This window comes from Streptomyces sp. NPDC001880, from assembly GCF_053594575.1.
The window spans coordinates 1-43,374 of sequence record NZ_JBSFET010000052.1 but is presented as its reverse complement, the minus strand read 5'-3'; the positions used below and the strand labels follow the sequence as shown (position 1 = coordinate 43,374).

The 43,374-nt window shown below is 69.2% G+C and carries 36 protein-coding genes and 1 pseudogene; 24 read left to right on the top strand and 13 right to left on the bottom strand.

Annotated features, from left to right (window positions below; all coding sequences use genetic code 11):
- Positions 1–108 precede the first annotated feature (108 nt).
- The 7 genes from ACWCQ6_RS24535 to ACWCQ6_RS24505 all read left to right on the top strand — a co-directional run bounded on the left by ACWCQ6_RS24535 (position 109) and on the right by ACWCQ6_RS24505 (position 6,957).
- Positions 109–1,110 carry an ABC transporter permease gene (locus tag ACWCQ6_RS24535; protein WP_451092530.1) on the top strand — a complete coding sequence of 334 codons (1,002 nt, stop codon included), beginning with the start codon at positions 109–111 and terminating at the stop codon, positions 1,108–1,110.
- Positions 1,107–2,207 (top strand): ABC transporter ATP-binding protein, encoded by a 1,101-nt coding sequence (locus ACWCQ6_RS24530; protein WP_451092528.1) that lies wholly within the window; start codon positions 1,107–1,109, stop codon positions 2,205–2,207. The genes ACWCQ6_RS24535 and ACWCQ6_RS24530 overlap by 4 nt, the downstream gene beginning before the upstream one ends.
- Positions 2,208–2,242: 35 nt before the next feature.
- On the top strand, positions 2,243–3,547 hold the full coding sequence (locus ACWCQ6_RS24525) for a dipeptide ABC transporter ATP-binding protein (RefSeq protein ID WP_451092536.1): 1,305 nt from the start codon (positions 2,243–2,245) through the stop codon (positions 3,545–3,547).
- A gap of 18 nt (positions 3,548–3,565) precedes the next feature.
- Positions 3,566–4,237 (top strand): trimeric intracellular cation channel family protein, encoded by a 672-nt coding sequence (locus ACWCQ6_RS24520; protein ID WP_451092526.1) that lies wholly within the window; start codon positions 3,566–3,568, stop codon positions 4,235–4,237.
- Positions 4,238–4,379: 142 nt separating this feature from the next.
- Complete coding sequence (locus ACWCQ6_RS24515) at positions 4,380–5,270, top strand: thioesterase family protein (protein WP_451092524.1); 891 nt, start codon at positions 4,380–4,382, stop codon at positions 5,268–5,270.
- 65 nt (positions 5,271–5,335) lie between these two features.
- Positions 5,336–5,680 (top strand): helix-turn-helix domain-containing protein, encoded by a 345-nt coding sequence (locus ACWCQ6_RS24510; protein ID WP_451092522.1) that lies wholly within the window; start codon positions 5,336–5,338, stop codon positions 5,678–5,680.
- Between the two features lie 107 nt (positions 5,681–5,787).
- Complete coding sequence (locus tag ACWCQ6_RS24505) at positions 5,788–6,957, top strand: cysteine desulfurase family protein (RefSeq protein WP_451092520.1); 1,170 nt, start codon at positions 5,788–5,790, stop codon at positions 6,955–6,957.
- A gap of 113 nt (positions 6,958–7,070) precedes the next feature.
- Here the strand turns inward: ACWCQ6_RS24505 and ACWCQ6_RS24500 are convergent, their stop codons facing one another.
- Positions 7,071–7,772, bottom strand: a complete 702-nt coding sequence (locus ACWCQ6_RS24500; RefSeq protein ID WP_451092534.1) for an N-acetylmuramoyl-L-alanine amidase — start codon at positions 7,770–7,772, stop codon at positions 7,071–7,073.
- A 61-nt stretch (positions 7,773–7,833) separates the two neighbouring features.
- Here ACWCQ6_RS24500 and mnmA point away from each other — a divergent pair, with 61 nt between their 5' ends.
- Positions 7,834–8,970: a tRNA 2-thiouridine(34) synthase MnmA gene (mnmA, locus tag ACWCQ6_RS24495; protein WP_451092518.1), complete on the top strand. Its 1,137-nt coding sequence runs from the start codon at positions 7,834–7,836 to the stop codon at positions 8,968–8,970.
- A gap of 1,269 nt (positions 8,971–10,239) precedes the next feature.
- Here the strand turns inward: mnmA and ACWCQ6_RS24490 are convergent.
- The 9 genes and pseudogenes from ACWCQ6_RS24490 to ACWCQ6_RS24450 form a co-directional block, all read right to left on the bottom strand.
- Positions 10,240–10,572 (bottom strand): hypothetical protein, encoded by a 333-nt coding sequence (locus tag ACWCQ6_RS24490; protein WP_451092516.1) that lies wholly within the window; start codon positions 10,570–10,572, stop codon positions 10,240–10,242.
- A 35-nt stretch (positions 10,573–10,607) separates the two neighbouring features.
- Positions 10,608–10,937, bottom strand: coding sequence for a polymorphic toxin type 30 domain-containing protein (locus tag ACWCQ6_RS24485; RefSeq protein WP_451092514.1), 330 nt, complete (start codon positions 10,935–10,937; stop codon positions 10,608–10,610).
- An 86-nt stretch (positions 10,938–11,023) separates the two neighbouring features.
- Positions 11,024–11,884: pseudogene (locus ACWCQ6_RS24480) on the bottom strand (RHS repeat-associated core domain-containing protein); the annotation flags it as partial.
- 2 nt (positions 11,885–11,886) lie between these two features.
- Entirely contained in the window at positions 11,887–12,219 is a 333-nt protein-coding gene (locus ACWCQ6_RS24475; RefSeq protein ID WP_451092512.1) for a hypothetical protein, read from the bottom strand.
- Entirely contained in the window at positions 12,209–16,978 is a 4,770-nt protein-coding gene (locus ACWCQ6_RS24470; protein WP_451092510.1) for a putative T7SS-secreted protein, read from the bottom strand. The genes ACWCQ6_RS24475 and ACWCQ6_RS24470 overlap by 11 nt, the downstream gene beginning before the upstream one ends.
- Positions 16,978–17,625, bottom strand: coding sequence for a hypothetical protein (locus ACWCQ6_RS24465; protein WP_451092508.1), 648 nt, complete (start codon positions 17,623–17,625; stop codon positions 16,978–16,980). The genes ACWCQ6_RS24470 and ACWCQ6_RS24465 overlap by 1 nt, the downstream gene beginning before the upstream one ends.
- A complete protein-coding gene (locus ACWCQ6_RS24460) occupies positions 17,622–18,116 on the bottom strand; it encodes an SseB family protein (RefSeq protein ID WP_451092506.1) in 495 nt (164 codons plus the stop codon). Before ACWCQ6_RS24460 ends, ACWCQ6_RS24465 begins: the two co-directional genes overlap by 4 nt.
- Before the next feature lie 103 nt (positions 18,117–18,219).
- Positions 18,220–18,414, bottom strand: a complete 195-nt coding sequence (locus tag ACWCQ6_RS24455) for a DUF397 domain-containing protein (RefSeq protein ID WP_451092504.1) — start codon at positions 18,412–18,414, stop codon at positions 18,220–18,222.
- An 11-nt stretch (positions 18,415–18,425) separates the two neighbouring features.
- The gene (locus ACWCQ6_RS24450) at positions 18,426–19,280 is read right to left on the bottom strand and encodes a helix-turn-helix domain-containing protein (RefSeq protein ID WP_451092502.1); all 855 of its coding nucleotides are present in this window, start codon (positions 19,278–19,280) and stop codon (positions 18,426–18,428) included.
- Positions 19,281–19,561: 281 nt separating this feature from the next.
- Between ACWCQ6_RS24450 and ACWCQ6_RS24445 the strand changes: the two genes are divergently transcribed.
- Positions 19,562–20,029 (top strand): ATP-binding protein, encoded by a 468-nt coding sequence (locus ACWCQ6_RS24445; protein ID WP_451092500.1) that lies wholly within the window; start codon positions 19,562–19,564, stop codon positions 20,027–20,029.
- Positions 20,030–20,106: 77 nt separating this feature from the next.
- Here the strand turns inward: ACWCQ6_RS24445 and ACWCQ6_RS24440 are convergent, their stop codons facing one another.
- Both ACWCQ6_RS24440 and ACWCQ6_RS24435 read right to left on the bottom strand, forming a co-directional pair.
- Positions 20,107–20,907, bottom strand: a complete 801-nt coding sequence (locus ACWCQ6_RS24440) for an alpha/beta fold hydrolase (protein ID WP_451092498.1) — start codon at positions 20,905–20,907, stop codon at positions 20,107–20,109.
- A gap of 94 nt (positions 20,908–21,001) precedes the next feature.
- Complete coding sequence (locus tag ACWCQ6_RS24435; RefSeq protein WP_451092496.1) at positions 21,002–21,337, bottom strand: DUF427 domain-containing protein; 336 nt, start codon at positions 21,335–21,337, stop codon at positions 21,002–21,004.
- An 88-nt stretch (positions 21,338–21,425) separates the two neighbouring features.
- On the opposite strand from ACWCQ6_RS24435, the gene ACWCQ6_RS24430 reads away from it, so the two are divergent.
- The 12 genes from ACWCQ6_RS24430 (at position 21,426) to ACWCQ6_RS24375 (ending at position 37,716) form a co-directional block, all read left to right on the top strand.
- Positions 21,426–21,965, top strand: a complete 540-nt coding sequence (locus ACWCQ6_RS24430) for an LOG family protein (RefSeq protein ID WP_451092494.1) — start codon at positions 21,426–21,428, stop codon at positions 21,963–21,965.
- Positions 21,966–21,993: 28 nt separating this feature from the next.
- Entirely contained in the window at positions 21,994–22,683 is a 690-nt protein-coding gene (locus ACWCQ6_RS24425; RefSeq protein ID WP_451092492.1) for an SDR family oxidoreductase, read from the top strand.
- Positions 22,684–22,732: 49 nt separating this feature from the next.
- Positions 22,733–23,758 (top strand): methionine synthase, encoded by a 1,026-nt coding sequence (locus tag ACWCQ6_RS24420; protein WP_451092490.1) that lies wholly within the window; start codon positions 22,733–22,735, stop codon positions 23,756–23,758.
- A 30-nt stretch (positions 23,759–23,788) separates the two neighbouring features.
- The gene (gene ligA / locus ACWCQ6_RS24415; RefSeq protein WP_451092488.1) at positions 23,789–25,981 is read left to right on the top strand and encodes an NAD-dependent DNA ligase LigA; all 2,193 of its coding nucleotides are present in this window, start codon (positions 23,789–23,791) and stop codon (positions 25,979–25,981) included.
- Positions 25,982–26,325: 344 nt separating this feature from the next.
- Entirely contained in the window at positions 26,326–28,485 is a 2,160-nt protein-coding gene (locus ACWCQ6_RS24410) for a putative bifunctional diguanylate cyclase/phosphodiesterase (protein WP_451092486.1), read from the top strand.
- 378 nt (positions 28,486–28,863) lie between these two features.
- Positions 28,864–29,160, top strand: a complete 297-nt coding sequence (gatC, locus tag ACWCQ6_RS24405; protein WP_015036350.1) for an Asp-tRNA(Asn)/Glu-tRNA(Gln) amidotransferase subunit GatC — start codon at positions 28,864–28,866, stop codon at positions 29,158–29,160.
- A gap of 6 nt (positions 29,161–29,166) precedes the next feature.
- Positions 29,167–30,669: an Asp-tRNA(Asn)/Glu-tRNA(Gln) amidotransferase subunit GatA gene (gene gatA / locus ACWCQ6_RS24400; protein WP_451092484.1), complete on the top strand. Its 1,503-nt coding sequence runs from the start codon at positions 29,167–29,169 to the stop codon at positions 30,667–30,669.
- Positions 30,666–30,905, top strand: a complete 240-nt coding sequence (locus ACWCQ6_RS24395) for a hypothetical protein (RefSeq protein ID WP_451092482.1) — start codon at positions 30,666–30,668, stop codon at positions 30,903–30,905. Before gatA ends, ACWCQ6_RS24395 begins: the two co-directional genes overlap by 4 nt.
- 15 nt (positions 30,906–30,920) lie before the next feature.
- On the top strand, positions 30,921–32,429 hold the full coding sequence (gene gatB, locus ACWCQ6_RS24390; protein ID WP_451092480.1) for an Asp-tRNA(Asn)/Glu-tRNA(Gln) amidotransferase subunit GatB: 1,509 nt from the start codon (positions 30,921–30,923) through the stop codon (positions 32,427–32,429).
- A 176-nt stretch (positions 32,430–32,605) separates the two neighbouring features.
- Positions 32,606–34,726, top strand: a complete 2,121-nt coding sequence (locus tag ACWCQ6_RS24385) for a phosphocholine-specific phospholipase C (RefSeq protein ID WP_451092478.1) — start codon at positions 32,606–32,608, stop codon at positions 34,724–34,726.
- Between the two features lie 198 nt (positions 34,727–34,924).
- Positions 34,925–37,162, top strand: a complete 2,238-nt coding sequence (locus ACWCQ6_RS24380; RefSeq protein ID WP_451092476.1) for an MMPL family transporter — start codon at positions 34,925–34,927, stop codon at positions 37,160–37,162.
- Positions 37,162–37,716 carry a GNAT family N-acetyltransferase gene (locus ACWCQ6_RS24375; protein WP_451092532.1) on the top strand — a complete coding sequence of 185 codons (555 nt, stop codon included), beginning with the start codon at positions 37,162–37,164 and terminating at the stop codon, positions 37,714–37,716. Before ACWCQ6_RS24380 ends, ACWCQ6_RS24375 begins: the two co-directional genes overlap by 1 nt.
- A gap of 22 nt (positions 37,717–37,738) precedes the next feature.
- On the opposite strand, the gene ACWCQ6_RS24370 is transcribed toward ACWCQ6_RS24375, so the two are convergent.
- Complete coding sequence (locus ACWCQ6_RS24370) at positions 37,739–40,228, bottom strand: helix-turn-helix domain-containing protein (protein WP_451092474.1); 2,490 nt, start codon at positions 40,226–40,228, stop codon at positions 37,739–37,741.
- Between the two features lie 259 nt (positions 40,229–40,487).
- Here ACWCQ6_RS24370 and ACWCQ6_RS24365 point away from each other — a divergent pair, with 259 nt between their 5' ends.
- From ACWCQ6_RS24365 to ACWCQ6_RS24355, 3 genes are all read left to right on the top strand, one after another.
- On the top strand, positions 40,488–40,718 hold the full coding sequence (locus ACWCQ6_RS24365) for a hypothetical protein (protein WP_451092472.1): 231 nt from the start codon (positions 40,488–40,490) through the stop codon (positions 40,716–40,718).
- A gap of 69 nt (positions 40,719–40,787) precedes the next feature.
- On the top strand, positions 40,788–42,044 hold the full coding sequence (locus ACWCQ6_RS24360) for a serine hydrolase domain-containing protein (protein ID WP_451092470.1): 1,257 nt from the start codon (positions 40,788–40,790) through the stop codon (positions 42,042–42,044).
- Between the two features lie 110 nt (positions 42,045–42,154).
- Positions 42,155–43,246, top strand: coding sequence for an alpha/beta hydrolase (locus ACWCQ6_RS24355; RefSeq protein ID WP_451092468.1), 1,092 nt, complete (start codon positions 42,155–42,157; stop codon positions 43,244–43,246).
- Positions 43,247–43,374 lie beyond the last annotated feature (128 nt).

The window sequence follows — 43,374 nt, the reverse complement described above, 5'->3', positions numbered from 1 at the left end:
TGTATCACCCGCCCAACCGGGGCTTTAAATAAAAACACACGCGGGGGGGGGGGGGGGGGGCCGGCCCCCCCCCCGGGGGGCCCCCCCCCCCCCCCCGGGCCGCGCACAGTGCTTGCTTATCTCATCCGGCGCCTGTTCGCCGTAGTCATCATGGTGCTCGTCGTACTGCTCGCGACGTTCACCATCTTCTTCATGCTGCCCAAGTGGGCGGGTCAGGACGTCGCCGTCCTCTTCGCCGGCAAGGCCACCGGTGCCGAGCAGCTCCAGGGCATCCGGATCAAACTGGGTCTCGACGACCCCCTTCTCGTCCAGTTCTGGGACTTCGTCAAGGGCATCCCGATGGGGCGCGACTACGCGAACGGTGACGATGTCACCCACTGCGCCGCTCCCTGCTTCGGTTACTCCTTCCGCACGGAGGTGCCGGTCTGGACCACGCTCAAGGACGCGCTGCCCGTCACTGGCGCGCTCGCCGCGGGCGCCTGCGTCCTGTGGCTCCTCGGCGGCGTCGCCACCGGTGTGGTCTCCGCGCTCCGCCGCGGCAGCATCTGGGACCGTGCCGCGATGACCACCGCGCTCGCCGGTGTCTCGCTGCCGATCTTCTTCACCGGCATGGTCGCCATGGGCCTGTTCGTCCACAACTTCGGCTGGGTGCACATCGCCGACAACCTCTCCACGGACGACAGCATCGGCACCTGGTTCCAGACCCTGATCCTGCCGTGGATCGTGCTCGCCTTCCTGAACGCGGCGATGTACGCCCGCCTCACCAGGGCCACCATGCTCGAAGTGCTCGGCGAGGACTACATCCGTACCGCCCGCTCCAAGGGACTGGGCGAGGGCACCGTCATCACCCGGCACGCCCTGCGTTCCGCGATGACGCCGATCCTCACCGTCTTCGGCCTCGACATCGGCGTGCTGCTCGGTGGTGCCGTCCTCACCGAGTCCACGTTCAACCTGCCCGGTCTCGGGCTCGCCGCGGTCCAGGCGATCAGCAACAAGGACCTGCCGGTGATTCTCGGCGTCACCCTGTTCGCGGCCCTCGCGATCGCCGTCGCCAACCTCGTCGTCGACATCATGTACGCCGTCATCGACCCGCGAGTGAGGCTGGGATGACCGAACTGCACAAGAGCGGTGCCGCGCTGGGAGAACCCTCGCCGGCCGGCTCGCCCGCTCCCACCGCCTTCCTCGAAGTGCGCGACCTCAGGGTGCACTTCCCGACCGACGACGGCCTGGTCAAGTCCGTCGACGGGCTCAACTTCCAGCTGGAGAAGGGCAAGACCCTCGGCATCGTCGGCGAGTCCGGCTCCGGCAAGTCGGTCACCTCGCTGGGCATCATGGGCCTGCACACCGCCGGCCAGTACGGCAAGCGCAAGGCCCAGGTCTCCGGCGAGATCTGGCTGGACGGCAAGGAGCTGCTCTCCGCCGACCCGGACGAGGTGCGCAAGCTGCGCGGCCGCGAGATGGCCATGATCTTCCAGGACCCGCTGTCCGCGCTGCACCCGTACTACACGATCGGCAAGCAGATCGTGGAGGCGTACCGGGTCCATCACGCCGTGGACAAGAAGACCGCTCGCAAGAGGGCGGTCGAGATGCTCGACCGGGTCGGCATCCCGCAGCCCGACAAGCGTGTCGACAGCTACCCGCACGAGTTCTCCGGCGGCATGCGCCAGCGCGCGATGATCGCCATGTCGCTGGTCAACAACCCCGAGCTGCTGATCGCCGACGAGCCGACGACCGCGCTGGACGTGACGGTCCAGGCGCAGATCCTCGACCTGATCCGGGACCTGCAGAAGGAGTTCGGCTCCGCGGTCATCGTCATCACCCACGACCTGGGCGTCGTCGCCGAGCTCGCCGACGACATCCTGGTGATGTACGGCGGGCGCTGCGTCGAGCGCGGACCGGCCGAGAAGGTGTTCTACGAGCCCCGGCACCCCTACACCTGGGGTCTGCTGGGCTCGATGCCGCGCCTCGACCGCGACCAGACCGACCGGCTCATCCCGGTCAAGGGTTCCCCGCCGTCGCTCATCAACATCCCTTCGGGCTGCGCCTTCAACCCGCGCTGCCCGTACGCGGACGTGCCCAAGGACGACGTGACCCGCACCGTACGGCCCGAGCTCCAGGAGGTCGGCAGCCGGCACTGGGCGGCCTGCCACATGTCGCCGGAGCAGCGGGAGCGTATCTGGACCGAAGAGATTGCGCCCAAGCTGTGAGCGAGGACAAGGCCGTGACGAGCGAGGACAAGGGCGTGGACGTTCCGGCGCAGAGGTCTGCCGGGAACGGCGCGCCGGCCGGTGACACCGCCTCCCGCGAGGTGCTGCTCAAGGTGACCGGGCTGCAGAAGCATTTCCCCATCAAGAAGGGGCTGCTGCAGCGCAACGCCGGGGCCGTGAAGGCCGTCGACGGGCTCGACTTCGAGGTGCGCTCGGGGGAGACCCTGGGCGTCGTCGGCGAGTCCGGCTGCGGGAAGTCGACGATGGGCCGGCTGATCACCCGGCTGCTCGAACCCACCGCGGGGAAGATCGAGTTCGAGGGCAAGGACATCACGCACCTCGGTGTGGGCGCCATGCGCCCGATGCGCCGGGACATGCAGATGATCTTCCAGGACCCGTACTCCTCGCTGAACCCGCGGCACACGATCGGCACGATCGTGGGCGCCCCCTTCAAGCTCCAGGGCGTCACGCCCGACGGCGGCGTGAAGAAGGAGGTGCAGCGGCTGCTGGAGGTCGTGGGCCTGAACCCCGAGCACTACAACCGCTACCCGCACGAGTTCTCCGGCGGTCAGCGCCAGCGCATCGGGATCGCCCGCGCCCTGGCGCTCAACCCGAAGCTGGTCGTGGCGGACGAGCCGGTGTCGGCGCTGGACGTCTCGATCCAGGCGCAGGTGGTGAACCTGCTCGACGACCTCCAGAGCGAGCTGGGCCTGACGTACGTGATCATCGCCCATGACCTCTCGGTCGTCCGGCACGTCTCGGACCGGATCGCGGTGATGTACCTCGGCAAGATCGTGGAGCTGGCCGACCGCGAGTCGCTCTACAAGGCGCCGATGCACCCGTACACCAAGGCGCTGCTCTCGGCGGTCCCGATCCCGGACCCGAAGCGCCGTTCTGCCAAGAGCGAGCGGATCCTGCTCAAGGGCGACGTGCCCTCGCCGATCTCGCCGCCCAGTGGCTGCCGCTTCCACACCCGGTGCTGGAAGGCGACGGAGGTCTGCAAGACGCAGGAGCCGCCGCTGGCCGCGCTGAAGACCGGGCACCAGGTGGCCTGCCACCACCCGGAGAATGCACCCGACCAGGTGCCGGGCGAGACGGTGACGGCGGCGGCGCGCGAGGCGATCGAGATCATCGAGGTGGGCAAGCCCCCGGCGGACGAGCCCGAGGCCACCGAGCCCGAGGCCGCTGAGCCCCCGGTGGACGAGGCTGGGGCTGCCGATTCCTCGGTGGACGAGCCTGGGGCTGCCGAGTTCTCGGTGGACGAGCCCGGGGCCGCCGAGCCCTCGGCGGACGGCTCCGCCGCCTCGACCGAAACGCCGGAGGACAGCCCGAAGGAGTAGTACCGGCACAATTGCCCGGTGCTCAACGAACTGTTCACGCCCTCCGTCCAGCATGCGCTCGACATCGTCGGAATCTTCGTCTTCGCGATCTCGGGCGCTCTGCTCGCCGTACGCAAGAACTTCGATGTCTTCGGCATCGCGGTGCTCGCCGAGGTGACCGCGCTGGGCGGAGGGCTGTTCCGTGACATCGTCATCGGGGCGGTCCCGCCCGCGGCGTTCACGGATCTCGGCTACTTCACCACCCCGCTCATTGCCGCCGCCCTGGTGTTCTTCCTGCATCCGCACGTCGAGCGGATCCAGGTGGGCGTCAACGTCTTCGACGCGGCGGGCCTCGGGCTGTTCTGCGTCACGGGCACGGTCAAGGCGTACGACTACGGCCTGGGCCTCACCGCGTCGGCGACCCTGGGGCTCGCCACCGCGGTCGGCGGCGGTGTGCTGCGTGACGTACTGGCCAACGAGGTGCCCTCGCTGCTGCGCTGGGACCGCGATCTGTACGCGGTGCCCGCCATCGTCGGCGCCACGACGACCGTCCTGTGCATCCGCTTCGAGATGCTCAACGCGCTCACCAGCGGCACCGCGGTGATCGTGGTCTTCGTGCTGCGGCTGCTGTCGATGCGCTACCACTGGCGGGCCCCGCGCGCCTACAACCGGAAGTCCGCGACGGCCGAGGAGAGCTCCGCGACCACCTGAGGCGGAGGCCGAGATCCCGGCGATCCGGGGCGGGGTGACGTCCCGGGGATCCGGGGCGGTGCTGCGGTCCCAGCGATCCGGTGCCGTGATCCACGTCAATAAAGCTACCGCTCAGTAATACGATCGGTGTACGGTGCGTCGCATGGCACAGGCAGCAGAGCAGGCAGTACAGCAGCCGGCGGCGCAGGCGGCACAGACCGGACCGGCGACCATCGGGAACAGCGAGTTCGACCGCGACACCGCCGTCACCCTTCGCGAAGAGGGCGTGTACGACGCCGAGCTCTCCGCCGGCTGGACGATCATCCAGGCCGTCAACGGCGGCTATCTGCTGGCCATGCTCGGCCGTGCGCTCGGCCAGGCCCTGCCGCACCCGGACCCCTTCTCCGTCTCCGCGCACTACCTCACCGCGTCCGTCCCCGGCCCCGCGGTGATCCGGACCCAGACCGTCCGCACCGGCCGCACACTCTCCACCGGCCAGGCGTCCCTCTTCCAGTACGCGCAGGACGGCACCGAGGTCGAGCGCATCCGGGTCATCGCCACCTACGGCGATCTGGACGGCCTCTCCGACGAGGTCCGCACCTCGGCGAAGCCGCCGGCCATCCCGCCGCGGGAGCACTGCCTCGGCCCGAGCGACAGCCCGGCCCCGATCCCCGGCAGCTCCGCGATCACCGAGCGGCTCGACATCAAGCTCGACCCGGCGACGATCGGCTGGGCCATCGGGCAGCCGTCCGGCAAGGGCGAGATGCGCGGCTGGTTCGGCCTCGCGGACGGCCGCGACGCCGACCCGCTCTCGCTGCTGCTCACCGTCGACGCGCTGCCGCCCACCTCGTTCGAGCTGGGCCTCAAGGGCTGGACGCCGACCATCGAGCTCACCACCCACATCCGCTGCCGCCCGGCCCCCGGCCCGCTGCGTGTCTCCATCACCACCCGCAACCTCGCGGGCGGCTTCCTGGAGGAGGACGCGGACGTCTGGGACAGCGCGGACCGCTTGGTGGCCCAGTCCCGCCAACTGGCGCGCGCACCGCGCTCCTGACGACCGGCGGCGCCAGGGCGAGGGGCGGAAGCAGAGGCAGCGGCGGCGGTGGGGGAGCCGGTGAGGTGAAATCCGGTCGGCTGCTCTCGATCCGCCTGCTGCTCCGGGCCCGCGGCCCGGTGCCCGCCACCGAGCTCGCCGAGCGCCTCGAAGTCTCCGTACGCACCATCCACCGGGGTATCGGGGCGCTCTCGGTCCACCGGGGCATCGAGGCGCTCGCCGTTCACCGGGGCATCGAGGCGCTCGCCGTTCACCGGGGTATCGAGGTGCTCCCCGTTCACCGGGGCATCGAGGCGTTCTCCGTCCGTTCCACCTCCCGCCGCGGCCGCGCCTGCCCGGGGCTCGCACTCGGCACCGCCGACCTCGTGGTGCCGGCCTTCCTGGTCACCGGCTCCGGCACCATCTCCTGATCTCCTGGAACTTCGCAGCCTGACCGGGGGTCGCGACCGGTGCGCGGGGACCGGGCCGCCATGCGCCCGCCGTACGCCCCGCCGGGGCTCGTAGAATCGAGCCCACCATGGCTTACCTCGACCACGCCGCGACCACGCCGATGCTTCCGGAAGCGATCGAGGCGATGACCGCCCAGCTCGCAGTCACCGGCAACGCGTCCTCACTGCACGCCGCCGGGCGCCGGGCCCGCCGCACCGTCGAGGAGTCGAGAGAGACCCTCGCCGATGCCCTCGGCGCACGCCCCAGCGAGGTGGTCTTCACCTCCGGCGGCACCGAGGCCGACAACCTCGCGGTGAAGGGCCTGTACTGGGCCCGCCGCGACGCCGACCCCCGCCGCACCCGGGTGCTGGCCAGCCCCGTCGAGCACCACGCGGTGCTGGACGCCGTCGACTGGCTCGCCGAGCACGAGGGCGCGAACGTCGAATACCTCCCCGTCGACCGGTACGGACGCGTCCACCCGGACGTCCTGCGCGAGGCGATCCTCCGCGACCCCGGCGATGTCGCGATGGTCACCGTGATGTGGGCCAACAACGAGGTCGGCACCGTCATGCCGGTACGCGAACTGGCCGATGTGGCCCGTGAGTTCGATGTGCCGATGCATGCGGACGCGGTGCAGGCCTTCGGGCAGCTGGAGGTCGACTTCGCCCGGTCCGGGCTGGCTGCGATGACGGTCAGTGCGCACAAGATCGGCGGGCCGTTCGGCATCGGTGCGCTGCTGCTCGGCCGCGAATACACCCCCGTGCCCGTGCTCCACGGCGGCGGCCAGGAGCGGCACGTCCGCTCGGGCACCCTCGATGTGCCCGCCATCGCCTCCTTCGCCCTCGCGGGGCGGCTGGCAGCCGACGGACGCGAGGAGTTCGCCCGCGAGATCGGCGGACTCCGCGACGGCCTGGTCGCGGCCGTGCGGGCCGCCGTGCCCGATGCCGTCCTCGGCGGCGACCCGGCTCCCGGCGGCCGGCTCCCGGCCAACGCCCACTTCACCTTCCCCGGCTGCGAGGGCGACTCCCTGCTCCTGCTGCTGGACGCGCAGGGCATCGAATGCTCCACCGGCTCCGCCTGCACCGCCGGGATCGCCCAGCCCAGCCACGTACTGCTGGCCACCGGCACCGACCCGGACCTGGCCCGCGGCACCCTGCGCTTCTCGCTCGGCCACACGTCCACCCAGCAGGACATCGACGAGGTGGCCCGCGCGATCGGACCGGCGGTGGAGCGGGCACGCACGGCGGGACTCAGCTGAATCCGGTGGACCCGGGCCCGTCCGGTGATTCCGGTGGCCCCGTGCCCCGCCAGTGACCGTACGGGCCCCGCGGTCGCTGCTTGTGCCCGGCGGTCATCGCTCGTGCCCGGCGGTCAGCCCTTGTGCCCGGCGGTCGCCCCTTTGCTCGCCGCCCGGACCAGCTTCAGATACCGGTCCCAGTCCCAGTGCTTGCCCGGATCGGTGTGGTCCGTGCCCGGCACCTCCACGTGCCCGATGATGTGCTCCCGGTCCACCGGTATCCCGTACCGCTCGCAGATCTCCGCAGTGAGCCGCGCCGAGGCCCCGTACATCGCCGCCGTGAAGTCCTGCGGCCGGTCCACGAAGCCCTCGTGCTCGATCCCCACACTGCGCTCGTTGTACGACCTGTTCCCCGCGTGGAACGCCACATCCAGCTCACGGATCATCTGCGTCACCTGGCCGTCCTTGCGCACCACGTAGTGCGCCGCCGCTCCGTGCCCCGGGTCCTGGAAGACCTTCACCGCGCTCCCGTAGCTGCCCTGGGTGACATGGATGACGACCCGGTCGATGGTGTAGTCGTCGGGGCGGTCGGCCTTCCGCCAGTTCGCCGACGAGGCCGATATCCACTGGGCCCGCGCGAAATCCACCTCGCCGGGCTTGCGGGGCTTCTCCACCCCGGGCAGCCGCCACCAGACATGCTCCAGCTGGTCCCGCGCCAGCAGGGCCGCGCCCGCGGCCGTGACCGCGGCGCCGATCAGCAGCCCGCGCCGACTGATGCCGTGCCCGGACTTCGCACCGCCGGAGCTCTTGGCGCCCGGTGTCCCCTTGGTCCCCATGTGATCCACAACGCATATCCGAGCGCGTTCGGTTCCCGGCGCCCCGTACTCTGGTGGAGCTATGACTGAGACTTCCCAGCGCCCCCTCCGTGTGCTCGCCGCCATGTCGGGCGGTGTCGACTCCGCCGTCGCCGCGGCCCGCGCCGCCGAGGCGGGCCACGACGTGACCGGTGTGCACCTCGCCCTCTCCGCCAACCCGCAGTCCTTCCGTACCGGAGCGCGCGGCTGTTGCACGATCGAGGACTCCCGCGACGCCCGCCGAGCGGCGGATGTGATCGGCATCCCGTTCTACGTCTGGGACCTGGCGGAACGCTTCCGCGAGGACGTCGTGGACGATTTCATCGCCGAGTACGAGGCGGGGCGCACCCCCAACCCGTGTCTGCGCTGCAACGAGAAGATCAAGTTCGCCGCGCTCCTCGACAAGGCCCTCGCGCTGGGCTTCGACGCGGTCTGCACCGGCCACTACGCCACCGTCGTCCGGGGCGAGGACGGCAGCCGCGAGCTGCACCGCGCCTCCGACATGGCCAAGGACCAGTCGTACGTCCTCGGCGTCCTGGACGAGAAGCAGCTCGCCCACGCGATGTTCCCGCTCGGCGACACCCTCACCACCAAGGACGAGATCCGCGCCGAGGCCGAGCGCCGCGGCCTCGCCGTCGCCAAGAAGCCCGACAGCCACGACATCTGCTTCATCGCCGACGGCGACACCCAGGGCTTCCTGGCGAGCCGGCTCGGCACCGCCGAGGGCGACATCGTCGACGAGTCGGGCACGAAGGTCGGCACCCACGAGGGCGCCTTCGGCTTCACCATCGGCCAGCGCAAGGGCCTGCGCATCGGCCACCCCGCCCCCGACGGCAAGCCGCGCTACGTCCTGGACATCTCCCCGGTCAACAACACGGTGACGGTCGGCCCGGTCGAGTCCCTGGACGTCACCGCCCTCACCGCCATCAAGCCCCGCTGGTGCGGCACCGCCCCGACCGGCCCCGGCACCTACACCGCCCAGCTCCGCGCCCACGGCGGCGAGACCGAGGTCACCGCCGAACTCGTCGACGGCACCCTGCACGTCACCTTCACCGAGCCGGTACGGGGCGTGGCCCCCGGCCAGGCGGTCGTCCTGTACGACGGCACCCGCGTGGTCGGCTCGGCGACGATCGCGACGACGGTGCGGCGGGAGAGGACGACGACGGCTACGTCCGGCTGACCCGCTGGCCTGCCCATGCTGATGAGGAGTTCCGCGGACGACGGTAGCGGGTGATGCTCCCGCGACCCGTAGCCCGCCAAGTCTGCGCTGCCTCTTCCCGCGCCCGGTCGAGCGATTCCTGGCTTCAGTCGGCACCGTCGTACGGCGACTGGGACCTGATCTCGTCCCAGCTCTTCTCCTTGACCTCGTCCTCGCTCAGATGCGGATTGCCGTTGACGGCGTTCACCGCGATCTCGAACGCGTCCTTGACGTACTGCTGTCACGCCCATTGATTTCACCGCCTACCTGCATGATTGCGGGCGGACACCATCCGTAGGCGGTGGGCGTACGTATTGTTTCCTCGCTGGGCACCGGCCGATGATTGGTCGGTGGCATGTTATTCAGGAGGATTTGGGGCCACGCGAGATCGACCCTCCAGGCGCCGGATAATGCTCTCGAAATCAACGAGAGCTTTCATGCAAAATTCTTGGTCTCCCGTGGTGATTTCGTGCGTAATATCGTTGAAATTACTATTACCCCTAATTTTGATTTCATTCGCGACTCGAGAGGGAGTGAGATACCAGTTCCTTTCGGATGTAACCAATGTCCAGTCGACTTGGGTAGGCGCGGCATCTACTTCATGTTCAATTATCTCCGCAACCCCCTCCTGTGGATCCTTGAATCGCCACGCGAGGAAAACAAGTTGCTGGTATCCGTGGAGCGGGTGTCGCTCTGAGGAGAGTTTGAACCAGGCGAGTTCACCGAGCTCGCCGAGAACCTGCATGGAGCGCCGTGCTAGTGATGGCATTCTGATTTCAATCCCGAGCTGATTTCACCACAGGGGACCCGAATACCCGCCATCCGAGATGACAAGCTTCTTCCCCGGATTCGTGAGCCGAATGGCGCGTTCGTAATCCCCGTAAGGGATGGGGTTGGCGCCCATTTCGGGATCGTAGACGTATCGTCCGTCGGTGCATACATCGTGGTACCTAATATCGGCAGAAATCTGCCCACCATTCTGTGGGGTCCTGATCTCGGGGGTGTCATTTGCTGTGGGTCCGAACGGAGAAGGGTCGCGGGCGGCAGAGTTCCGCCTCTGGGAGAGTAGGTATGCGTCCTTGTGATGATCTAATCAGGGGCAATTGATAGCCCAGGGGGAGTCGGATAGCTCCCATGTTGCCGTGCCACTTTCATTATTAGGGCCTGATGGGCCGTAACTCGTGGCTACATTTCCGAACCTGTCACGCATTCGGTCACGCTTGCAATCGTCCGGCCCAATGTGTACTCAGGTCAGAAATACTCGCCTGTCAGGTAGTCGAAGTGCTCTGCTTCCGACCCTCGTAGCGTGTCGCGCTGGATTTGCTGCAAGGGTGCGAGGTCATCGGCTTCAATGAATTCGGTTTCAGTAAGCTCGCTCAAGGCGTGCAATTCGCTTTCCCGGCAGTCTGATTCAGTTTCCAGTGCGGCGATGGAGGACAGTAGTGCAGAAATCACCCGCACCTCCCGGCGGCTGAAGGAGTTTAGCCAGTCGCAGACTGTTTCGGAGGTCTCCTCCCTGACTTCGGGGTCCGAGGAAGCCAGCCCGCGGACAATCAGGACGAGATTTTTATCGCCTACCGTCATGGTTCTTTTCCTTGCTAGCGGATTCTGGTGAATATTTAGAGTCCATTGAACTCATCCGGCCAAATTAAGTGAGTTGCTGCAGCAGCATCGGGGTCATAGCTTGGGCTCCTTGGGTTGTGCACATTCTTGTGGTAAAGATTCCCGAGCATGTCTTGGTATCTGCCCGAGATTTGAATTCTGTATACCTCATTCCATCGTGACGGTGAGTCCAAGGGGACATTAGCGCCTCTATCTGGGCCGTGGAACCTCAGCCACACTCTCCTTTCTTCGGAGTCCCTCCATATGTATTCCAGCCCGTACTGGGCACCCCCATCTGGATCTGGTTTGAGTTCACGGACCCTTGCATGGTCCGGAACCAGGCTCATCGGATCTCGACCTGTCATGTCCCAGGGGCCGGGGCCAGCTGGAGAATCTCCGGCTTTCTCTCCGGGATCAGGACCATGTGACGCTAGCCCCAGGGGTCGATCCCGCTGAACGGGTTTGGGACGTATGCCGCCGGGTTCGGGGCAGGCCTCAGCCCCAGAGGGTCGGAGCTAAGATAACGCGCCGTTTCTGGATCGTAGTGGCGGAAGTAGTTGTAGTGGAGATCGGTTTCTGGGTCGAAGTACTGGCCGGGGAAGCGAAGTGGCGTGTACGCGGTGCTGTCGGTGGCCCATGTTGTGGTGCCCCATAGTGTGCTGCGGGTGTGCCAGGCGAGGGCGCCCGACTCATCGAGTAGATCGGTCGGGCTGCCGATGAGGTCGGTGACGATGCTGAAGAAACGGTCGTCGATTTCGGTCCGAGGGGCGTCCGCGAGGGTGATGCGTTCGGTCTGGGTGAGGGGGCGCAGTCCGTCGTGGTCCCAGGTCAGGGTGATGGGGTTCGGAAGCTGAGGCGAGCGAGTTGTCTGCTCGCACAGCGTCGTGCCGTCCCAGACGAAGGTGGGTCTGTTCCACCACGGTTTCGTTGTCGGCAGCCAGCCGTTGTTTGGCGATTCGACGACCGAGTGGGTCGTATGCGTAGCGCCAGCGCGTGCCGTCAGGAGTAGTGACCGCCGTCAGCCGGTCTTCCGCGTCCCATTCGTAGCGCCAGGTGTCCGGTTTGCGGGAGAGGCGGGTCTTCTGGCGCAGGACGATGCGACCCTGGGCGTCGTGCTCGTAGCGGACGCGGCTGGCGCGGGTGAACCGTGTGCCTGTGTAAGTACGTTCGCCCGTGGCCTCGTGACCGGGATGGCCTACAGGCCACGCTCCTGTGTCTGGTTGCCCGCCTGGTCATAAGCGTAGGTCTCGGTCCAGTGCTTGCCGTCGACCGCAGTCACCCAGCCGACGGGGTCATTCAGTGCTGCGGTGCCGAGTTCAGGACATCGCGCTTGGCCAGCGTCTCCGCTCCGGCTCCTGTGAGCGTGACCTTGCCGGAGTGAACGGTGTCCAGCTGCTCGACCTGCTTGCCGTACCACTCAATGGCGGTCAGCAAGAACCCTGGCGTGGCCGTGCCCGGGCGGCCCACTGCGGAACCCGGGTGCTGGAACACCATGCCCAGCCGTGCCGTCCCCTCAACGCAGCGGACCACGCACACGGCCACGTCGTCTGCCGCGTCGGTAGCGCCCGGCGTCACGGACTCGATGGATTCGATGCTCAGGGCCGCCTTCTCCGGCACGTTATCCAGCACGTCGGTGTGCCTCCTCGACGAAGTGTGCGATCTGCTCGGGGGTGAGCTTGGGAACATCGTATTCAAGGAGCGGATCGATGTCCCCGTTGCCGATCTTGCGTGGCACGTGGATGCCCATCTCGGAGAGGATCTCCCGGGCTACCGCCGATGGCACCTGCGCGGATGCGCGGGACGACAGTTCCGCCGGACTCAGCTCGACCGGCCATTCGGCCTCCCGCGCGATGTACCCCTGGTGGACCGGGACCCCGTCCAGCGCGCCGCGCGGATAGATCTCGACGATGGCGTCGCCGAACCGCTCGGCCTGCGTCGCGAACACGCTGGCGACGCCGGGGTCGGACGAGGTTGGTGTGATGCCGTGCCGCTGCACACCGGGGCTGCCCTCGAAACCTGTGGTGGTTCCGCGGAACAGATGCGGAGGGCACGGTGACAGGCCGAGCGGGTCGGTCCAGGTGTGCGGATTCAGGACATACGTCGACGGGTTCGGCGCCGGGACGAGGCCGAGCGGGTCCGGGGTGAGGTATCGGGCCGCCTCCGGATCGTAATGCCGGAAGTAGTTGTAGTGCAGCCCTGTCTCAGGGTCGTAGTACTGGCCGGGGAAGCGCAGTGGCGTGTACGCGGTGCTGTCAGATGCCCATGTGGTGGTACCCCACAGGGTCCGGCGGCTGCGCCAGGCAATACCGCCTTGCTCGTCCACGAGTTCGCAGGGCGTGCCGACGAGGTCGGTGACGATGGCGAAGAAGCGTTCGTCGACCGTGGTCTGCGGGGTGTCGCCCGTGAGGATGCGTTCTGTCTGGGTCAGTGGGTGGTAGCCCTGGTGGTCCCAGGTGAGGACGATCGGATTGGGCAGGGTGTCCGTGCGGGTGAGCTGTTCGCACAGGGTTGTGCCGTCCCAGGTGAAGGACACTTCTTCCGTCACCGATTCGTTGTCGGCGGCGGACAGACGCTGTTTTGCGATGCGGCGGCCGAGTGGGTCGTAGAGGTAGCGCCAGCGGGTGCCGTCGGGTGTGGTGACGGAGGTCAGGCGATCTTCGGCATCCCATTCATAGCGCCAGGTGTCCGGTTTGCGGGAGAGGCGGGTCTTCTGGCGCAGGACGATGCGGCCCTGGGGGTCGTGCTCGTAGCGGACGTGGCCGGCGTCGGTGATGCGGGTGCCGGTGTAGGTGCGCGGTCCTGTCGCTTCCTGGCCGGGGTGAGTGGTGGGCCAGGAGGCGTGAATCTGGTTGCCCGCTTCATCGTACGCGTATGTCTCTGACCAGCCTGCCGCGCGGACGGCCGTGACGCGCCCTGCCGCATCCAGGTCGAAGCGGCGGTGGCCCGAGAGTTGGTCTTCGATGCCGATCAGGTTGCCGTCGGCGCGGTAGGTGAAGGTGCGGTGCTGCACGCTGTGGCCGTGGGCCGTTGTCTGCTGGCCGGTCAGGCGGCCCATGGTGTCGAAGTCGTGGGTCAGGTTGATCGTCTCGCCGACGTGGCGGGCGATCTCCCGTCCGGCGGCGTCGTGGGCGAATGACAGCGTGCGGCCCGCGGTGATGAGCGCGGTGCGTCGACCGGCGGCGTCGTACTGATATTCGCTCACCGCTCCGGACGGCGTCGTGCGGGAGACCTGTCGGCCGAGAGCGTCGTGGTTGTAGGTGAGCGTGCGGCCATTCACGGTCTCGGACCTGAGGCGCCCGTACCGGTCGCGCAGCCGGGTCAGGGTCGCGTCAGGGCCGGTGGCCACGGCGAGCTGGTCGAAGATGTCGTACTCGAACGTGGTGATCGCGCCGTCCGCGTCCTTGCGGAGGAGCCGACCCAGTTCGTTGTGCTCGTACCGGATGGTCTGGCCGAGGCCGTTGGTGCGGGCGGTCAGCCGCCCGACGCTGTCGTGCGTGTAGGTGAGCGTTCGGTCGTCGAAGTCTGTCTCGGAGGTGAGGCGGCCTGCTGCGTCGTACGTGTAACTCCAATTCAGGCCCTGCGGGTTGGTGACCAGGGTTAGGTTCAGGTTGGCGTCGTAGGTGAACTCGTGACGCACACCGTCCGGCCCTGTGCGCGCGGTCAGCAGATCGAAATCCGTGTACTCGAAGCTGCTGACCCTGCCCGTGGCGTCGGTATGGGACAGGCAGTTGCCTTCGCCGTCGTAGGACCAGGACTGTTCGGTGCCGTCCGGGGCGATACGCCGGGTGAGTCGTCCTTCGACTGTCCATTCCAGCCGGGTGGTCGCTCCCAGAGCGTCGACGAGGGCTGTCGGGCGGCCGAACGCGTCACGCTCCCAGCGCGTTGCCGCACCGAGCGGGTCGCTGATCTCCACCGGGAGCCCGGCCTGGTTGCTGCGTATGCGCGTGGTGTGGCCGAGGGGGTCGGTCACCGAGGTGAGATGGCCCGCTTCGCTGTAGGTGAACTGCGTGGTGACACGCGACGCGTCGGTGACCGAGGTGCGGTTGCCGCGCTCGTCGTAGGACTGGCGAACGACCATGCCGTCGGCACCCGTCACCTTGACCGGCAGGCCGAGAACGTTGTACTCGGCGGTGGACCGGCGGCCGTCCGCGCGGGTCACCGAGGTCAGGTGGCCCGCATGGTTGTACGTGCAGCGGGTGGTGTGCCCGAGCGCGTCGGTGTGCGAAAGCAGGCGGTTGTGGCGGTCGTACTCGCTTCGGGTGGTGGCTCCCAGGGGGGAGGTCTCGGCAACGACCTGGGCCCGTTCATTGATCACATAACGGGTGGTGTGGCCGAGCGCGTCGGTCACAGCGGCGGTGCGCAGGCCGTCTTCCGGGTCGGCGTCGTCGTACGCGAACGTCGCGTTCAGGTGTCCGTTGGCACCGGACTGGGCGATGCAGCGGTCGCGCTCGTCGTAGACGTAGTCGAAGCGGCTGCCATTGGTGTCGGTCCAGGACGTGATCCGGCCGTGTACGTCGTAATCGAAGCGCAGCGGGCGGCCCGAGGAGTTCGTGACTTCGGTGAGATGACCGCCGGTGTAGCCGTAGCGGAGGATCTCCTGATCCGTGCCGTCCGCCGCCCCTCCGACCAGGTGCAGGGCAGATATTCGGCCCTCGTGGGTGGTCAGCTTCAGCTGGTAGCCGCCGCTGTGGACGATGAAGGTCGGGGCGCCGGTAGCGTCGTACTCGAAGGCGATCCAGTTGCCGTTACGGTCGTCCAGCTGGGTGAGCAGCGCCAGATCGTCGCTGTGGGTGGTGAAGTGCCGGACCCGGCCGCTGTCCGGGTCGGTGACCGTGTAGTCCCCGTCGGTGGCACGGTCCAGTGGCCAGCGGCGGCCGTGGGTGGGCATCACTGGGACGCCCGGGGCGGGGTGCGGATAGGCGAGCAGGCTCCCGTCGTCGCAGACGAAGATCACGCCCTGGGAGTCGATCTCCAGGCGCTGGTCGACGGTGCTGGCCCAGGCCGGTCCGAACCAGCGGCCCGCGCGGTAGGACGACTCGAAGGACCGCTGGAAGATCAGGGGCAGAGACCCGGGCAGTGCGATGTCTGTCTGGGGCAGCACCATGTGGCCGGTGGCGACATCGACCGGGTCCTGCACGCACTTCTTGTCCTCGGGACCTCTCGACACTTCGTCCGGCTTCTCTTCGACACTGTGCCGTGCTGTCCCAGGACCGTCCGCCCTCGAAGGCGTGTGGTGTTTCAACCCACGCCCCGCTGCGGTTGCCGCACCGTCCTTCACTCCAACGCGAAGCAGGGACTTGCCTGCGCCGGCCCCCTTCGTGCCGATGAGTTCCGGTACCAGCCGACCGACGAACTCGCTGGGGTCCGCCTTCACCGACTCCCACGCGCCTTTCAGCGCCCGGTCGGGGTGGGCCGCGGTGGAAGCCAGCCCGGCCAGCGTCATGCTGACGCTCTTGTAGTACTCGGCCGGGTGCGTGAGGTTGTACGGGTCGCGCGGGTCGATCGAGCGGACGAAGTTCGTGATGCCGACGGCGCCCTTCACGACGCCGCCGGTGAAGTGCGTCGCCTCCACACCCTGCCCGACCGCGAAATCCGCAAGGTTGAACGTTGCCCGCTCGGTCGCGGACGGCAGCGGCGGCGCATGCTCCAGCGCCGCCGCGACCAGCTTCTGCGCCGTGCCGGCCGCTTCGTCGCGCTGACTGCGGGCATCGGCCAGGATCTCCTGCGCACGGTCCCGATGGGCCGTGCCGGGGTCCACGAACTCACCCGGCCGGGGCAGTGGGTCCTTGCTGCCGTACGCCTCCTTGTAGGCGTCGACCTGCTTGTTGTACGCGGTGACCGCCGACCGGGAGGCCTGCTCGCCCGCGCGATAGAGCTCGATTGCCTCCTGCGCCTTGCCCTGCGCCCACGTCACGGTCGTGGCATACGTCTCCAAAGCCCTGGCCGCCTCGTCGAAGGCGTCCGAGGCTCGCATCCAGTTGGTGGGGACGGTCGTGAACTTCTCCCGGAACGCGTCCGCCGCCACGCCCTTCCACCGGCTGGAGTCCAGGGCTTTCATGCCCCGGCTGACCAGGTCGAACGCACCCTTGAAGTCCCGTAGGTTCTGCACGCTCGCGCTGATCTTCGCCACGTTGCCGTGAATCAGCTCGTTCGCCTGCTCGCTCTGGCCGAGCTGCTGCTCACCGACCTTCGCGCCCAGAGAGGAAGCCGCACGGTCGCCCCAGTCCTCGACGATGTCCGCCATCGCGCTCTGGTTGATGTGCTCAAGCCCGTCGCCGACCTTGTCCGTCGCCCAGTCGACCCCCTCGCCGACCTTCCTCTTCCCCTCCTCCCAGCCGTCCTCCAGCTTGCCGAGACCCTTCTCCGCCCATGCACCCCAGTCCGGCATCAGCGATCCCCCCAATTCGGCTGTTGCGCCTGCCTGACGGCCTCGTCCGACGGGTCGAATGTCCTACGGGCCTGCTCGTCGGCCGCCTCACGCACCTCGGGCGAGATCACCCCGGAATTGCGCATCGAGTCGAGCATCCCGTCCTGCACGTCGTACCCCGTGTCCCGCCAGGTCTGCCCCACCTCCTCCCGCGCCCGGTCGAACGATTCCTGGCTCCAGTCGGCACCGTCGTACGGCGACTGGGACTTGATCTCGTCCCAGCTCTTCTCCTTGACCTCGTCCTCGCTCAGATGCGGATTGCCGTTGACGGCGTTCACCGCGATCTTGAACGTGTCCTTGACGTACTGCTCCTGCTCCTGCATCGCCCCCGCCGACAACCCCACCCCGGCCGCGAAACTGTTGCCCCATGCCATCAGCCCCCGCACGCCCCACTCCCACCGCTCGCAGAACGCCTCGAACCCCGCCGCGAGCCCCTCATGCCCCAACTCCAGCCCCGACAGGGCCAGAACCGAAAAGCTACGCCCCGCCGCCGCCTCGCCGATCAGTCCGAGGTCCTTCAACTCGCCGTGCGCCTTGTCGATCCCCTGCGCGATCAGTGCCAGCGCCTCCGGCGGAACCTCCAGATCCGGCTGCTGCCCCCCGCTCACGCCGACTCCCCGAGATCCACCGCGACCGCCTCCGGCACGACCCCCGCCACCGGCGGGAACAACATCCCGTCCTCGCTACCTGCGTCCAGCGCGACCCCCGCCGGTCCCGGCAGCATCGGCACCATTACATCGAGCAGCCGGGCACCCAGAATCGTCCGGTACGTCCACTCCCTGCCGGCGTCGCCCTGTGCGTAGGCAAACCGGGCCAGCGCCTCCTCGTCCGAGAACGCGCAGATCCACCGCACGCCGTTCCGATCTGCCGACCACAGACTCCCCGACGCGTCGAACGGGACCAGCACCGCCGTACGACGGAACTCGCCCAGCAACACCGCGAACTCCCGGCGTGCGGCAACCAGCGGATCGTTCGCGACATCGGGTCTCGACGTGGAAACCTCTGGAGCTTTCGGCGCTGGTGGTGTCACCGGACCGGCCAAGTCGGCCAGCCGTAGCGGTCGTTGTTGGTTCGATGCCGTGTCCCCACCTGTGGTCATGGGTGAGACCATCACATGCTCAAATTTTCGACTGCAATGCGATGCCGTCCACTGACCGAAAAGCGACGGATGCGGTCGAGCAACAGGCGCGGACGTCTCTCGTTCAGCCGAGGCCAGGGTCGCTGGCCTTCACTGCGAGCACAAGCGCACGGAGTGCGGCTCGGTTCGTCGTGACAATGTGCTCCGGGCTTTCGCTCTCGCGCATCGCGATCCCTGTGCCCTCTGCTGCGGCAACCTCGACGCAGTTGTTCCCTCCTGCGTCGGAGAACGACGACTTCTGCCAGTGCAGGCCGGACACGTGAGACACCTCTACAACTCTTCGAGGACCGAGCGGATGAAGTCCCTGGACTCGACGGGAGTCAACGCCACCTTTTCGACCATGTCCAGCCTGGTACGGAAGTTCGCCAGCTGCGTGGGGGAGTCGATGAAGACGGCTCCGGTGGGCGAGTCCAACTGCACCGTGTCCAGATGCTGATTGGGAGCCTCTGCGTACAGGACGGATGAGTCGCCGAGGAGCGGGAAACCGCCGGCTGCGAACGGGATGACGCGCAGCGTGACATTGGGGCGTTCACTTGCATCCAGCAGGTGCAGAAGCTGAGCGCGTGTGACACCGAGGCCTCCGATCTGCATCCTGATCGCGGCTTCGTGGATCACGCCGGTGTAGGGGATCGGCTGCTCTCCGGTGACCACTGACTGGCGGGCCAAGCGGTGCGCCACGCGTAGCTCGATTTCGAGGCGTGGCATGGCCGGGACGAAGAGTTCGAAAATCGCGCGTGCATGGTCCTCGGTATGAAAAAGGCCAGGAAGGTGTGCGATCTGGACGGTTCGTAGGCGCACGGCGTAGTGCTCAAGGGCCGATACGTCCAGAAAGCCTGGCGGGATCTTGCCCCGATACTCCTCCCACCAGCCTGACTTCCGTCCGCCGGTCAGCCCGGCAAGTGCGTCGATAAGGGAGGAGTCGTTGCACTCGTAGATGCTGGCGAGTCGACGCAGGCGCTCTTCGCTGATGCCGAAGCGGCCGGCTTCCACGTTGGAGATGACCGTGCGGTCAGTGCCCAGGAGATCGGCCGCTGCAGGGGCGGTCAGTCCTGCCCCTTCGCGTAGCCGCCGAAGCTCGATGCCGAATCGACGCTGCAGGATGGTTGGGGTTTGTCGCGGTGCCATGCGCCCTCTCCTTGGTTCGCGCACAGTGTGCCTATTCAGAGCACGACGTTCCACCGGGTGTGGGAAGTTAACTCTTCGGAGTGACTTGGTAGCACCGTTATGAGTTTTCCTCTTACTCTGTGATGCGTGCCACTCGCGCAGTCGATGACGGAAGCGCACCGATCCACCCCGCCCGCCCGGGAAGGAGGGGCCCGGACCGGCATTGCCACCGCCGTCCACACCGCAACCAGGTGTGGCGCACGTCCACTTGAGACCACTCGCACGCACCCCAGGAGGTGCCCGTGAGGACCGAAGAAACCCCCTACATCCCTGACGCCCACCAACACCCCGCCCCCATTCCCTTCGCCGAACCCTGGCAGTACGAACTCGCCTTCCCCTGCGACCCGCGTAGCCCCCGCATCGCGCGTACGACCCTCCGCGCCATCCTCGGCGCCCACGAGCTGACCGAACTCAGCTACCGCGCCGAGCTGTTGACGTCCGAGCTGACCACCAACTCCGTACGGCACACCAAGGGACCGGCCGCCGTGCGGCTTCAGTGGAGGCACCCGGTGCTCCGGATCAGTGTCTGGGACATGAGCCCGGACCTGCCCAAGCCATACGCCCCGCCCGTCGCCGCCCACGCCGAAGCCGGGCGGGGCATGGCCATCCTCGAACTCGTCGCGGACCGATGGGGCGGGTGCGCCATAGGGGAAGGGGCACTCGGGCCGGGCGGCAAGACCGTCTGGTTCGAGCTCGCGCTCGGTGTCTGAGCCGTCGCTCCGGCGGCGCCCCGCGCAGTCACGTCCGACCCCCGTACGGGCGGGACCGCGCGGAGCGGGTCTTGGGGTCAGGAAGCCTGACGCAGGGGTACAGACCTGGCAAAGAACTCCGTGAGGACCGGGGCCACCGCCTGCGGGGCCAGGTCGCGGGTCTGGCCCGTCAAGGTGCGGTGGCGGGCCCGGGGGAGTGCCTCCGCCAGGTCGCGGGTCGACAGACGTGCGCCGGTGGGGCTGGAGCCGCCGCAGATCACCAGGGTGCGGGCCGTGACGGAGGCGAACCGGGCGGCCGGGATCGCGCCGTTGCCGAGCAGCGCGTTGTCGTACGCGAGGGTGTGGGCCATCGCCACCAGGTCGTTCCACAGCGGGGCGCGGCGCATCCGGGCGATCATGTCGGCCGGCACGCCCGTCACGGAGAGGAACAGTTCCACGGCTCCCACGCGGTCCCCGGCGGACAGCAGCCGGTGCAGGCGCGAGGTGCAGCACGCCTTGTACCGCAGGCCCGCCGCGCTCGGCGTGTAGGGCGGTTCGTACACCGCCAGCAGGTCCACGGGGAGGCCTGCGGCCTGCGCCTCCAGGGCCAGTGCGCCGCCGGCTCCCGTGCCGAACACCGAGGCCCGGCCGCCCACCGCGGTGACCAGCGTGGCCAGGTCCTCGATCTCGCGTTCCACCGCGTACGGGCCGCTGTCGCCGCTGGAGCCGCGGCCGCGTCTGTCGTACGTGACGACGTGGAAGTGCGGCGCGAGCAGGCGCGCCAGCGGCGCCTCGGTCGCCGCCGTGCCCAGCGAGCCGCCCACCAGGATCACCGGCGGCCCTTCACCCCGGTGCCGGTACGCGATCACGGTGCCGTCGCGGGAGAGAATCTTGTCCATGCGAGGGTGGACCGCCGGGCGCGGGAAAACTCATCGCTCCCGCCGAAGTTTTTTGAAGTTCTTCGAAGTCGCCGGTCGGAGGCGTTCTTGACGGTCAGTCGTTGACTGTCTCGGTGTCGTAGAAGCAGAAGTGGTCCTTGATCGCGGCGACTTCGGGCTTCGGGTCCGGGTAGGACCACACGAGGTCCGTGGCGTCCGGCAGCGACCAGTAGGAGGCATCTCCCTTGAACGGGCAGTGGGTTCGGGTGTCCGAGGCCGTGAGAAGTTCCGTACGGATGTCCTCGGGCGGCAGGTAGTAGCGGACCGGGCAGCCCGTCTCGCGCAGGACGAGCGGGCGCCGGCTCTCGGCGAGCACCTGTCCGGCGCGGACCACCCGTACATGCTCGGTGCCGGGCTCGACCGTGATGCGGTGTCCTGGTGACGTAGTCATGCAAGGGTCAGCGGTTTCACGGGCCGATTTCTTCCCCTGTTCCTCCGCGGTGGCCGGTCGTGCCAGTGGTGGCCCTTACGGTTGCTCCATGAAGATCTGCGTATTCCTCTCAGCCGCCGACCTCGACGAGCGCTACACCCAGCCTGCCCGTGAATTCGCCGAGCTGATCGGCAAGGGCGGACACACCCTGGTCTGGGGCGGCTCGGAGAGCGGGCTGATGAAGGTCGTCGCCGACGGGGTGCAGAAGTCGGGCGGGCGGCTGGTGGGGGTGTCAGTGGACTTCCTGGCCGCGAAGGCGCGGGCCGATGCGGACGAGATGGTGATCGCGCGCGATCTCGCCGAGCGCAAGGCGCTGCTCCTGGAGAAGGCCGACGCGGTCGTGATCATGGTGGGCGGCACCGGGACGCTCGACGAGGCGACCGAGATCCTGGAGCTGAAGAAGCACGGCAAGCACGACAAGCCGGTCGTCCTGCTCAACACGGCGGGCTTCTACGACGGGCTGCGCCAGCAGTTCCAGCGCATGGAGGACGAGGGCTTCCTGCCCGTCCCGCTGGTCGACCTGGTGTTCTTCGCCAAGGACGGCGTGGGCGCCCTGGCCTACCTGGAGGAGTGGTCCGGCCTGCGGTGACGGGGCGCCGGGGTGCGATCATGAGGGCATGCCCACTCATGTCATCACCGGTGCCGGCTCCGGCATCGGAGCCGCTGTCACCCGCCGTCTTCTGGAGCGCGGTGACGAGACCGTGCTGCTGGCCCGCGACGCGGGCCGTGCCAAGGAGCTGGCCGGGATGTACCCCGGCGCCCGCACGCTCGTCGGTGATCTCGCCAATCCGGACCGGCTCTCGTGGGCGTTCGCCCAGCAGGCGATGCCGGAGCGGGTCGACTCGCTGCTGCACATCGCGGGCGTCGTGGAGCTCGGCAAGGTCGGTGACCTCACACCCAAGGCCTGGCACTTCCAGCTCAACGCCAACCTGGTCGCCCCCGCCGAGCTCACCCGGCTCCTGCTGCCGCAGCTGCGCGTCGCCCAGGGCCATGTGCTCTTCGTGAACTCGGGCGCCGGCCTCGCCGCGCACGCCGAGTGGAGCGCGTACGCCGCGAGCAAGCACGGCCTGAAGGCCCTCGCCGACTCGCTGCGCCACGAGGAGCACGCCAACGGCGTCCGGGTCACCTCCGTCTACCCGGGGCGCACCGCCAGCCCCATGCAGGCCAAGGTCCACCGGCAGGAGGGCAAGGAGTACGACCCCTCCCGCTGGATCGACCCGGAGTCGGTGGCCACCACGATCCTGATGGCGCTCGACCTGCCGCGTGACGCCGAGGTCAACGACCTCACGGTGCGCCCCGGGCGCTGACCCCCCGCGCGCCCGCCGGGGATCACGGGACAGCCCTTAGGCTTCCCGCGTGAGCGAGAAGAGCAAGTTCAGCGGTTGCCCGGCCAGTGGAATCGGGTCCATGCCCGGGGGAGACGCACGGGAGGCGGCGAAGACCGTCACCGGCTCCTTCGGGGGCGGCGAAGGTCTGCCGTACCTGGCGGAACTGCCCGCCCGCGGGCCCGGTGCGGACATGATCGGGCGGACCATCGGGCTGCTCGTCGACCTGTACGCGCATGTCGAGCCCAGTGGCTGGCGGATCAGCGACCGGCCCGGACGCGACACCCGGCGGGCCAGGTCCTGGCTCGGCGAGGACCTCGACGCCCTGGAGGAGTTCACCCAGGGGTACCAGGGACCGCTCAAGGTCCAGGCCGTCGGGCCCTGGACGCTGGCCGCCGCACTGGAACGCCGGGGCGGCGAGGCCGCGCTCGGCGACCCGGGGGCCTGCCGCGACCTGGCGGGCTCACTGGCGGAGGGACTGCGCGCCCATCTCGCGGAGGTACGCCGCAGGGTGCCCGGCGCCCAAGTGATTCTCCAGCTCGACGAGCCGTCGCTGACCGGCGTGCTGCGCGGGCGGATCAGGACGGCCAGCGGCTACCGCACCTACCGGGCCGTGGACCGCCAGGTCGTGGAGGGCACCCTGCGCGACGTCCTGGCGGCGGGCGGGGACGCGGCGACGCTCGTGCACAGCTGCGCGCCCGACGTACCGTTCGCGCTGCTGCGCCGGGCCGGGGCCGACGGCATCTCGTTCGACTTCTCGTTGCTCACCGAGCGTGAGGAGGACGCGATCGGGGAGGCCGTCGAGGCCGGCACCCAGCTCTTCCTCGGAGTGGTACCGGGCACCGACCCGGCCTCGGGCGGATTGTCGGACCCGGGCGGTAGCGTCATGGGTGTCAGGACGCTGTGGCGCAGGCTGGGGCTGAATCCGGGGACTCTTACGGAGTCCGTGGTGATCACCCCGTCGTGCGGGCTCGCGGGTGCCTCGCCCGCGTACGCGCGCGCCGCGCTCGCCCACTGCGCCCGGGCCGCGAGGTCGCTCGCAGACAACCCTGAGTAACGGGGCAACGGGTAACGGGAGGACGAGACGATGGCCGGCGAACAGCAGACGGCGATGCCCGCACAGGTCCAGGAGCAGCACGCGCTCCTGGCCGAGCAGGTCGAGGAGCACCGCTTCCGGTACTACGTGAACGACCAGCCGGTCGTCAGCGACGCCGAGTTCGACCGGCTGATGCGCGAGCTGGAGGCGCTGGAGGAGGCCTATCCGCAGCTGCGCACGCCGGATTCGCCGACGCAGAAGGTCGCGGGCCCGTACCGGACGGAATTCACCTCCGTCGAGCACCGCGAGCGGATGCTCTCGCTGGACAACGCCTTCGACGACCTGGAGCTGGCCGCCTGGGGCGAGCGGATCGCCAAGGAGGTCGGCACCACCGACTACCACTTCCTGTGCGAGCCGAAGATCGACGGTCTGGCGGTCAGCCTCACCTACGAGCACGGGCGGCTGACCCGGGCCGCCACCCGCGGCGACGGCCGCACCGGCGAGGACATCACCCCCAACGTCCGTACGATCGCCGAGATCCCGCACCGGCTGAAGGGCGACCGCGTCCCGGCGCTGGTCGAGATCCGCGGTGAGGTCTTCTTCCCGATGGAGGCCTTCGAGGAGCTGAACGCCCGGCTCGTCGAGGCCGACGACAAACCGTTCGCCAATCCGCGCAATGCGGCGGCGGGTTCGCTGCGACAGAAGGACCCGAAGGTCACCGCCACCCGCCCGCTGCACATGGTGGTGCACGGCATCGGTGCCCGCGAGGGCTTCGACATCGACTGCCTCTCGCACGCCTACGAGCTGCTGCGCGAATGGGGCCTGCCCACCGCCAAGTACAACAAGGTGGTGGATTCCCTCGACGGGGTGCGGGAGTTCATCAGGTACTTCGGTGAGAACCGGCACTCCGTGGAGCACGAGATCGACGGAGTCGTCGTCAAGCTCGACGAGATCCCGCTCCAGGGCCGGCTCGGCTCCACCTCGCGCGCCCCGCGCTGGGCGATCGCCTGGAAGTACGCCCCGGAGGAGGTCAACACCAAGCTGGTCAACATCCGGGTCGGCGTCGGCCGGACCGGCCGGGTCACGCCGTACGCCCAGGTCGAGCCGGTCGAAGTGGCGGGCTCCGAGGTGGAGTTCGCCACCCTGCACAACCAGAACGTGGTAAAGGCGAAGGGCGTCCTGATCGGGGACACGGTGGTGCTCCGCAAGGCGGGCGACGTGATCCCGGAGATTCTCGGCCCGGTCGTCGACCTCCGCGACGGCACCGAGCAGGCGTTCGTCATGCCGGCCGAATGCCCCGAGTGCGGCACGGAGCTCAAGCCCATGAAGGAGGCGGACGTCGACGTCCGCTGTCCCAACGCCCGTTCCTGCCCAGCCCAGTTGCGGGAGCGTCTCGCCTATCTCGCGGGCCGCAAGTGCCTGGACATCGACCACTTCGGCTATGTCGCCGCCGCGGCCCTGACCAAGCCGCTGGAGCCCACCGAGCCGCCGCTGCGCGACGAGGGCGATCTTTTCGGGCTGACCGTCGAGGAGCTGCTGCCGATCCGGGCCTATGTCCGGGACCAGGACAGCGGGCTGCCCAAGCGCGACCCGAAGACCGGCGAGGAGAAGACCGCCTGGGTCTTCGCCAACCAGCAGGGCGAGCCGAAGAAGAACGCCCTCGCCATGCTCGACGCCATCGCCGCGGCCAAGGAGGCGCCGCTCGCCCGGATCCTCACCGGGCTGTCCATCCGGCACGTGGGACCGATCGCGGCCGCGGCGCTGGCCCGTCAGTTCCGCTCCATCGACCGGATCGACGAGGCGACCGAGCAGGAGCTGGTCGAGGCCGACGGGGTCGGGGCCATCATCGCCACATCGGTGAAGCAGTGGCTCGCCGAGGACTGGCACCGCGAGATCCTGCGCAAGTGGCGGGAGGCCGGGGTCCGGATGGCCGATGAGGAGGCGGGGGAGGAAACGGGGCCGCGCCCGCTCGAAGGGCTCACCGTCGTCGTCACCGGCACGCTGGCCGGCCACACCAGGGATGGCGCGAAAGAGGCGCTCCAGAGCCGCGGAGCGAAGGTGACAGGTTCCGTTTCGAAGAAGACCTCCTTCGTGGTCGTCGGTGACAACCCCGGTTCGAAGTACGAAAAGGCCATGCAGTTGAAGGTGCCGGTGCTGGACGAGGACGGCTTCGCCGTACTGCTCGAACAAGGTCCGGATGCGGCACGTGAGGCGGCCGTTCCGGTGGGGGAACCGGCGGAATAGGACAGATCCCTGTCATGGACCGGCGGCACGGGGTGGGGACTTGGCACAGGACGGCTCGGTGGCCACAGGACGAACAAGGAGGCGGGTGAGGGGCGCAGCCGGACAGACGGGGGCAAGTCCTTCGCGTGGTGTCCGGTTCACCCGGTCGGCGCATAGCAGATGCTGACGGATGGTCGGTTCGCATTCGGGCAAGAGCGTCAGAGCGCTGCCCGTAGATGCCTTCCGCGCCCTACTGTTGAGACGTGCACCTGCCGTGCCCGGTCGCGGGGTGGGAAACCGGGTCGTGGCGGCGTGGAACGGAACCATCGGGTGACATCGGCACCGCCGGCTGTGAGAGGGACGGAATGAAACCGACCGAGAGCGCCGCACCGGTGTCGCGGCTGCAAGGTTTCGTCGGCCTCACGCCAAAAGTGGGTGCCGTTGTCATCGCGATCGCCGTTGTGCAGATCGCGACCGGTTTCTACCTGACCGTGAGCGAAGGGCACGCGCTCTTCCCCGATGGCAGAGCCGGCTGGTCCCTCGCCGTCCTGACCGGGATCATCGTCGGCCATCTCGTCGCGCTCGGACGCGACCGCTGGTGGGGAGGCACCGGTTCCGGTGCCTCCCTCACCCTGGCCGTGCTGCTGCTCTACGGCTGGGTGCCCGCCGGACTGGTCAGCCTGGTCGTCGTCGTCCTCGTCGGCGTCGCCCGCAGACACCGCTGGTGGCTGGGGCTGCTGCACGGCGCGGTGGACATCCTGGGGATAGGCGCGGCGGCTCTGGTGCTCGCCGCGTTCGGCGAGGCGCAGACCGTCGAATCACCGTGGCAGCCACTCGACTGGGGCATCGACGCCGCCCCGGAGGTCCTCCTGGCCGCCTCCGCCTATCTCCTGGTCACCCGGGCCCTGCTGTGGTACGCCCGGACCCCCCAGGGCGGCGGACTGTCGACCGTCTCCCGCACCGCCCTGCTGCGCCAGGGCCTGGTCGCGGTCGCCCTGCTCGGCATCGCACCGCTGATCTGCGTCGTCGCGATGGTCGCCCCCCTGCTCCTGCCGCTCTTCGCGGTCCCGCTGATCGCGCTGGATTCCGCCCTCTGGATCGCCCGTGCCCGAGCCGAGGAGCAGTTGCGCGACCCGCTGACCGGACTGCCCAACCGGCAGTGGCTGCTGGAGCGCACCTGGTCGGCCCTGGAGGACGCCGAATCCGTCGGTGCCAGATCCGCTCTGGTCCTGATCGACCTCGACCGTTTCCGCGCGGTCAATGACACCCTCGGCCATCTGGCGGGGGACCGGCTGCTGTTGCAGATAGCGGAGCGTCTCCGGCTCGCGCTGCCCCGGGGCGCGGAGGCCGCGCGGCTCGGCGGCGACGAGTTCGCGGTGCTCCTGCCGACCGCCGACTCCACCACCAGCGCCCAGCGGGTCGCCCGTCATCTCGTCGCCGAGCTTTCCTCCCCGCTGGATCTCGACGGTCTGACCCTGGTGCTGGAGGCCAGCGCCGGAGTCGCCGTCTACCCGGACCACGCGCTGGACGCCGAAGGACTGCTCCGGCGCACGGACATCGCGATGTACCAGGCCAAGCGGGACCGTACGGGCGTCGAGGTCTACGAGTCGAAGCGGGACAGCAACACCCCGGACCGGCTCGGGCTCCTGGGCGATCTGCGCCGCGCGCTGGACGCCGGCGAGGTCGAGCTCCACTACCAGCCGAAGGTCCGCTTCGACGGCAAGGTGGCCGGCCTCGAAGCCCTGGTGCGCTGGGTGCACCCGGAGCGCGGCAGGGTCCCCCCGGACGAGTTCATCGCCATCGCCGAGTCGTCCGGCCTGATGCCGCACCTCACGGAGTACGTCCTGGAGACGGCGCTGGCCCAGGTCGCCCGGTGGCGGGCGCAGGGCCTGTTCGTCCCGGTCGCCGTCAATGTCTCCCCGCGCGATGTCCACACCCCCGGGTTCGCGGGCGGCGTCGCGGCCCGGCTCGCCCGGCACGGCGTCCCGGCCGGGGCACTGCAGCTGGAAATAACGGAACACGTGCTGCTGGAGGACCCGCAGCGCGCCGCCGACACCCTCGCCGGACTGACCGGGCACGGCGTGAAGATGTCCCTCGACGACTTCGGTACGGGGTACTCCTCACTCGTCCATCTGCGACGGCTTCCGGTCAGCGAGCTGAAGATCGACCGCTCGTTCGTCGCCCGGCTGGCCGTGGACAACGAGGACGCGGAGATCGTCCGCTGCACGATCGACCTGGCCCACTCGCTCGGTCTGCTGGTCGTCGCGGAAGGCGTCGAGGACGACGAGACCTGGGAGCGGCTGCGGGATCTGCGCTGCGACGCGGTGCAGGGATGGCTGGTCGCCGCGGCGATGCCGCCGCAGGAGACCACGGCCTGGCTGCGGGCGCGGGGCCGGCACGGCTGGCGGCGGCCGGCCGAGCTGGCGGCAGCGGCAGCCGCCGCGGCGGCAGCGGCCGGTGCGCCGCCGGAGCTGGAGCAGCGGCCACCCAACCGGGCGGTCGATTCGCGGCCCGCGACGACCTGAGCCGGCAGGCGACCTGAGCCAGCAGGGGCCACCGGGGCCCGCGCCCGGTGGCCTTTCGTCCTCGGGCGCGAGGCAGGGCCGAAGGTGGCGAGGGAGCCGGAAATCCTCGTCCGACCAGGGTGTTCGCCCGGGTGGCGGGAGTGGTGGCGGGCGACCCCATAGGATTGGGAGTCGGCGGCACATTTCCACCTGCCGCGCGACGCCTGGCACGCACGCTCGCCGCGTTGCCGAATCGCCCACGTGGCTCCGCCACGAGGGCGCTCCGGCGCCTTGCGATCGCACGCACCGGACGCCGCGCGGCCCGTCCTTCGGACGGACGGTGGAAATGTGCCGCCGGCCCCCGGCCAAAACCACACACCAACCCCTGAGGATCGCTGCATGCCTGGCATCACGCGCGAGGAGGTCGCCCACCTCGCCCGGCTGGCGCGTCTGGAGCTGAAGGGCGAAGAGCTCGATCACTTCGCCGGTCAGCTCGACGACATCATCGGCGCGGTCGCCCGCGTCTCCGAGGTCGCCGACCAAGACGTACCGCCGACCTCCCACCCGCTGCCGCTGACCAACGTCATGCGCGCGGACGAGGTCCGTCCGTCGCTCACCCCCGAGCAGGCGCTCTCCGGCGCCCCGGCCCAGGAGCAGCAGCGTTTCAAGGTGCCGCAGATCCTGGGGGAGGACTAAACAGCCATGACGGACAACAGCACCATCATCAAGCTCACCGCTGCCGAGATCGCCGCGAAGATCGCCTCCGGCGAGCTCACGGCCGTCCAGGTCACCGAGGCCCACCTGGCCCGGATCGACGCGGTCGACGAGAAGGTCCACGCCTTCCTGCACGTCGACCGCGAGGGCGCGCTCGCGCAGGCCCGTGCCGTCGACGCCAAGAAGGCGGCCGGCGAGAAGCTCGGCCCGCTGGCCGGCGTCCCGCTCGCGCTCAAGGACATCTTCACCACCGAGGACATGCCGACCACCGTCGGTTCCAAGATCCTCGAAGGCTGGATCCCGCCGTACGACGCGACCCTCACCAAGAAGCTGAAGGCCGCCGACGTCGTCATCCTCGGCAAGACCAACATGGACGAGTTCGCCATGGGGTCCTCCACCGAGAACAGCGCCTACGGCCCGACCGGCAACCCCTGGGACCTCACCCGCATCCCGGGCGGCTCCGGCGGCGGCTCGTCCGCCGCGCTCGCCTCGTACGAGGCTCCGCTCGCCATCGGCACGGACACCGGCGGCTCCATCCGCCAGCCCGCCGCCGTCACCGGCACCGTCGGCGTCAAGCCCACCTACGGCGGCGTCTCCCGCTACGGCATGGTGGCCTTCTCCAGCTCCCTGGACCAGGGCGGCCCCTGCGCCCGTACCGTCCTGGACGCGGCCCTGCTGCACGAGGCGATCGCCGGGCACGACCCGATGGACTCGACGTCCATCGACGCCCCGGTCCCGCCGGTCGTCGAGGCCGCGCTGAGCGGCAGCGTCGAGGGCATGCGCGTCGGTGTCGTCAAGCAGTTCACCGGTGAGGGCTACCAGGCAGGCGTCGTCCAGCGCTTCAACGAGTCGGTCGAGCTGCTGAAGTCGCTCGGCGCCACCGTCGTCGAGCTGGACTGCCCGTCCTTCGACCTCGCCCTGTCGGCGTACTACCTGATCGCGCCGTCCGAGTGCTCCTCCAACCTGGCCCGCTTCGACGCCATGCGCTACGGGCTGCGCGTCGGCGACGACGGCACGAGGTCCGCCGAGGACGTCACCGCGCTCACCCGCGAGGCCGGCTTCGGCGACGAGGTCAAGCGTCGCGTCATCCTCGGTACGTACGCACTCAGCTCCGGCTACTACGACGCGTACTACGGCTCGGCGCAGAAGGTCCGCACCCTCATCACGCAGGACTTCGAGAAGGCCTTCGAGAAGGTGGACGTCATCGTCTCCCCGACGACGCCCACCACCGCCTTCCCGATCGGCGAGCGCGCCGACGACCCGATGGCGATGTACCTCGCGGACCTGTGCACCATCCCGACCAACCTCGCGGGCAACTCCGCCATGTCGCTGCCCTGCGGCCTGGCCCCCGAGGACGGCCTGCCGGTCGGGCTGCAGATCATCGCCCCCGCCATGAAGGACGACCGTCTCTACAAGGTCGGAGCCGCCGTCGAGGCCGCCTTCGTGGAAAAGTGGGGTCACCCGCTGCTGGAGGAGGCTCCGTCGCTGTGAGCGCACTGACCAAGGCCAAGGGCTTCAAGAAGTCCAAGACCGGTACGTACCTGTCCATCGGCACCACCGCCTTCGGTGCGGTCGGCGTGTACAAGCAGGCCAAGAAGGCACGCCACGAGCACGACACGCTCCGACTGATCGACGCCGTTGTCTCCGCCGCCGCCATCGCCACCGGTGTCGCCCTGCTGCTGCGCGAGCTCAAGCGCCTCGGCGATGACGACGTACTGCTGGGCTGAGAGGGAAGTTTCACCGTGACTGTCACCGACCTGGTGTCGTACGAGGACGCGCTCGCGTCCTACGACCCCGTCATGGGCCTGGAGGTCCATGTCGAGCTCGGCACCAAGACCAAGATGTTCTGCGGCTGCTCCACCGAGCTCAAGCAGGACGCCAACTCCCAGACCTGCCCGGTCTGCCTCGGCCTGCCCGGCGCCCTGCCGGTCGTCAACGAGATCGGCGTCGAGTCCGCCATCAAGATCGGCCTCGCGCTGAACTGCGAGATCGCCGAGTGGTGCCGCTTCGCCCGGAAGAACTACTTCTATCCGGACATGCCGAAGAACTTCCAGACCTCCCAGTACGACGAGCCGATCGCCTACAACGGCTATCTGGACGTCCAGCTGGAGGACGGGGAGACCTTCCGGGTGGAGATCGAGCGCGCCCACATGGAGGAGGACACCGGCAAGTCGACCCACGTCGGCGGTGCCACCGGCCGTATCCAAGGCGCGTCCCACTCCCTGCTCGACTACAACCGCGCGGGCATCCCGCTCATCGAGATCGTCACCAAGCCGATCGAAGGCGCGGGCGCACGGGCCCCCGAGGTCGCCAAGGCGTACGTCGCCGAGCTTCGCGAGCTCATCAAGGCGCTCGGCGTCTCCGAGGCCCGCATGGAGATGGGCCAGATGCGCTGCGACGTCAACCTGTCGCTGCGCCCCAACGGCACCGAGACCTTCGGTACGCGCTCCGAGACGAAGAACGTGAACTCGCTGCGTTCCGTCGAGCGTGCCGCCCGTTTCGAGATCCAGCGCCACGCGGCCGTGCTCTCCTCCGGCGGCACGGTCGTGCAGGAGACCCGGCACTTCCACGAGGAGGACGGCTCCACCACGGCCGGCCGCATCAAGGACAACGCCGAGGACTACCGCTACTTCCCCGAGCCCGACCTGGTACCGGTCGCCCCGGCCCGCGAGTGGGTCGAGGAACTGCGCAAGGGCCTCCCCGAGCTGCCGCGGCTGCGCCGCAACCGGCTGAAGGAGGAGTGGGGTGTCTCCGAGCACGACATGCAGTCCATCCTCAACGCCGGCGCGGTCGACCTGATCGTCGCCACGACCGATGCGGGCGCCCCCTCGGACCAGGCCCGCAAGTGGTGGATGGGCGAGCTGGCCCGTAACGCCAACGAGACCGGCCGCGGTCTCGACGAGCTGCCGATCACCCCGGCGCAGGTCGCCAGGGTGGCCGAGCTCGTCGCCTCGGGCGACCTCAACGACAAGCTGGCCCGCCAGGTCATCGAGGGCGTCCTCGCGGGCGAGGGCGACCCGGACACCGTCGTCGAGAAGCGCGGCCTGAAGGTCGTCTCCGACGAGGGTGCGCTGTCCACGGCCGTGGACGAGGCCATCGCGGCCAACGCGGCCATCGCGGACAAGATCCGTGGCGGCAAGGTCGCGGCGGCGGGCGCGCTCGTCGGCGCGGTCATGAAGGCCACCCGCGGCCAGGCGGACGCGGCCCGGGTGCGTGAGCTGATCCTGGAGAAGCTCGGCGTCGAGGGCTGACCCCTCCGCGCAGGCATGTCCCCGAAGGGGCGGCGCACCCGTGAGCCGGGTGCGCCGCCCCTTGGACTTCCCGCGGGACCTGTTGGACGTTCACCACGCAGCCGTACGAAATCCTTCCCCGCGCCACCCGCCCTGATTAGCTTCCCGGCTGTACGACAGGACTCGGGAGGCTCAACTTGACCACGGACATTTCACGGCGACGGCTCCTCGCGCTCGGCGGCGGTGCGCTCGGCGCCGCGGCGGCGGGGTCGCTGCTGCCGCCGTCGCTGCAGGCCGCGATCGCCGCGCAGCCGGCACACCCGGCGGGGTCCAAAGGCCGTGACGGGCTCGGAGCCATCAAGCACGTGGTGATCCTGATGCAGGAGAACCGTTCCTTCGACCACTACTTCGGGACGCTCCGGGGCGTACGCGGCTTCGGTGACCGCAACGCCGTCGAGCTGCCCTCGGGCAAGCCGGTCTTCGAGCAGCCCGCACCGCTGGGCACCTCCGTGCTGCCGTTCCCGGTGCGCGACGCCGCCGAGACGCAGAAGAAGGACCTCCAGTACATAGGCGCGCTCGACCACTCCTGGAGCGGTGGCGGCAAGGCGTGGGCCGGCGGGTGGATGAACGGCTGGGTGACCGCCAAGACGGCCGCCACCATGGCGTACTACGACCGCCGCGACATCCCGCTCCACTACGAACTGGCCGACACCTTCACGGTCTGCGACGCGTACCACTCCTCCATCCACTCCTCCACGAGCCCCAACCGCAACCACCTGTGGAGCGGAAAGACGGGCTACGAACCCAACGGCAAGCGGGCCGTCGGCAACGACGCGTACAACGAGGCCACCCACCCCGGCTACGACTGGGGCACGTACGCGGAGCGGCTGGAGAAGGCCGGGCACAGCTGGCGCACGTACACCGAGTGGGAGAACTTCACCGACAACCAGATCGAGTTCTTCGCCACCTTCAAGGCGGTCGCCCGCAAGGCGCTCGCGAAGACCGGCGGCCACACCTTCATGGAGTCGTTCTACGCCGCGGTGCGTGACGCGGACGCCGCGGAGCGGGAGCGGCTGCTCGGCCTGCTGGAAGAGGGTGTCGCCACCCTCGGCAAGGCCGAACGCAGCCTCTTCGAGCGGGGGTTGCGACGGGTGGAGACCGGAACGCTGGCCGACGAGTTCGCCAAGGACGTGGCCGCGGGCACCCTGCCCGAGGTCTCCTACCTGGTGCCCTCGGCCGTCGACTCGGAGCATCCGAGCGTCTCCTCGCCGATCCACAGCGCGACGATCGTCTACAAGGTCCTGGACGCGCTGGGCAAGCACCCCGATGTGTGGCGGCACACCGCCGTCTTCATCAACTACGACGAGAACGACGGCTTCTTCGACCACGTGCCGCCGCCGGTCGCCTCGCCCGAGGTGACCGAGGAGCAGTGGGAGGGCAAGCCCACCGGTCTCGGCATGCGGGTGCCGATGCTCGTCGTCTCTCCGTGGACCATCGGCGGCCATGTCTGCTCCGAGGTCTTCGACCACACCTCCGTCATCCGCTTCCTGGAGCGCTGGACCGGGGTGAAGGAACCCAACATCGGCGACTGGCGGCGCACTGTCACCGGCGATCTGACCTCGGCCTTCGACTTCTCGCGGGCACGCCGCCGCCCCGAGGTGGAGCAGCCGGGCGCCATTCCGCCGTTCAGCGGCCGCTGGGCGCCGAAGCCGCCGCTCGTGCAGCAGATGCCGGTGCAGGAGCCGGGCGCGCGTCCGGCACGCGCGCTGCCGTACCAGCCGGACGCGCAGGCGAAGCCGGTGGACGGCGCGGTGCAGGTGGCCCTCAGCAACACCGGGCGCTCGTCGGCGCACTTCGCGCTGTATCCGTACGCGGGTGAGTTCCCCGTACCGCAGCACCGGGACGTGAAGGGTACGGCGCAGTGGACGGTGCCCGTCACCGGCGAGGCGTACCGGTTCACGGTGACGGGGCCGAACGGCTTCCGCCGCGAGTTCGCCGGGGCTGCGAAGGACGGCGCCCCGGCCGAGGTCGCCTCGCGGATCGACGCCCATGAGCGCGATCTGCATCTCACGCTGCGTAACACGGGGCGCACGACGCTCACGTTCACCGTGCGACCGCTGGGCTACGTCGACGAGGCGGACCTGCGGGACTGGACCCGGACCGTCAAGGTCAAGCCGGGGCGCAGCCGCACGGTGGTGCACTCGGCGGCCGACGCACACGGCTGGTACGACCTGGCCGTCACCGTCGACGGGGACGACAGCTTCCGGCGCCGCCTGATGGGACACATCGAGAACGGCCGGGCGAGCGTCTCGGGCTGATCCGGATCCGGGAGGCGGGGTGCCGCGGATCGTCCTACGGCGCGGCGCCCTGCCGGAAGGCGCTGTGAATAAGACCACGAAAGAGGCAAAGGATCACATTAGGGTGCCAGAGTTGCGGTTCTAAGGCCATGCGTTCTTTGCAGGTAATCCATGCTTTGTTCCGGCAAAGGGCCACGAACCAGGCAGGGAGCACGTCCGTTGGCTGCCATCGCCCGCTGGTGCATCAGGCACCGCCTCGTCGCCGTTCTCATCTGGCTGTTCGCCCTCGGCGGCACGGCCACCGCGGCGGGCTTCGCGGGCTCCGCATACTCCAACGACTACGAGGTGCCCGGTACGGAGTCCGGCCGGGCCACCGAGCTCCTCAGGAGCGGCTTCACGGATCTCGGCGGTGACACCGACACCATCGTCTGGCACACCTCCGACTCCACCGTGCGGGCCGACGACGTCCGCCAGACGATGACCCGGACCCTGCACGAGGTCGAGGAACTGCCCGGGGTCGGCGCGGTCACCGGACCGTACGGGGCGTCCGGCACCGCACAGATCAGCGGCGACGGACACACCGCCTACGCCACGGTCACCTTCGACCAGCCGGTCGAGGACATCCCGGTGCAGCAGGTCAGTGCGGTCGTGGACACCGCGAAGGCGGCCGCCGGGGACCATCTCCAGGTGGAGCTGGGCGGCCCCGCCGTCGCCCTCACCGAGGCACCCTCCATCCACCTCAGCGAGGCTGTCGGGGTCGTCGTCGCGGCGGTGGTCCTCTTCCTCGCCTTCGGCTCGCTCGCCGCCAGCATGCTGCCCATCGCCACCGCGCTGGTCTCCGTCGGCACCGCCTACGCGGGCACCGTACTGCTCGGCCATCTGATGACCGTCGCCGACTTCGCGCCGATGCTGGGCATGCTGATCGGGCTCGGCGTCGGCATCGACTACGCGCTGTTCATCGTCACCAGACACCGCAGCGGACTGCGCAGAGGCATGTCGGTCACCGAGGCCGCGCAGCACGCCGTCGCGACGACCGGCCGCGCCGTCGTCTTCGCCGGGGCCACCGTCTGCATCGCACTGCTCGGCATGCTGATCCTGCAGCTCGATTTCCTCAACGGTGTGGCGATCGCCGCCTCGCTCACCGTCGTCCTGACCGTGGCCGCCTCCGTGACCCTGCTGCCCGCCCTGCTCTCCTTCATCGGCCCGCGGGCGCTGAGCCGGCGCGAGCGCAGACGGCTCGCCGAGCACGGCCCGCAGCCCGAGCCGCCCACGGGCTTCGCGGCCCGCTGGTCCGCCTTCGTCGAACGCCACCCCAAGCTGCTCGGGGCGTTCGCCGCCGTGGTGATGCTGGTCCTCGCGCTGCCTACCTTCTCCCTGCATCTGGGCACCTCCGACCAGGGCAACAACCCCGCCTCGTCGACCACCCGGCAGGCTTACGACCTGCTGGCCGACGGATTCGGCCCCGGCGTCAACGGGCCGCTGACCATCGCCGCGCAGCTGGACGGCGCGGACGACCGGCTCGCGATGGACGCCCTGCCCGCCACCCTGCGGTCCACCGAGGGCGTGGCCTCGGTCGGCCCGGTCACGTACAACAGCAGCGGCAGTACGGCCTTCGTCACCGTCGTACCGAAGTCGTCGCCGCAGTCCCAGGAGACCAGCGAGCTCGTGGACCGGCTGCGTACGGACGTCATACCGAAGGCCGAGGAGAACAACTCCCTCCAGGCCCATGTCGGGGGAGTGACCGCCAGCTACGACGACTTCGCCCAGATCATCATCGGCAAACTCCCGCTCTTCGTCGGCGTGGTCATCGGGCTCGGCTGTCTGCTCCTGCTGCTGGCCTTCCGGTCGATCGCCATCCCGCTGAAGGCCGCGGTGATGAATGTGGCCGCCGTCGCCGCCTCGTTCGGGGTCGTCGTCGCGATCTTCCAGTGGGGATGGGGGAGCGAACTGCTGGGGCTCGGCAGCGCGGGGCCCATCGAACCGTTCCTGCCGGTGATCATGGTGTCCGTGCTCTTCGGGCTCTCCATGGACTACCAGGTGTTCCTGGTGGGGCGGATGTACGAGGAGTGGCTGGAGACCGGTGACAACCGGCGGGCGGTCCGGGTGGGCCTCGCCGAGACCGGCCGCGTGATCAACTCCGCGGCCGTGATCATGATCTCGGTCTTCCTCGCCTTCGTCCTCAGCGGGGACCGGGTCATCGCCATGTTCGGCATCGCGCTCGCCGCGGCCGTCCTGCTGGACGCCTTCGTCCTCCGTACGCTGCTGGTTCCCGCGCTGATGCATCTGCTCGGCGGAGCGAACTGGTGGCTGCCGCGCCGACTGGACCGGCTGCTGCCACGGATCAGCATCGAGCCGCCCGAGTCCGGGCCGCCGCATGCGAAGATCCCGCAGGCGGCGCAACCCGCGGAGGTGGCGCAGACCGAGCAAGCGATGGAAGCGGTTCGAGAAGGAGCATGATGTTCGCGATATCCCTGGGCGACGACGGAGCGGAACTGCGTCCGCTGGAGATCTGGCAGGCGCAGGAGTTCCTCGACCACATGGACCGGGCCCGGGAGCTCGTCGATCCGTGGATCCCCTTCGCCTCCTTCGCCACCGACCTGGACTCGGCGCGTGCGCTGCTGCGGCGGTACGCGGAGAAGCAGGCGGCGGACACGGGGCGGATCTACGGCATCTGGCTGGAGGGCACGCTCGTCGGCGGTGTCCTGTTCCGGATCTTCGACGCGGAGTCGGGGAACTGCGAGATCGGCTGCTGGCTGGAGCCGGCGGGCGAGGGGCGCGGCCTGATCACCCGGGCGTCCCGGAGGCTGATCGACTGGGCGGTCTACGAGCGCGGCATGCACCGCGTGGAGTGGGTCGCGTCCGCCGCGAACACCGCCAGTATCGCCGTGGCCAAGCGGCTCGGCATGACACGTGACGGGGTGCTGCGCGAGAGCTATCTCTACCGGGGCGAGCGGCACGACTCGGAGATCTGGTCGGTGCTGGCCCCGGAGTGGCGGGCGCGGAAGGACTGAGCGCCGGCCGTGCCGGTCGGTCTTATGCCCTGGGGCCGAACCGGGCCGGTGCGTACTTGCTCTGGTGCTCGCGGTACGAGCGGGCGAGGTGGTGCTGGAGCCGGATGTGGCGAAACTGGTACACCGCGCCGGTCTGGCGCAGGACGCCCCTGCGGTAGGCGTCGTCCAGGAAGGCCACCGTGTCCCAGGGCAGCTTGCCGGTCAGGGGCAGCCAGACCCGCGACAGGACCAGCCACCGCCCCCAGGCGGTGAACGAGAGCGCGTACGAGCACGTACCGCCGATCCCTCCGACGGCACCGATGACGAGCCCGCCCTCCACGTTCCAGACCAGTGGTCCGAGGATTCCGTCGAGCAGGTCGGTGATCAGATGCCCGCCGACCGCGATCGCCAGGGTGAGCATCGGTACCAGTACGAGAACCTGCCGGAGCACCGTCGCTCGGTTCGCGGCCAGCAGGCCGGCCGGGGTGGCCGCGGAGGCGACGTCCAGCGGCGCTTCGAGCACGGCCGTGATGCCGAAGACGAGTCCGGCGCCCGCGCCGAAGATCAGGCCGAGGACCAGCATGTTGATGAGGGTGCCCTTGATCACCAGCTCGTTCGCGAGCGGGATCCCGTAGTACAGCCAGCGCTGCAGGGCGAGGGCACTGGCGCATCCGGCGCCCATCACGAATGCGCCCGGCAGAACGGCGCCGAACCTGGCGACGAACGTACGCACCGGTCTGCGGCCGACGCCGGTTCCCCCGCCGGGCAGCCGCAGCCGCACATGGGCGGGTTCGAAGGCCGTGGAGCCGAACCGGACCAGGATCGCGTGGACACACCCGAAGGCGAGACCGGCGACCACCCCCATCGAACCGCCCGACATGAGGGCCTCGCCGACCGGGAACGGCAGGTTGATCAGGCTGACGAACCACACGGCGAGCGCGACGCAGAGAGCCGAGGACACCGCCACCGACAGCAGCCGAGTGGACAGCCGCAGCGAATCACCGATCCGCCACCACGCGAGGTCCTGCCGGTCGCCGTCGAGCCGGGCCAGATGGTGGGCGAGATGGCCGAGCCAGCGCTCGGCGCGCTCCGGATCACGGTGCCGCTCCCGGCGACGGGTGGCGCCGCGCTCGGCGACGCGGCGCCGGTAGACCGTCGGCACGAAGCCCGCCAGCAGATGTTCTTCGAGGGAGTTCTCGTCGGGGAAGCGCTCGACGTCCAGCAGCTCCGCCGGATTCCTGTCGGGCGCCTCGCTGTACATCGTCCGCGCCAGGATGATCATGAGCGGGGTGCTCAGGACGCTGGCCAGGGGGGTGGCCGCCCCGCTCTCCCGGGCGCGCAGCCGGTCCAGTAAGGGGGTCCAGACCGCCGCGCTCCCGCCGTCGCCGCGGGGGACCGGCCGGGCCGTCCGGGGCAGGTAGGCGGCGAGGTCGTCGAGGGTGAGATCGGTGAGTTCGAGGCCGGCGGCCCAGACCAGCGGGGCACCGGCCTCCTGGACGGCCTCGGTGTACTCGCCGCGCCGGCTGGTCAGGACGAGCGGGAGCGAGGTGGTGTTGAGCACCTCCAGGGCCGTACTCCGCAGCCCCTCCGCGATCTCGTCGAACCCGTCCAGGACCGGCAGTACGAGATCCGCGTCGACCAGGGCGGCCGCCAGCGTCGACCCGTCGGGCGCCCGACGGGTGAGATGCGGGTGGTCGCGCACCAGCCGGTCGATCAGCCAGTCCCGCAGCGCGACGGCCGTGGGATCCCAGGAGCCGATGCTGAAGACCACCGGCACCCGGTCGTGCGGCTCCCGGGCCTCCAGTTGGTCGAGGACGAATCTGATCGTCAGGATCGACTTGCCGGACCCGGCCCGGCCAAGGACCACGAGCCGCCCGGACCCGATCCGCCGGTAGACCTCGGCCACGCTGCCCAGATCGCCGCTCAGGTCCATCGGATCCGGCGTCGCTCCCGGCGGCAGACGCTGAATGTTCTCCGAATGATCGGTCAGCGATTCGGGGGCGTCCTGCCAGCGCACCGGAAGCGGAAAAGGGTCGTGCACCCGGCGGTGTTCCTCCTCGCGCTGCCAGCGACGCCGGATTTCCCGGGCCAATTCGGTGGCGGCGGTGAAAAGTTCACCGTGAACGGGTGAGCCGACAGGAGTGGGGCGGATTTTTGGCCCGGAATGCTGCCCGGGAGTCCGGCCGGTGACCTGCCCGTAATTCTGCACGGAATTCTGTGCGGGCAGGGGCGCGGGCGCGGATTCCGGTACGGATGCGGGGGCGGATTCCGGTACGGATACGGGCTCGGGTTCGCCGGCCGGTTCGGCCTTCGGCTTCGCGAGCGTGGCGGCGAGCAGCTTACGGTCCTCGGGTCCGGCCTCCAGCGCGTCCGCCAGCAGGTTCACCGTACCCAGACGGTGATCGCTGGATCTGCCGTTCTCCAGTCTGCGGATCGTACGCACGCTCACTCCGGACCGTGCCTCCAGCTGCTCCTGTGTCAGCCCCGACCGATTGCGTAGCCGACGCAGCAAAGTGCCGAGCTGATCCGCCACTTCGACATCCCTCCACCACCGTGCGCGGTCGCGACGACCCTACCGGTGACGACCGGTCATATATGGCCGGTCGCCTGTCCTGTTCGCCGAATGGCGTGAACAGCACGATCAGTGGTGCCCGGCAGGTGCGCCGACACGGGGCGGCGCAACCCGCCGGGCATCCGGGAAGCAGATGGCGTCGATGGGGCCGGACCGGCACCGGTATCGGACCTGATCGCCTCTCATGACTTTCTCCTGCTACGACTCATGAGGAGTTGACATGGCCTATCGATTCTGGTGCGGGGAATGCGGATTCAAGACGCCGTGGCTCGCCGAGTCCGAGGGCGCGCAACGCCAACTGGAGCACTACACCAAGCAGCACCCGGGAATTCTCGCCGGTGGTCATGTGGAGACCAACCGGAAAAGTCCGCAAGGCAACGGACTCGGCTGCCTTCAAGTGGCAGGAATTCTCGTCCTTTTGCTGTTCATCGCGGCCGCGTGCCAGCGCTGAGGCGCGGCCGAATCCCACCAGACAGCCGGAATGACCGATCGACCGAAAGGGACAGGAAAGAAAATGAGCATGCGTGACGATTCCGGAGCAGGCATCGAGGCCGGCCCGGCGAACCGGTCCACCGATGGCGCGGCCCGACGCTCCTCGCGGATGCGCGGACACCGGCGCCGGCTGCTGCCGGTGGCCACCGCGGCCTGCCTGCTGATGACCGGGGTCGGCACGGCGACCGCCGCCGCTCCGGCCATCGGCTCCTCGGCCACCCGCTCCACGGCCGCCGCCCGGACTCCGGCCGACATCCTGCAGGCCGGTGCCCAGCAGGGGGTTGCCGACGGGTACCCGGGAGTGATCGGCATGGTCCGGCAGGGCGACACCGCCCAGTACGTGCACGCGGGTGTCGGTGACCGCGTGACCAAGGTGCCCGCGGACCCGAAGGCGAAGTTCCGGATCGGCAGCAACACCAAGGCGTTCATCTCCACCGTGCTGCTCCAACTGGAGGGCGAGAAGCGGCTCTCGCTGGACGACACCGTCGCCCGATGGCTGCCGGGGGCGGTCGCCGCCAACGGCTACGACGGCTCGAAGATCACAATCCGTCAGCTCCTCAATCACACCTCGGGCCTGCCCGACTACTTCAGCTCGGTGCAGATCCACGGGCCGTACTTCCTCAACCTCAACCCGAGGGAGGCCATGCCGCCGCAGACCCTGGTCAACGTGGCTCTCGCGATGCGCGCGCCGACGAGCGCGCCGGGGGAGAAGTTCGGCTACTCCAACACCAACTATGTGCTCGCGGGCATGGTGATCAAAGCCGTCACCGGCTCCGAACCGGCCGCGGAGGTCCAGCGGCGGATCATCGAGCCGCTCGGTCTGCGTGACACCGGCTTCCCCACATCCGACCCCGCGCTCTACGGCAACTACCTCCACGGCTACGCGATCCGGGCGATCCTGATCAACGACGCCACGGTCTCCAACGTGCAGGTCTTCGGGAGCGCCGGTGCCATGGTGTCGACCATGGACGACCTCACCACCTTCTCCCGGGCGCTGCTGACCGGAAAGCTCCTGGAGCCCGCGCAGATGGCCGAGCTCAAGACCACCGTGCCGGTGACCGCCGACACCGACTACGGGCTGGGCATCAAGCACATGAAGCTGCCTTGCGGGAAGTGGGCCTGGGGGCACAACGGCGCGGTGCTCGGCTACTTCAGCGGGTGGCTGAGCAGCGAGGACGGCACCGAGCAGGTGGCGCACGCGAACAACGAGTTCCATCTGCTCGGCGGTACGCCGGGACAGGCCCATACGGGCAAGTCCATGACGGACGCGTTCTGCGCGCTCTGAGGACCGCGACCGGAAGGGCTCTCCCGGCGGCCGGGCCGACACCCGGCCCGGCCGCCGGGCCGGGACCTTCACCCACAGCGAGAGCCGCGTGCTCTCGGAGAGGACACCCCATGAGAACACCGCTGACCAACTGGCGGGCGCGGACGAGGACGGCTGTCGTCGCCGCCGCGCTGACCGTCACCGCGACCCTCACCGCCCCGCTCGCGCATGCGGAGAGCGCCGCCCCTCCGGTGCTGACCGACGGGTTCGGCCTGACCCAGGTCGCCGGGGGCACCGAGGTGCACTCGGACACCGACTTCACCATCACCGTGACCACCCCGCAGGTGGCCGGGAAGCACAAGATCCGCATCTTCCTGCCCAGCGGCTACCGCACCGAGCCCGGCAAGCGCTGGCCGGTGGCGTACTTCCTGCACGGCGGGCCCGGAAACCCGGACGATGCCGCGGCCGCCCCGGCGCTGCGTTCCGACTCGATGATCACCGTCGTGCCGGACGGCGGCCGCAAGGGCTGGTACGCCGACTGGCTCATGCAGAACACCGCCGAGGGCGCCGCGAACTGGGAGACCTTCCACCTGAAGCAGGTCGTTCCCTTCATCGACGCCAATCTGCGCACCATCGCAGACAAACAGCATCGGGCCGTCGTCGGCCTTTCGATGGGCGGGTTCGGCGCCCTGCACTACGGCGAGGCCCGCCCCGACCTCTTCGGTCACGTCGCCTCCCTGTCCGGCGGCATCGACTTCGGCATGGCGGAGGTCCGCGCGGCGGTCCTGGCCACGGAACTCAACATCACGGGCGCCTGGTGTGCCGTGAGCACCTCCACCCCGCCCGGGACCGGCCGGTGCACCGGTTACGGGCCCACGGTCGACAGCGATGCGATCTTCGGCTCCCCGTACCCGGTGCTGAACGCGGACCGGATCTGGAAGGCGGTCGACCCCGCCGCCACGACCAACCTGGCGAAGCTCGCCGGTGCCGAGCTCACGCTCTACACCGGCGACAACGACGTGATCGACCACTTCACCGCGATCGCCGCCAGGAACGTCAAGACCCGCATGGACGCGCTCGGTCTGCCCAGCCGCCTCGTCGACTACGGCGACGGGTCGGCGCTGGCGCCCACCTGTGACGGTGGCCACAACTACGGCTGCTGGGCCCCCGCGCTGGCCGACTACATCCCCCGGCTCCAGGACTCGTTCGCCACGGCGGGCTGACCTCCGACGGAATCAGGACCGGCCCCCGGCCGGCCCGGTCATACGGCTCTTGTCGTCCTGGTCACCAGACCCGGGCGGACTCGGTCACCCATACCCAGTGCGCGAGCAGCCGGGGATATCGATCAACC

Coding starts and splice junctions, on each gene's coding strand:
- ACWCQ6_RS24530 (WP_451092528.1), top strand. CDS start 1,107: ATGACCGAACTGCACAAGAGCGGTGCCGCGCTGGGAGAACCCTCGCCG.
- ACWCQ6_RS24515 (WP_451092524.1), top strand. CDS start 4,380: ATGGCACAGGCAGCAGAGCAGGCAGTACAGCAGCCGGCGGCGCAGGCG.
- ACWCQ6_RS24505 (WP_451092520.1), top strand. CDS start 5,788: ATGGCTTACCTCGACCACGCCGCGACCACGCCGATGCTTCCGGAAGCG.
- ACWCQ6_RS24500 (WP_451092534.1), bottom strand. CDS start 7,772: ATGGGGACCAAGGGGACACCGGGCGCCAAGAGCTCCGGCGGTGCGAAG.
- mnmA (WP_451092518.1), top strand. CDS start 7,834: ATGACTGAGACTTCCCAGCGCCCCCTCCGTGTGCTCGCCGCCATGTCG.
- ACWCQ6_RS24490 (WP_451092516.1), bottom strand. CDS start 10,572: ATGACGGTAGGCGATAAAAATCTCGTCCTGATTGTCCGCGGGCTGGCT.
- ACWCQ6_RS24485 (WP_451092514.1), bottom strand. CDS start 10,937: ATGAGCCTGGTTCCGGACCATGCAAGGGTCCGTGAACTCAAACCAGAT.
- ACWCQ6_RS24470 (WP_451092510.1), bottom strand. CDS start 16,978: ATGCCGGACTGGGGTGCATGGGCGGAGAAGGGTCTCGGCAAGCTGGAG.
- ACWCQ6_RS24460 (WP_451092506.1), bottom strand. CDS start 18,116: ATGACCACAGGTGGGGACACGGCATCGAACCAACAACGACCGCTACGG.
- ACWCQ6_RS24450 (WP_451092502.1), bottom strand. CDS start 19,280: ATGGCACCGCGACAAACCCCAACCATCCTGCAGCGTCGATTCGGCATC.
- ACWCQ6_RS24440 (WP_451092498.1), bottom strand. CDS start 20,907: ATGGACAAGATTCTCTCCCGCGACGGCACCGTGATCGCGTACCGGCAC.
- ACWCQ6_RS24435 (WP_451092496.1), bottom strand. CDS start 21,337: ATGACTACGTCACCAGGACACCGCATCACGGTCGAGCCCGGCACCGAG.
- ACWCQ6_RS24430 (WP_451092494.1), top strand. CDS start 21,426: ATGAAGATCTGCGTATTCCTCTCAGCCGCCGACCTCGACGAGCGCTAC.
- ACWCQ6_RS24425 (WP_451092492.1), top strand. CDS start 21,994: ATGCCCACTCATGTCATCACCGGTGCCGGCTCCGGCATCGGAGCCGCT.
- ligA (WP_451092488.1), top strand. CDS start 23,789: ATGGCCGGCGAACAGCAGACGGCGATGCCCGCACAGGTCCAGGAGCAG.
- ACWCQ6_RS24410 (WP_451092486.1), top strand. CDS start 26,326: ATGAAACCGACCGAGAGCGCCGCACCGGTGTCGCGGCTGCAAGGTTTC.
- gatC (WP_015036350.1), top strand. CDS start 28,864: ATGCCTGGCATCACGCGCGAGGAGGTCGCCCACCTCGCCCGGCTGGCG.
- gatA (WP_451092484.1), top strand. CDS start 29,167: ATGACGGACAACAGCACCATCATCAAGCTCACCGCTGCCGAGATCGCC.
- ACWCQ6_RS24375 (WP_451092532.1), top strand. CDS start 37,162: ATGTTCGCGATATCCCTGGGCGACGACGGAGCGGAACTGCGTCCGCTG.
- ACWCQ6_RS24365 (WP_451092472.1), top strand. CDS start 40,488: ATGGCCTATCGATTCTGGTGCGGGGAATGCGGATTCAAGACGCCGTGG.
- ACWCQ6_RS24360 (WP_451092470.1), top strand. CDS start 40,788: ATGCGTGACGATTCCGGAGCAGGCATCGAGGCCGGCCCGGCGAACCGG.
- ACWCQ6_RS24355 (WP_451092468.1), top strand. CDS start 42,155: ATGAGAACACCGCTGACCAACTGGCGGGCGCGGACGAGGACGGCTGTC.